Genomic DNA, 41260 nt, shown 5'->3' with positions numbered 1-41260 from the left:
CGTTTGAACCAGTCGGGATGCCGGTCCTTGGCGGGAGTGTCCTCGAAGGTGTCCTGCACGGGCTCATTGACGATCATGGTGTGGGTGACCCTCCGCTCTGCCCCGCCTCCGGTCGGACCAGGACGTGCGCGCCACCCGGGCCGAGACGCACGTAGTTGGCCCTGCCCCACTGGTAGGTCTCGCCGCTCAGCTCGTCGTACACCGGAACGGTCGCGTGCCGGTCCAGGCCGAGCCGCGACATGTCGAGGGAGACGGTGCCCTCCTGGGTGTGGTGGGGGTCGAGGTTGGCGACCACCAGGACCAGGTCCTCACCGTCACGCTTGCTGTAGACGATGAGCGCGTCGTTGTCGGCCCGGTGGAAGTGGAGGTTCCTCAGGAGGTGCAGGGCGCGGTGGCGTCGCCGTACGTCGTTGAGCGTGGTGATGAGGGGCGCGATGGTGCGGCCCTCACGCTCGGCCGCCGCCCAGTCGCGCGGGCGCAGTTCGTACTTCTCCGAGTGCAGGTACTCCTCGCTGCCCGGTTCCGCCGCGGTGTTCTCGCACAGCTCGAAGCCGCTGTAGACGCCCCAGCTCGGCGAGAGGGTGGCGGCAAGGACCGCGCGCACCTCGAAGGCCGGGCGCCCGCCCTCCTGGAGGTATCCGTGCAGGATGTCGGGGGTGTTCACAAACAGGTTGGGGCGCAGATACGACGCCGTCTCCACGGAGAGGTCGGTCAGGCAGTCGATGAGTTCCCGCTTGGTGTTGCGCCAGGTGAAGTACGTGTACGACTGCTGGAACCCGGCCCGGGCCAGCGCCCGCATGACCGCGGGGCGGGTGAAGGCCTCGGCGAGGAAGATCACGTCCGGGTCGGTGCCGTTGACCCGGGCGATCACCTCCTCCCAGAACACGACGGGCTTGGTGTGGGGGTTGTCGACGCGGAAGATCCGCACCCCGTGCCCCATCCAGAACCGCAGCAGCCGCACCGTCTCGGTGATCAGCCCCGGCATGTCCCGCTCGAAGGCGATCGGATAGATGTCCTGGTACTTCTTCGGCGGGTTCTCCGCGTACGCGATGGAGCCGTCCGCCCGCTGCCGGAACCACTCCGGGTGCTTGTCCACCCACGGGTGGTCGGGCGAACACTGCAACGCGAAGTCCAGCGCCACCTCCAGACCCAGCTCGCCCGCGCGCCGCACGAACGCGTCGAAGTCGTCGAAGGTCCCCAGGTCCGCGTGTATGGCGTCGTGGCCGCCTTCGGGCGAGCCGATCGCCCACGGCACGCCGACATCCCGCGGGCTGGAGGACAGGGTGTTGTTCGGGCCCTTGCGGAAAGTGGAGCCGATCGGGTGGATCGGCGGCAGGTAGACCACGTCGAAACCCATGCCGGCGACCGCGGGCAGCCGCTCGGCCGCCGTGCGGAACGACCCCGGCACCGGCGCGGCCCCCTCACGGACGACGGCACCCTCCGAGCGCGGGAAGAACTCGTACCAGGACCCGAAAAGCGCCCGCCGCCGCTCCACGAGCAGGGGCAGGGCGTCCGAGCGGGTGATCCGTTCCCGCAGCGGATGGCGGGCGAGCACGGCGTCCACCTGAGGCGTGAGCGCCGCCGCGAGGCGGGCGGGCGGTGGCCGCAGCTCGTCGCGCATCGCGTCCGCGGCGGCCCGCAGCGTCCGGCGAGCCACGCCGTCCGGCACTCCGTCCGCCGCACGCTCGTACAACAACGCCCCCTCTTCGAGCGTCACTTCGGTGTCGACGCCGGCCGGGATCTTGACCTCGGCCGAGCGGCGCCAGCCGGTCACCGGGTCGGTCCACGCCTCCACGGCGTACGTCCAGCGTCCCTCGGCGTCCGGTGTCACCTCCGCGCCCCAGCGGTCGCTGCCCGGGGACAGCTCACGCATGGGGGTCCAGGGCCCGGTCCGGCCCTCGGGGCCGCGCAGTACGACGTTGGCACCGACCGACTCGTCACCCTCGCCGAAGACCGTGGCCGTGACCTGGAAGGACTCACCGGGAACCGCCTTGACCGGGCGTCGGCCGCGGTCGAGGACCGGGCCGACGTCCGACACGGGCACGGCGGGGAAAGCCGGGCTCTTCTCCGCCGATGAGGTCATCGATCTCTCCTCTGCCACGTTCTGGCGCACGGGGCGCAGTGAACAGCCGCGCGGCGCCGACGGCTTGACGGCGGGCGCCGGCGGTGGGCGCCGCACCGGCCGCAGGCCCAGGTAGCTCTCGGCCGCGTCGGCGGCGATCCGCGCCGTGCACTCACCCATCAGTACGCACAGGGTGTACGCGGTGTTCTCGAAGTGCATCCGCACGGCGCGGTCCACCGGGTCCGCGAGCAACAAGCGCTCCCACGCCCGGTATTGGTCCAGATGCCGCGCGACCTCTGCTTTGGTGGGCAGCAGCATCACGCCGGTCACCTTCTCGTTCTCCGGCAGCGGCGTCCGCCGCTGGTCTTCCCGACCCATGGTGCACGTGTGACCACGCAGCGTCCTGTTGGATCTTCAACCACCGGGGCTGACCTGCTCGTGTTGCGCGAACGGAGCAGTGCTCTCACCCTGAGACTGACTCAGAAGCGATCAGTGTTCACGCTTCGTGCTCGGGGCCCGGCTCACGGAGCCGGGAAGACCGGGGCTTCGCCGAGAGGAGCCAAGCGCGATGAAGACTGCAATCCCCTGTTACTACCACCTAGAGGTGGAGATCAGCCCGGAGAGGATCGACCAGGTCAGGCGCATTCTGGCCGCGCATCTCCGGCACTGGGGCCTGGGGATTCTCGCCGAACCCGTGTGCCACTGCGCCGGTGTGCTGCTCCGGGCGGTCGAGGAACACGGAACGGACAAGAACGCCGTGGTGGAGATGTGGTGGAACGGACAGCACCTCATCACCGCCGTGTCGGACAACGAGCGCGACCTCCCCGGCCCGCACTACGGACCACAGGGATGCCTGGCACAGATCGCCGCGCTCAGCGACGGCTGGGGCAACTACCCGGCGACCAAAGGCAAGATCATCTGGTTCTCGCACCGCGCGCGGTGTCCCGAACGCGCCCCGCTGGCCCCCACGGCGCCCGCGCCCACGCTGCGCGTCGCGCGCCCGCTGCCGCGCGAGGTGCCCGTGGCCGCGCTCGCGGCTCCCGCGGAGGAGGAACCGGTGGTCGTCGGCTCCGCCCCGGGCGCCCACGAACGGCGGCCCGACGGATCATGGCCCAGGATGGGGAAGAGATCCACAGCGTCGTCTCCCGAGCCGCGAACGGCGTCACCCGTGTGAGCGCCGTGTTCACGCGGCAGCGCGCCACAGGCCGCGGCGACCCACTGGGACGCCGCGGCCTTTCGGTGCCTTCGGGCGTGCCGCGGGCGCTGCGGACAGACCGAGACCACGCTCATCCGTATGGAGGCAGCAGCGTGCGCACCTGGACCGGACGCCCTTTCCCCCTGGGGGCCACCTACGACGGCGAAGGAACCAACTTCGCCCTGTTCAGCGAGATCGCCGACCGCGTCGACCTCGTCCTCGTCCATGAGGACGGCACGCACCACAGCGTCACTCTCTCCGAGGTCGACGGCTTCGTCTGGCACTGCTACCTGCCCGGAGTCGGTCCGGGCCGGCGCTACGGCTACCGGGTGCACGGCCCCTGGGACCCCGCCGCGGGCCACCGCTGCAATCCCGCGAAGCTGCTCCTCGACCCCTACGCCAAGGCGTTGGAGGGTCAGGTCGACAACCACGGCGCTCTGTACGAGCGCGCGGCGGACGGGCCCGAACCCGCCGACAGCGCCGGCCACACCCTGCTCTCGGTGGTGACCGACCCGTCCTTCGCCTGGGAGGGCGACCGTCCGCCGCGACGGCCCTACGCCGAGACGGTGATCTACGAAGCGCACGTGCGCGGCCTGACGCTCACGCACCCCGGTGTCCCCAGGAAGCTGCGGGGCACTTACGCGGGTCTCGCGACGGACGCGGTCATCAACCACCTCCTCTCGCTGGGGGTGACGGCCGTCGAGCTGATGCCGGTGCACCAGTACGCGCAGGACGGCTTCCTGCTCGACCGCGGCCTGTCCAACTACTGGGGGTACACCTCCATCGGCTTCTTCGCCCCGCACAACGCCTACGCGGCGCGCGGCTCCCGGGGCGAGCAGGTCGACGAGTTCAAGTCGATGGTCAAGAAGCTGCACGCGGCAGGGCTCGAAGTGATCCTCGACGTGGTCTACAACCACACCGCGGAGGGCAATGAGAACGGCCCCACGCTCGCCTTCCGCGGCATCGACAACGCCTCGTACTACCGCCTGGCGGAGGACGACCCGGCGCACTACTTCGACACCACCGGCACCGGCAACAGCCTGCTGATGCGGCACCCCAACGTCCTTCAGCTGGTCATGGACTCGCTGCGGTACTGGGTCACGGAGATGCACGTCGACGGGTTCCGCTTCGATCTGGCCGCCACGCTCGCCCGCCAGTTCTACGACGTGGACCGGCTGTCGGCCTTCTTCGACCTGGTCCAGCAGGATCCGGTGGTCGGCCGCGTGAAGCTGATCGCCGAGCCGTGGGACGTCGGCGAAGGGGGCTACCAGGTGGGCAACTTCCCGCCCCTGTGGTCGGAGTGGAACGGCAAGTACCGGGATTCCGTACGGGACTTCTGGCGCGGCGAGGAGCACTCGCTCGCCGAGTTCGCCTCCCGCCTGGCCGGCTCGTCCGACATCTACCAGCACGACCGCCGCCGACCGCGCGCCAGCGTCAACTTCGTCACCGCGCACGACGGCTTCACGCTGCGCGACCTGGTCTCGTACAACGACAAGCACAACGAGGACAACGGCGAGGACAACCGGGACGGCGAGAGCGTGAACCGCTCGTGGAACTGCGGCGTCGAGGGGCCCACCACCGACGGGGCGGTCCTGGAGCTCCGCGCGCGCCAGCAGCGCAACTTCCTCGCCACCCTCCTGCTCTCGCAGGGCATCCCGATGCTCGCCCACGGCGATGAGCTGGGCCGCACCCAGCAGGGCAACAACAACGCCTACTGCCAGGACAACGAGGTCTCCTGGATCGACTGGGACCTCGACGAGGAACAGCGGGACCTGGTCGAGTTCACCCGGCGGGCCATCGCCCTGCGCGCGGCGCACCCGGTGCTGCGCCGGCGCCGGTTCTTCCGCGGGGAGACCGCGACGCACCGGGGCCAGCCGCTGGCGGACCTGGTGTGGCTGCGGCCCGACGCGCGCGAGATGACGGAGGACGACTGGCAGCGGGGCGACGCCCACGCCGTCGGTGTCTTCCTCAACGGTGACGCGATCGCGGAGCCGGACTCCCGCGGCAGGCCCGTGATGGACGACTCCTTCCTGCTCCTGCTGAACAGCTACCGGGAGCCGGTCGTCTTCCGGCTGCCGGGCCCCGCGTACGGGGAGCGCTGGACGGCGCGGATCGACACCTCGGACCCGCTCGGCCGTTCGGACGAGGCCGAGCACAAGGCGGCCGGCGAGATCACCCTGGAGGGGCACAGCCTCCTCCTGCTCTCCCGGCGGTCCCTGACCGACAGTCGTACGAGCAGGTCGGCGGGGTCGGCGGCGCGAGGAGCCCGCCGAGTGGCGCGGCGCCCGCCCTCTTGCCCACACTGAAGGGCGGCAGGGCGCCGAGCCTCCCGCTGAACCCGAAAGCACAGGTGCCGGAGTGGCTTTCCAGGGCGCCTCGATTTCCAGGACGGGTTGCACATGCACCACGACAACAGGATGCCTCCGGGCCCGGACGGTACGAGCACTACGACGGCCTCGGGCGAAGGCGCCCGACGCGGCAGGACCGGGTCGGTGCTGAGTGAGTCAGCGGTCGGAGCCCCCTGCTGGGTCAGCCTGACGGCACGGGACCTCACCACCGCACAAAGGTTCTATGGCGCCGTGATGGGCTGGGAGTTCCGGCCGGCCAAGCTCGGTGAGCAGTTCTCCGTCGCCACGGCTCACGGCGACCCCGTCGCCGGGGTCGGCGCCATCGCCTCCTCGTTTCAGATCGCGGTGGCCTGGACTCCCTACTTCGCGGTGCTGAGCGCGGACGAGACGGTGAGCCGCGTCCGGGAGCGCGGGGGGACGACAGCGGTGGGGCCGATCCCCTTCCCCAACGGACGCGCGGCCCTGCTCTCCGACCGTGACGGGGCCGTCTTCGGCATCTGGGAGGGCGAGATCCTCACCAGCTGGCGCAGCGAACTCCACTCGGCGCCCGCCTGGGTGCGGCTGCGCACCCGTGACGCGTTCGACGCCGCCATCTTCTACGGCGAGGTCCTCGACTGGGCGTGCGGGCGTCCCGAGTGCTGCGAGGTGCGCTACCAGCAGGACGAGGTGGTGGTCTACAGCTCCGGCCGTCCGGCGGCCCGGCTCAGTTCGGGCGCCGTCGAGGCGGACCCGGATCCGGGCGTCCGGCCGCACTGGCAGGTCCACTTCACGGTCGCGGACGTCGAGGCGTGCGTGCGCGCCACGGCCGAGTCCGGCGGGCAGGTGGTGGACCAGGATCTCGCCGCACAGCCTCCTCGGGCGACGCTGCGCGACCCGGACGGCGCGCAGTTCAGGGTCGCCGCAGTCACCAAGGAGGCGGGCCGGCCGCCGGTCTGAGTCAGAAGTCGCCCTGCTTGCGCCCGGTCCTGCCGCGGCGGCCCAGCGCGCGCTGGGCCGCGAAGACGACACCGGCGCCGAAGCGGGCGCGCAGGGCGGCCCGGGCGGCGTTGGCTCCCGGGGCGCCGTGCACCCCGCCGCCGGGGTGTGCCGACGCGGAGGCGAGATAGAGGCCCGGTACCGGCGTCTCCGGACGGCCCGCGCCGGGGACCGGCCGGAACACGAGCTGCTGATGCATGCTCGTCGTACCGGAGTTGATCGCCCCGTGCCGCAGATTCGCGTCCATCGCCTCCAGTGTGGGCGGTGCCAGGACGCGCCGGGCGATGATCCGGTCGCGGAAGCCGGGCGCGAGCCGCTCGATCTGCGTCTCCACCCGGTCGGCCATCGCCTCGGACTCCCGCTCGTCCCACTTTCCCGTCAGGGCGTCCTGCCCCGCGTCACCCTTGATGCGCTGGGGGGCGTGGGTGTATGCCCAGGCCGACTCGGTCCCCGCCGGTGAGCGTGAGGCGTCCGATGTGGTCATCTGGCCTACCAGGGCGAACGGCCTGTCCGGCACGAGGCCCCGCGCGATCTGCGAGGCGAACCGGGTCAGCTCGTCCACGCCGTCGGCCACATGGACCGTGCCCGCCCCGCGGGCCTGCTCCGCCGACCAGGGGATGGGCCGGGACAGGGCCCAGTCGACCTTGAACGTGGCGAAGTCCCACTGGAAGCGGCGTACGTCCTCGACGAGGCGCGGCGGCAGGTGCGCGTCGTCGACCAGACCTCCGTACAGGTCGGGAGCGGCCACGTCGGCCAGGACCGCCTTGCGCGCCACCACCCCCTCCCCCGACGCGGTGCGCACACCGACCGCGCGGCCGCCACGGACCACCACCTCGGTGACTCGCTCGCCGCAGCGCACGCTCGCCCCGCCGCGCTCCAGGCGCCGGACGAGGGCGTCCGTCAGCGCACCGGCCCCGCCCACCGGCACGGGAAAGCCATAGCTCTGCCCCAGCATGGACATCAGCCAGCCGAAGCCGCCGCTGCCCGCCGCCTCGGGCGCGAGGTCCGCGTGCAGGGCGTTGCCCGCCAGCAGGAGCCGTCCGCCCTCGCCCGCGAACTCCTCCTCGCCGAGCCGCCGCACCGGCAGGATGAGCGAGCGGGCCGCCCGCAGGCCGCCGCCCGCCCTAACCCGCGCGGCCAGGCTCAACCCGGAGCGCACCGGCGGGAACGGCGTGAACAGCGCGTCCACCAGCGGCTCCCGCAAGCGGTCCCACAGCTCGTACAGGCGCTCCCAGCCCTGGCCGTCCCCCGCGGCGAAGGTGTCCAGCGAGTCGCGGGTCAGGGCGCGGTCGCGGCTCAGCACCGCGCAGCGCCCGTCCGTCAGCGGATGAGCCAGGACGTGCTCGGCGTGCGACCACCGCAGGCCGTCGCGTTCCAGGTCCAGGGCCTTGAGCACGGGCGACGCGGCCGCCAGCGGATAGAAGGCGCTGAACATGTCGCTGATGTAGTCCGGGTGCACCCCGCGGTCGCTGCGCACGGCCCCTCCGGGCCGGTCCTGGGCCTCCAGGACCTCGACGCTCCAGCCCGCGTCGGCCAGTACGTTCGCCGCGACGAGCCCGTTGGGCCCCGCGCCGATCACCACTGCGTCCGGCATATGTCCACTCCCCTCAGCCCTCTGCGGCCTGTTGCCGGGCCGCGTGGTCGCTCGGGCTCTGTTCGACCACCTCCGCCAGGCGGTTCAGCATGCGGCGGTGCCGGAGCTGGATGAGGGCGTCGACCCCGGCGTTGTGCAGCGCGCCGCCCGGCCCCTGCAGCGGATGCTCGTCGACGACCACCAGCGTGTGGGCGCCCCACGGCCGTACCGCGATGGCGATACGGGCCGTGCCGAGCAGCCCGCTGTAGGCCTCCAGTTCGATTCGGTCCGGTCTGTCGAGGTGGCGCACCACGGTGTGTCCGGCGGCCCGCCAGGGGCCGAGCCGGACGGTGTACTCGATACGTGAGCCGACCGCCGGCCACTGTGCGTCGAGCGGCCGGGAGTCATGCGTACCGACCACCCAGTCGGCGTACCGGTGTCCGTCTTCCAGCACCTCCCACACCTTGGAGGGCGGCCTCTTGACCAACTGGTGGCGTACGGCCACGTCGTGCCTCCTCGCTCCTTGTTTCGCTGTTCGCTCCTTGCTCACAGCCCACAGCAATCTCGTGCGGCACGCCACACGAGGTCGTACGCGTCCGTCGTGGCCGTCACCTGCCGGTGGCGTCCGCGGCTTCCGGGTTCCCCGCGATGGACGTCAGATCACTCAGAAGTCGTTGCGTGTCGGCGGCCAGGCCGCCGAGGGCGGCGGTGGTCTCCGCGGGACGGCCCCTGAGCAGGAGCATCAGCCGCTCGTGCGCCGCTTTCGCCGTGTCCAGGGCGGCGCGGGCGTCGCTGTCGTCGAGCGCGCACACGTCGCCGGCCGCGCGCAGCAGCTCGGCCAGGATGCCCGGCGCGTCTTTCGGCAGGTCGGCGACCGACGGCCGGTCCTCGCCCGTCTCGGCGAGGGGGCGCACGATCGCCCTGATGTGCTCCGTGATCCGGTCCCAGGTGAAGTCCCAGTCGGGCGCGGGCGGGTTCGGTACGGAACGGCGCAGCTTGCGGCCGGGGTTGAGGCGGTAGCTCTCGTCGGACCAGCGCCGGGCGCTGCGCAGATCCGTCACGAGGTCGGTCAGCCGCTGCGCGCGGTCGTACCAGCCCTGGGCCTTCTTCGGGTCGAAGGGCTCCTCCTCGACGCCGTCCGCCACGGCGTGCAGGAGATCGGCGCTCTCCTGGGCCAGCCTGGCGCGCAGATGCCGTACGTCGCGTCCGTGCACCGGGGGCAGGACCAGGGCGTTCACGGCGATGCCGATGACGGCGCCGAGGAGCGTCTCGAAGACGCGGTGCAGGATGTCGACGGCCGAGTACGTCCCGTACGCGAGGACGAACAGCGCCGCCGTCGGGGCGTACATCCCCTGGGTGCCGAAGCGGGCGTAGGTGCTCAGGAGCACGGTGACGGGCAGGACGAGCGCCATGGCGGCCAGCGAGTTGTCGCCGGTGAGGACCGCCGCGCCCGCGGCTAGCAGGGTGCCCACCACGACCACCGCGAACTGCTGGATCGCCGACCGCACCGAGCGGTAGACGGTGCTCTGTACGAGGAAGAGCGCCGTCCACGGTGCGAGAAGGGCCATCGGCGCGCTCCACCACCATCCGGCCACCGCCCAGGCGAGCACACCGGCGCCCGCCGCCTTGAGCGACTGGACGGTCGTGTCCCGTTCCGGCCCGGAGACCGTCACGGCCCTGCGGGCGGATCGCCACAGGGCCGTGACCTCCCAGGTCAGCGCGTTCCTCCGGATGGTCGCCTCCTTGCGTCGTCACGTCGCTCGCGTCGTTTCAGGGCAGCGGTGTGCCACCCGTGGCGTTCATGATCTCGGCGGTGATGAAGCTCGCGTGATCGGAGGCGAGGAAGACGTAGGCGGGTGCCATCTCGGCGGGCTGCGCGGGCCGGCCCAGTGGCGCCTGCTTGCCGAACTCCTTGGTGTCGGGCAGCGTCGCGGGGATCAGCGGCGTCCACACCGGGCCCGGGGCCACCGCGTTGACGCGGATGCCGTCGTCGGCCAGCATCTGGGCGAGTCCCTGGGTGAAGGTGACGATGGCGCCCTTGGTCATGGCGTAGTCGAGCAGGTGCGGGCTCGGCTTGTATGCCTGCACGGACGTGGTGTTGATGATGGATCCGCCCGGCGGGATGTGCGGTACGGCCATCTTGCAGAGCCAGAACATGCCGTACAGGTTGGTCCGCACCACCTGGTCGAACTGTTCGGTGGAGATGTCACCGATGCCTTCCGGCTGGGACATCTGGTAGGCGGCGTTGTTGACCAGGACGTCGATCCGTCCGAACTCCGTCACGGCTCGCTCGACGAGCCTGCGGCACTGCTCCTCCTCGCGGATGTCGCACGGCACGGCGAACGCCTGCCGTCCGGCCTCCTCGACCAGCCGGGCCGTCTCGCGGGCGTCGCCCGCCTCCGACGGCAGGTGCGTGAAGACGAGGTCCGCGCCCTCGCGTGCGAAGGCGATGGCCACCGCCCGGCCGATGCCGGAGTCACCTCCGGTCAGCAGCACCTTGCGGTCCTTCAGCAGGCCGCTGCCCCGGTACGACTCCTCGCCGTGGTCGGGCGGCGGGTCCATGGCTCCGGTCCAGCCGGGCGGCTCCTGTTCCTGCTGGGGGAAATCAGGCTGGGGGTGGCGCGTGGTCGGGTCCTGTCCGCCCTGTGCGCCGGGGGTGTCGTTCATCAGCTGCGCCTTCCTGCTCGTCCCTTCCCACCCTCCGCTTCAGGGGCGGCCCCCACCACTTGGGGCGTGGCGGGGCCGCGCGTCTGTGCGGGAGGGATCCCTCGGGTGCCCCGGGCGCGCCGCCGTGAAACGGCCGTCGACAGGTGCGGCGGGCAGGTGAAACGGGCAGGTCAGTGGCCGCCGGTGAGTTCGCCGCTGAGCTTCTCGTGGATGTGGGCGCTCGGCTCGTTCAGGCCGATGATCTCGACGGTCTTGCCGCGACGGGCGTACTTGGTCTCGATCGCGTCGAGTGCGGCGACGGAGGAGGCGTCCCAGATGTGGGCGGCGCTGAGGTCGATGACGACCTTGTCGGGGTCGCCCGCGTAGTCGAACTGGCCGACGAGGTCGTTGGAGGAGGCGAAGAACAGCTCGCCGGTGACGGAGTAGACGACGCTGCCGCCCTCCGGGGAGGTGACCGGGGTGACCTGGGCGAGGTGGGCGACGCGCTTGGCGAAGATGACCATGGCGGTGACGGAGCCGACGACGACGCCGATGGCGAGGTTGTGGGTGACGACGACGCAGACGACGGTGACGACCATGACCGTGATCTCACCGGCGGGCATCCGCCTCAGCGTCTTCGGGGCGATGGAGTGCCAGTCGAAGGTCGCGAAGCAGACCATGACCATGACGGCGACCAGGGCGGCCATGGGGATGTCGGAGACGACCGGCCCGAAGACGATGCAGAGGACCATCAGGAACGAACCGGCGACGAAGGTCGAGAGGCGGGTACGGGCACCGGACACCTTTACGTTGATCATCGTCTGGCCGATCATGGCGCAGCCGCCCATGCCGCCGAAGAAGCCGGTGACGATGTTGGCGACGCCCTGGCCGATCGACTCGCGGGTCTTGGACGAGTGGGTGTCGGTGATCTCGTCGACCAGCTTCGCCGTCATCAGGGACTCCATCAGTCCGACCAGCGCCATGGCGAGCGCGTACGGGGCGACGGTCGTCAGGGTGTCCATGGTGAACGGCACGTCGGGCAGCCCCGGCACGGGCAGCGACGAGGGCAGCTCGCCTTTGTCGCCCACGGTCGGCACGGCGATCCCGGCGGCGACCGTGATGGCCGTGAGGATGACGATGGACACGAGCGGCGCCGGGATCACGGTGGTGATCTTCGGGAGGAACACCATGAGCGCGAGGCCGCCGATGATCAGCGGGTAGACGGGCCAGGGCACGTCGTGCATCTCGGGGACCTGCGCCATGAAGATCAGAACGGCGAGGGCGTTGACGAAGCCGACCATCACGCTGCGGGGCACGAACCGCATCAGCTTGGCGACGCCGAGCGCGCCGAGGACGATCTGGAAGACACCGGCCAGGATGACGGCGGCGATCAGATAACCGAGGCCGTGCTCGCGGTTGAGCGGGGCGATGACCAGGGCGACGGCGCCCGTGGCGGCGGAGATCATGGCGCGGCGCCCACCGACGATCGAGATGGTCACGGCCATGGTGAAGGACGCGAACAGGCCGATCGCCGGGTCGACTCCGGCGATGATCGAGAACGAGATCGCCTCGGGGATCAGCGCGAGGGCGACGACGAGGCCGGCCAGGATCTCGGTGCGCCAGACCTTGGGGTCGGACAGCCAGTCGGGGCGCAGACCGCGCAGGCGCGCGGCCGGGGACAGTGCGGGAGAGGACAAGAGAACGGAACCCCGTCGTGCTCGGGCACACCCGGCATCGGAAGGGGCGTGCAACTCGGCGTGCACCTTACTCTACCCTGACGTTAGGGTAGAGATCGGCGTCGGTGTGGTCCGTGCGGGCCTCGGCGACTTGTCGGCGGCGGGGCCGCGGGGCCCGGCCGCGGAAGAAGGAGGGGGCCCGCGTGAGAAGCGAGCACATGCAGATCGGCGAGGTCGCCGCGCGGACCGGGCTGTCGCTGCGCACCATCCGGCACTACGAGGAGACGGGTCTTGTCACGCCCTCCGCCCGCTCCCGGGGCGGCTTCCGTCTCTATACCGAGTCCGACGTCGCCCGCCTGATGGTGATCCGCCGCATGAAGCCGCTCGGCTTCACCCTGGACCAGATGCGGGACCTGCTGGACGTCACCGACCGCCTCGACTCCGGCAGGGCGCTGCCGACGGCCGAGCGGGAGGCTCTGCTGGAACGGGTGCGCGGCTACGAGAGTGACGCGGCCGAACAGGTGGAGAGGCTGCGCGTCCAGCTGGCCCGCGCCGAGGAGTTCGCGGGGACGCTGCGCGAGCGGCTGGACCGGGAGTGACGCACAAAGACGCATAAAACGGCTCGTCACGGGAATCGGGCGGCATACGGCGGCGCGCGAACGGAATCGTCGCGCGTGCTCCACATGATCTCCACGTAAACCCACGCCCAACGGTTTATGTCTGTACCAATTCCCAGGTCAGCGACGCTTATTACTCATTCTTTGGCAAGAATTTGCCCTGTCATCAAAGGTTAATGCGATGGCAAAGTGGGGGTCACCGCAGCCGTCGAGGCTGTGTCCGGGGCGCATCGACGTCCGCTGCGGCAGCGCCGCCGCAGCGGTCCACCGCGCCTCACCGTCACCATCGACCCGACCACACCGCGTCCCGGCACCCTCCGGAGAGACGCAGGAGGCAGGCCACCATGAAGTCACTGATCGACAACGCCCGTTCGTTCGCCGCGACGCACGTCGCGGACCCCCGGAACGCCGCGGCCTTCGAGGCCCTCGGGGCCGGGCAGTCCCCCGAAGCCCTGTTCGTCACATGCTCCGACTCGCGCGTCGTCCCGGCTCTCATCACCGGAGCGCGCCCCGGCGAACTCTTCGAACTCCGTACGGCCGGCAACGTCATACCCCCTTACCCCTTCGACGGTCACCCGGACCGCGACGGCCACCCCATGAGCGAGGCGGCCACCATCGAGTACGCGGTGTGCGTCCTCGGAGTCCGCGACATCGTCGTCTGCGGACACTCGCACTGCGGCGCGGTGGGCGCCCTGGTGCGCGGCGAAGACCTGTCGGCCGTCCCGGCCGTACGCGGCTGGCTGGAGCACTCCGTCGCTCCGGACGACGCCCTGCGCTCCCTCACGCCGACCTCACCGGACGTGGCGGAGGCCGTGCAGACACACGTGCTCGCACAGCTGGAGAGGCTGCGGGCGTACCCCTGTGTGAGCGAGCGGATCACCGACGGCTCGCTCACCCTGCACGGCTGGTACTACGAGGTGCACACCGGCAACGTCTCCGCCCACCGCCCGTCGTCGGACGGCCGCCCGGCGTTCGGCCCCCTGTGAGGGCCCTCGCGACCCTCCGTCCGGCCCGCCTCCACGACAGGACTCCCCACCCTCATGTCCTCCTTCCTCTCCGCTTTCCGCCCGTTGCGTGAGCCCGGCGTCCTGCGCCAGGACATCCTCGCCTCGCTCGTCGTCTTCCTGGTCGCCCTGCCGTTGTGCGTCGGTGTGGCGGTCGCCTCCGGTGTCCCCGCCGAACTGGGCCTGGTCACCGGCATCGTCGGCGGCCTGGTCGTCGGCTTCCTGCCGGGCAGCGCCCTTCAGGTGAGCGGCCCGGCCGCCGGCCTGACCGTGCTCGTCTTCGAGGCGGTACAGGAGTTCGGGCTCGGCATGCTCGGCGCCATCGTGCTGCTCACCGGCGCGCTCCAGATAGCCCTCGGCCTGCTGCGCTGCGGCCGGTGGTTCCGTGCGATCTCCGTCTCCGTCGTCCAGGGCATGCTGGCGGGCATCGGACTCGTACTGATCCTCGGCCAGCTCTACACCATGGCCGAGGCGGAGCAGCCCCGTTCCGGGACCGACAAGATAGCCGGGCTCCCCGGGCTGCTCACCGACACCCTGGGCGACGCCGCGTCGCTGACCGCCGCGGCCGTCGGCCTCGGCACGATCGCCGTGCTCGTGCTGTGGCCCAAGCTGCCCGCTGCCGCGCGTGTGGTGCCCGCGCCGCTGGCCGCCGTCGCGCTGGCCACCGCCGTCGTCGCCGGTTGCGGCCTGGACGTGGCGAACGTGACGGTACGTGGCCTGGTCGACGCCATCCAGCCGCCGGGCCTCGGCGACCTGGCCGACCTGGCCGGTGTGGCCGTGCTCGGCACCGTCCTGGCGTTCACCCTGATCGCCTCCGCCGAGTCGCTGTTCAGCGCCGCGGCCGTGGACCGCATGCACGACGGACCCCGCACGCAGTACGACAAGGAACTCGTCGCCCAGGGCGTCGGCAACACCGTGTGCGGCGTGCTCGGGGCGCTCCCGATGACCGCGGTCATAGTCCGCAGCTCCGCCAACGTCCAGGCCGGCGCCCGCACCTCGCTCTCGCGGATCCTGCACGGCGCGTGGCTGCTGCTCTTCGCCGTGCTGCTGCCCACCGCGCTCGGCATCATCCCGCTGGCGGCACTCGCCGGCGTCCTGGTGCACGCGGGCTGCAAGCTGATCCCCGTCAAGGAGATCGTCCCGCTGGCCCGCGCCCACCGCGGCGAGGCCCTCGTCCTCGTCGCCACGGCGGTCGCCATCGTGGTGACCAACATGTTCGAGGGCGTGGTGCTCGGCCTGATCCTCGCCGTGGCCAAGTCCGCCTGGGACACCTCGCATGTGCACGTCGACGTACGGGAACTGCCCGGCGGCCGGCTGATCGTGACCCTCACCGGCAACGCCACGTTCCTGCGGCTCCCCCGCATCCTGGAGACGCTGGAGGCCATGCCCAAGGACCGGCCCATCGAGCTGGACCTGACCGTGGTGCGCCACCTGGACCACGCCTGCCGTACGACGCTGGAGAACTGGGCGCTGCGGCACAACGACAGCGGCACGGAGGCGGTACGGATGCGGATGCGTCCGGCGACCGCTTCCGAAGGCTCCGAAGACGCCGGGCCCGCGGGACACACCGAGGAGCCCGAGCACGCCGAGGCGCGGGTACGGAGCTGATCCGTCCAACCGCCCCTCCGCATCACATATCAACCAACTATGGAGGTTTCACCATGGAGCAGCTCATCAAGCGCATGACCGAAGAGTCCGTGTGGCAGAAGTGGGTCGCCGCCAACTCGGCCACCGGCGGCGCCACGGGGGCCGCGAAGGACGGCTGCATCAGCGCGATGCCGAAGAGCGGTTGCATCAGCGCCACCGGCAAGACCGGCTGCATCTCCTGAGCCGCTGACCCCGCGGGGCCGCCGCCACGGCCGTCGGCGCCGTGGCGGCGGCCCCGCCCTTGCCCTCGCCCACTCCTTCCCCGCCCCCGCCCCGGAGCCCCCTTGAACCCCGTGCCGAGCGCCGAAGTCCTGGACCAGATCCGGGACATCCCCGTCTACCGCGCGTCCATCGAGCGCGGCGACTTCCCGATCCTGGAGAAGCCGGAGATCGCCCGGGACTTCCCCGCCAACTGGATGACCCCCGAGCTGGCCCGCGCCCTGGAGACGGGCGAGGCCGAGTTCGTGCTCTCCACCGGGACCAACCACGCCCGTATGCAGCTCATCCGGCCGCCGTACTTCCTGCTCCGCTCCTACTACCGGCTGTGGAGCGAGCACCCCGACCTCGGCCCGCTCTGGCACGACGGCGCCCGGCGGATCTCGCTGACCACCGTCCTCGCCACGGAGCACGTCGCCCGCGTCAACTCCCGCAAGCCGGGCGCCACCCCCGGTGAACGCTGGCTCGACGACCGCACGCTGTACCTCAACCGCCGCCTCGACCCCGCCGACTGGGACCGCGCCGACGTCGAGCGGATGCTCGCGGAGATCCGCGAGGTCAGCGCCGCGCACCCGCAGGGCTCGTACCTCCTGGACTGCTCCGGCTACCACCTGGCACATCTGGTCCGCAGAGTCACCGAATGGGACCTGTGGGACAACTTCCCCCGGCCCGCCGGCATCGTCCACGCCTACGAGTACACGCCGTTGAACGTCCGCGCCCAGCTGCGCGCGCACTTCGACTGCCCCGTGATCGACCTCTTCGGCAGCACCGAACTGGGCTACCTCTTCTACAGCGACGCGGACGGCGCCTACCGGCCCTACCTGCACGGGATGAGCGTGGAGCTGATCCCGGTGGAGCCCGGCAGCGGCATCCACAGCCTCATCGTCACCAGCGTCCGCAACCCGTACATGCCGCTGGTCCGCTACCGCTCCGGCGACTGCGTCCGCACCCGCGACGGCAGCGACGACCCTCGGCGGATCGTCTCCTTCTGCGGCCGTGAGAAGGAGCTCCTCGCCACGCCCGACGGGCCCGTCGCCCAGGCCGATCTCGACGCCCGCGTCGCCGCCGTCTGCCCGCGTGTGTTCCTGCACCAACTGCACCTGACCGGTGAGGGCCGGTGCCGGCTGTGGTGTACGACGTTCGACGGCGTGCCGCTCACGGCGCAGGAGGAGGCCGAACTGGCCTCAGCAGTCGGCGCGTTGACGGGTCGCTCATGCCGTGTGGAACACCGTGCCCACGTGCCGATCGGGCGTTCGGGCAAGTACGCCTGGCTGGCCGCCCCGGAACCGGCCGCCTGAACGTCACACCGAAGCCCTGCGCCACCTCACAACCTCACGCCCTCACGCCCCTGACAGGACCCCGCCATGCCCACAACCGCGACACCCGCCCCCACCGCCGAGGAGCTGCTCGGCGCGGCCCTGCACGACGAGGTGGTGCGGCACTTCACCGCGAAGCCCGGCGCGCCGGACGCCGCCCACGTCAGGTATCAGGTCCGCGAATGCCTGCGCTACCTCTACCTGGTCTCCCGTCACCCCGACCGGCTGGGTGGCCTCTTCCTCCCCGTCGAGCAGGACATCGACGAGATCTGGCACTACCTCATCCTCCAGACCCGCGAGTACCGGGAGCTGTGCGAGCAGCGGCTCCCCGGCGGCCACTTCATCCACCATCGGAGCATTTCGTACGACGCCTACCAGGCGGACCCGGGGCGCGAGACGGCCGCCGAGGAGGCGCTGCGGTGGATTCCCCTCTACACCGAGGCGTTCGGGCCGTTCGACGAGGACGCCCTGCCGCACTGGACGGTCGTACGGTTCCTGCACGAGGAACTCGGCCTGTCCCTGGCGGAGATCGCGACGGCGGCCGCGCGGGGCGGGCGTGGCCCGTCGGCCGGGTAGCTCATTTGTGCGTCCGGGCGTCCGTACGCTATGTTTGATCTTGAGCCCGCCGCCGGAAACACGGCGAGAGGGCCCGGCGTTGGTGGTCCAAGGAAAGGCGCCCCACTTCCTGTGGGGAGATGCAGGTGCAAGGCCTGCCCAGCGCTCGCGACAGACCCCGGTCTCCGTCATGGAGACCGGGGTCTTGTGTTTTTCCTCTCCGAGGTCAGAGAGTCAGGATTTCCTGGACGCCTTGCCCGTCCGCGCCGGCGAGGTCGTCGGCGGAGGGTGGCGCGAGCAGGCTCCGCGCCGTGAGCTGGGCGCAGATCTCCTCCGCTATCCGGGTCAGGGAGGAAGGGCCGAGCAGGACTTCGAGCGGGAGGTCCGTGCCGAAGTCGCGCAGCAGGCGGGCGCGGAGGCGGACGGCGCCGAGGGAGTCCACGCCCAGTTGGTTCAGCCTCAGATCGCGCGGGTCGGTTGTCTCCGAGGTGCCCGGGACGTGGGTGAGGAGGTGGCCGACGAGCAGGTCTCGGGCTTCGACCGGGGCGTGCGGGAGGAGGGACGTCACCTCCCGCCGTACCGTCCACGCCGAGGAGGCCGCCGCGGGCAGGTCCGTCGGGGCCTGCGGAGCGTGCGTCAGCCCTTCGACGGTGACCAGGCGTTCGCCGTCCTCGGTCAGGATGTGCAGGTCGATCGGGGCGTCGTCCGGCGACGACTGACCGCCGTGGCGGCGGGCGTGGCACCAGACGCGGGACGGAAGCCGGTCGTAGACGTGCAGATGCGCGACGGCTGTGGGCAGGCGGAGCTGACCGTCGGTCTCGCCGGTGAGCGTGGCCGCGGCCAGCAGGCAGGCGTCCAGGACCAAGGGGTGGAGGAGATGGTGGTCCGCCTCCGTCGCCCCCTTCCCCGGTCCGGTTTCGATCAGCGCGAGGGCTTCCGTGGCCTGCCGCCAGAGCCGTTTGACGCCGCGGGCGTCGGGGCCGTACTCGGCGCCCGCGCGCGCGAGTCGCGTGTAGAGGTCTTCGACGTCCTGCTCCTCCATGGCGGCGCGGAGGTCACGGAAGCCGCGTGGGTCGAGCGGCGCGGGGCGCGGTGGTGTCCCGTGTGTCGTGAGGGAGAGGCGGATGTGCTCGGTCCACGGGTGCGTGTTCCGGCGGTCTTGGGAGGCGTTGGTCGTGGGTTCTTCCGAAGTGCGGGCAAACCCCGTCGCGCCCGGCCTTTCCGTCGTGGTGTCGACTCGTGCCTGCACCGGGAGGCGGCGCCCCTCCGGCAGCGGCAGTACGCGCGGCAGGCTCACCCCTGATGCCGTGTACGGGACACCTGTCGGGCCGTCGTGCCGCGCTGCCGCCAGGCCCCACTCGATGAGGGCGGCGGGAGACACCACGGGGGTGCCGAACAGCAGGGTCTGACCCAGGTACCACGGCTGTTCGGTGGCGAGGGTGTGCGTGTACCAGCGGGTCGTGGGGTCGGGCAGGTCCAAGGGCGTGCCGAGGAGAGGGTGCGGGGAGCGCGCGCCGAGCGGCGGGGTGTCGGTGCGTTCGGCGGAGGTGGCGGACATGGCCCGGCCGTCCAGCCAGTAGTGGCTGCCCTCGAAGGGGTAGGTCGGCAGGTCGACATGTCGGGGTGTCGCCAGCTGCGCGTACGCACCACGCCAGTTGACGTCGACACCCGTCACATACAGCTCGGCGAGCGCGCGGAGGACGGCTTCGGTGGCCGGGCGGCGAGGGCCGGGGCGGTCCGTGGACCCGGTCGGTTCGTGGAGCGCGGCGCCCGGGCCCAGGCCGAACACCGTCCTCGCGCCGCGTGCGGTGACGTGGGCCACCGCCTCTTCGTAGCTCGTCCGCCGCTGCGATGTGTCGTGCGCGAACCCGCGTACGGAGCACTCCTCGGCGGTGCGGGTCCTGCCGGTGGCCGCGTCGACGACCGGGATGCGGGGGCGCCGCGGCCCGGAGCCGGGGTCGGCGGGCGGCGTGGTCGTTTCTTCGTAGGCGGCCGGGGAGGCGGAAGGCTCGCGGGGTGCGAGCAGCTCGCACGCCGCCGCCAGGGACAGCGCGCCGCCCACGTGGGCCGCGGCCAGCTCCCCCACCCCGCATCCGGACACCCAGTCGGGTTCCATGCCGAACGACTCCAGCAGGCGGAACAGCGCGACCTCGAAGGCGAATTGGACGAGCGGTGCGGTGTCGGCGGGCGGGAAGTGTCGCCGTACCTCCTCCCATGTGCGGGCGAACACCGGGAACGCGGACTGTAGTTCTTGTGCCGTCTCCCGCAGCCGGTCGTCGTGGGCGTCGGCCGAGAACACGTACGCGGAGCCGCCCGCCGCCCGGCCCGTCGGGGCGTCCGGCGTGTTCCGCACCAGCGTCGCGTCGGCCTCGCCCCTGCTCAGGGCGTCGAGGCCCTCGGTGAACGCCGTCAGGCTCTCCGCGACGAGCACCGCGCGGTGCGGGAGCGAGGCGCGTGTGGTCGCCAGGGCGTGGCCGATCTCGGCCGGGGTCGCGTCGAGCCCCGCGGTCAGGCGCTCGCGCAGCCGCGCGGCCTGTGCGGCGAGTGCCGTCGGTGTCCTGGCCGACAGGACCCACGGCAGGGGGCCCCCGGCGGCGTCGGCCGTGGGGCGCGCCGGATCGTCCTCGGCGTCGGGGGGCGGCGCCTCTTCGAGGATCACGTGGGCGTTGGTGCCGCTGAAGCCGAACGCGGAGATGCCCGCGCGGCGTGGACGTCCGCCCCGGGGCCAGTCGACGGGTTCCGTGAGGAGCCGTACGGCGCCGGAGTCCCAGTCCACCTTCGGGTCCGGCCGGTCGATGTGCAGCGTGCGCGGCAGCGTTCCGTGGCGCAGGGCCATCACCATTTTGATGACACCCGCGGCTCCGGCGGCGATCTGGGTGTGCCCGAGGTTGGACTTGACCGAGCCGAGCCACAACGGCCGGTTGTCCGCGCGTCCTTGGCCGTACGCGGCGAGTACCGACTGGGCCTCGATGGGGTCGCCCAGGGAGCTGCCGACGCCGTGGCCCTCCACCGCGTCGACCTCGTCGGGGCGCAGCCCCGCGTCGGCGAGCGCCTGGGCGATGACGCGTTCCTGGGCGGGGCCGCTGGGCGCGGTGAGGCCGTTGGTCGTGCCGTCCTGGTTGACGGCGGAGCCGCGCACGACGGCCAGGACGCGGTGGCCGTTGCGGCGCGCGTCGGAGAGCTTCTCCAGCAGCAGGACGCCGACGCCCTCGCCGAATCCCATGCCGTCCGCGGCCGCGGCGAACGGCTTGCAGCGCCCGTCGGCCGCCAGGCCGCCCCTGCGCGCGTACTCCGCGAGGACGGCGGGGGTCGCCATGACGGTCACCCCGCCGGCGAGGGCCAGCGTGCAGTCGCCCGCGCGCAGGGCCTGGCCCGCCAGATGCAGGGTCACCAGCGCGGACGAGCAAGCCGTGTCGACCGTGACGGCGGGGCCCGCCAGGCCGAGGGCGTACGCGATGCGGCCCGACGCGGTGCTGGCGGCACTGCCGGACGCGAGGTGCTGCGCCACGTCTTCGGGGAGTCCCGTGTCGGCCGTGGCGGGCGGCGCGTACTGGCAGTGGGCGAGCCCCGTGTAGACGCCGACGCGGGTCTCGCGCACCCGGGCGGGGTCGATGCCGCCGTGCTCGAAGGCCTCCCAGGAGGTTTCGAGGAGCAGGCGCTGCTGGGGGTCCATGGCGAGGGCTTCCCGCTCGTCGACCGCGAAGAAGGCCGCGTCGAAGCGGGCCACGTCCGCCACGAACCCGCCGCGGACGTCCGGCCCGATCCCGGCCCAGCCCCGGTCGTCCGGGGCCGGGGTGACGGCGTCCGTGCCGTCGGCCACCAGGCGCCACAGGTCCTCGGGGCCGCGTACGCCGCCGGGGAACCGGCAGCTCATGCCGACGACGGCGATGGCGTCGCCCTCGTCCCGCCGTCCGGAGCGCGCCTCGCCGAGCTGTCGGCGTGCCTTCTGGAGCTCGGCCGTCGCCTTCTTCAGGTAGTTCCGCAGTACGTCTTCGTCCGCCATGGCCACATCCGCGACTGATAGGGACCATCGCAGGATGGTCGTCCTGGGCAGGAAACGGGCTCGACGCTAGGCGCGGGCCGGTCGGCCGCGTCACCCCTAGGGTGCCCCTAGGCCGGACACTGCCTAGCCGAGCGCCGCCTTGCTCGGCAGTTCCGAGCGGTGGCTCACCGAGAGTTTGCGGTAGACGCGGGTGAGGTGCTGCTCGACCGTGCTCACCGTGATGTACAGGCGGTTGGCGATCTGCTGGTTGGTGAAGCCCTCGGACGCGAGGACGGCGACGCGGTTCTCCGCGTCGCTGAGCAGGGCCAGGGAGCTGCTGAGCACCTGCCCGTCGGCGTTGTTCTCCGACGCGGCGAAGGTCTGGTGGTACGAGGCGAGGGTCGACCTCAGCGGTTCGGCGTGACATCGCTCCGCCAGCGTGAGCGCCTTGCGCATCGCCCCGTGCGCCTTGCGGTACTCGCCGAGGGCCTCATGGGTGCGGCTCAGGTCGGCGAGCGCGTAGGCGAGGCTGAGTTCGTCGCGGCACATGCGGAAGTTGTCCACCGCCTCCCACAAAAGGGTGCCCCGCTTGCTCACCTCCAGGGTGGCCGCCTGGGCGCGCAGGGTGATGCCGCGCGTGCGAGAGGTGCCGGGGGCGAGCCGTGCGAGCTGCTCCGTGACCAGTTCGGCGGCCCGGTCGGCGGCGCCCGTGCAGACCAGCGCCTGGGCGGCGTCGCTGCGCCAGGGGACGACCTGCGGGGTGTCGAAGCCCCACTTCGTCAGGGCGGCGCCGCAGGCCTCGAAGTCCCGCAGGGCGGCGACGAAGCGGCCGGTCGCCAGGTGGAAGTGGCCGCGTGCGCGCAGGTAGAGCGGCCCGGCGAGGGTGTCGAAGGTCGCCGCGGGCAGCTGGAAGTCGAGGTAGGCGGCGGCTTCCTGGTACTTGCCCATCGCCGTCAGGTTCATGACGAGCAGGGCGAGGGGGACGCCGACGGCTACGCCCCACGCGTCCGGCGAGACCACCGTCAGGGCGCGCAGCGCCTGCTCCTCGGCCGCCTTGGGCGCGCCGGCCCGCTCGTGGACGACGGCCTGGACGAGGGCGAACACGGCGCTCCTGATCGGCGCCCGGTGGTCGTCCGTGTCCGCGCACAGGGCCTCGCACAGTTCGGTGGCCCGCGGCGGCCGGTCCGCGTACACGAGGGTGAGCAGGGAGGCGACGATCGGCAGCAGAGTCGTGTCGTCGAGCCGCGTGCCGTGCAGGATCTGCTGGGCGGCCGCGGTGGCCTCGGCGTCGGGGCCCTTGCTGAGCACGGTGTTGAGGGCGGCGGCGGCCCTGCGGTGGGGTGCCCACACCGAGGCGATGGGGATCTTCACGGAGGCGGGTGAGGGGTGGTTCAGCGACGTCAGGCCGGCGAAGCCGGGGTAGAGGGTCGGCAGCCAGAGCAGTGCGCTGTCGAGCGAGGGCGAGCCGTAGCCGTGCTGGACGTGGTCGCTGTCCTCGCTTCTGAGGATGTCCAGGACCTCGCAGGCGTCGTCGGTCTGCCCGTACCACATGAGGTAGCCGAGCGTCAGCGCGCCATGACGACCCGTCAGGTGGCCTTGTCGCACCGCCTGCATCAGCTCGGGGACGTAGCGCTTGGCGGCCGTGAGGTTCACTCCGCCCATGGCGTCGCAGAGCGTCGCGGTCACCAGCGCCCGTTCGCGGGGGTCCGTACAGGCGGCGCGGGCCAGCCGCAGCCGGCCGACCGCCCGGCCGAGGTCTCCGTCGGCGAGCGCGCTCCCCGCTGCTTCCCGGAGGATCGGCACGCCCCAGGCCCGCACGTCTCCGGAGGCGACGAGGTGTCCGGCGACGGCGGGTGCGGGGGCGCCCTCCTCGTGCAGGATCCGGGCCGCTCGGGAGTGCGTCACCCGGCACTGCTCGGCGCTCATCGCGCCGAGTACGACCGTGCGGGCGCCGCCCCGCTGGTATCGGTCGGCGGGCAGGCCGGAGGACTCCAGCTCCTGGATGGCCGTCGCCGCCTCTTCGGGGCCGGTGCCGAGGAGCCTGCCGAGCACGGACGGGGTGGTGTTCTCGCCGAGTACGGCGAGGGCCCGCGCGGCTTCCAGGACGCGGGGTTCGCTCTGGAAGAGCCTGCCGAGAAGGGCCTGCGCGAAGGAGGGGCCGATCAGCAGGCGGCCCCCGGAGCGGCCGTGCTCCGCCTGGTCGGCCACCAGCGCGCGGGCGAGGAGCGGGCTTCCGCCGCTCTCCTTGTGGCACTCCCCGGCGAGGCGGCGCGCGGTGTCCGCGTCGAGGGCGCGGCCGAGCAGCGTGGCGACGGCGTCGACGGTGAGCGGGCGCAGCCGCACTCGGCGGCAGTTGGACAGGCGGAGCATCTCGGACTGGAGGCGGCAGTGCCAGGGGCCGGGGGCGAGGCAGCCGCTGAGTACGGCGAGGATCCGCGAGGACCGCAGGCGTCGTATGAGGTGCAGGAGGTACTGGAGCGAAGCGCGGTCGGTGAACTGCACGTCGCCCACCGCGAGGACCACCGGCTGCCGGGTGCTCATGTCCTGGAGCGTCTCGTACAGTTCGCCGAGGACGGCGGGCGCCAGCTGTCCGGCGGCGGGCGGGGGCGCGCCGGGCCCGTCGTACGTGTGGTGGCCGATCTCGTCGCCGACAAGGAGCCGGTTCACACGCTCGGCGTCGAGGAGCGGCAGCGCGGTCCCTTGGAAGAGCTGTTCGACCAGGCTCAGCGGGATGGTGCTCTCCGTCCGCGAGGCGCCGGCGTGCAGCAGCAGGGCGCCCGCGGCCTCGGCCCGCTCGGTGAACGCCCTGACCAGTGCCGTCTTTCCGCTGCCGGGCGCTCCGTCGATGACGACGACCCTGCTCCGTCCGCGCAGACACTGCTCGAATTCCTCGCCCAATAAAGCGAGTTCGGCATCGCGTTCCAAGAGATCCATCCAGTCCCCCCTCGTATGTATCACCGGTCCACGACGTGCCCGCCACGCGAACGGGCGGACTACCTCTTGCGATGGCAGTCCTGGGTGTCGAGAAGCTCCCATTTCCCGTTCTTCTCGATGTGCTCCTCGATGGTGAAATGGTCCTCGTCGATGCGGGTGATGTCGCTCTTGATGACCACGTGCTGCGCCAACTCGCCGAGCACGAACGAACCGGTGAGGACGAAATGCCCGTCCCGCCATCCCGGGGAGGTCGAGGTGCCCTGCATCCCCGCGTCATCGAAGTAGTACGAGACGAACCTGGTGTCGACCCGGTCCCAGCCGAGCACCCAGCTGCCCCTGACCCTTTCCTTCTTCTGCGGCCGTACGTGCGTCAGATCCAGCTGGTAGTAATGGCCGCCGAGAATGGGGCGGACGCGGGCCGTGAGGATGGAGCCCGTGTTGAACAGGCAGCGCAAGGACCCGAGCAGGAAATCGAGTTCGTGCATGCGCTCGGAAGGCGGCGGTCCGCCGGTCGGCATGGTCCGGGTCGCGGCCCTGGTCGAGGTCGCGCCCAGCAGGACGGCGCCCGCCGCCGTGGCGGCCGCGCCGAACGCCGCACGCCGGCTCCACGCGGGGGAGCCGGCCCGCCACCGCCCCGAGGAGAATCCCCGCGAGGCAAAGAAACGCCTGTTCTCTGCAGCCATCATTCCCGCCCATCCAGAAGTAGACCCGGAAGTTGATATCGGTACAGGTGGCACATCGGAAAAAAGGATCACTGGTCCATGACCGCTTGTGGCGCCATTTCGATCAAGAAAGGGCCATCTGCGGCAGCGGTTCGACCCTAAAGTAGTCAAGGTCCGCAAGCCATGGCGCGCCAAGGTCGCCGACGTCGTTCCAGCCACCGCGTCGGCCGAGGGAATTCCGGCCCTCTTCGGCCGGAGCCCCTTTCGCATAGTGGGAGTCCGCTCCGACAAACCCGCGAGACGTTCGACAGACGGACGCAAACGTCCGAAAATCGGCGTTACGATCCGGGCGCACATGTCCGAAACCCGGCGAAGGTGCGCCAACACCCGCTGGTGGGTGGGGCATTAGAACACTTCGGGCGCCCGGGTCCAGCTCCGCGCCCGTGATGGCCCCTCCCCTGCGCGCCCCCTACCGCCGACGCCGCACGCCACCCCCTAAGCCGCCCCGCCCACTCAGGGGTTGCCCCGTCGGATACCCCTCCTTAGCTTCCGAAGCGTGGCAGAAATCATCAGCGCATTCCATCCGGAAGAGCGCCCGGCCCAGAAATTCTCGGGTCCGCGCCTTATTCCCCGCCCTTGCTGAATATCCGCTGCCACCGCCAACCGCTTCCGCGCCATGAGGGGACCGCACGAATGACGGCAGGAATGACACGGCAGGTGAGTACGGTCGGCGTCGTCGGCCTCGGCGTGGTGGGGGAAGCCCTCCTGGGCATGCTCCTCGACGCGGGCCACGAGGTGATCGGTGTGGACAGCGACGTGAGCGTGCTGGCCCGCGTCCGCAAACGCCTCCCCGCCGCCGAGAGCGCCCTGACGACCGAGACGGCGGCGCTGCGCCGCGCGTCGCTCGTCATCGAGGCGGTGCCCGAGGACGAGCGGGCCAAGCGCACCGCGCTGAGCGCGACAGCCGCGGTCTGCCCTGAGGGCACCGTCCTGGTCACCACCGGTTCCGCGGTGCCGCTCCACCGCCTCGCCACCGCCGTCGGACGTCCCGCCGACACCGTCGGTCTGCGCTTCCTCGCGCCACCCGCGCCCGGGGGCTTCGTGGAACGCACGCGCACCACGCTGACCGCCGCGCCGAGCGTCGAGGCCCTCGACGCCGTGCTGTCGGCGATCGGGCTCTCCCGTACGAGCGTGACCCACCAGGCCGCCGACGACGCCACCGCCGTGGTGTACGGCTACCTCAACCGGGCGGTGCGGCTGCACGAGCGGGACCGGGTGCACCGGGCGGACATCGACACCGCCATGCGGCTGGGCTGCGGACTGCCGCTGGGTCCCTTCCAGTTGCTCGACCGGATCGGCCTCGACAGCGCGGCGGCCGTGCTCGACGACCTCGCCGCCCGCACCGGGGACGCCTCCTTCGCGCCCGCTCCCCTGCTGGGCACGATGATCGCGCGGGACCGCCTGGGCCGGAAGACCGGGCGCGGCTTCTACACCTACGACGAGTCGGGCGCCCCGCTCGACACCGCCCCGGCCCGCCCGGCCGCCGCCCGGCCGCCCGCCGGGGGCACCGCCGCCGTGCGCCGCATCGGTGTGGTGGGTTCGGGCGTGATGGCCCGCGGCATCGCCGAGACCACGGCCGCCGCGGGGTTCCGTACGGCGCTGGTGGCCCGCAGTGACGCCAAGGCCGACGAGGCGCTGGCGGCGGTCGCGGGTTCGCTGACCCGCTCCGTACGGCGCGGCAGGATCCACGCCCGTACGAAGGCGGCGACACTGGAGGCGCTGAGCGTCACCGGGGACTTCAGCGCGCTCGGCGACTGCGACCTCGTGATCGAGGCGGTCGCCGAGGACCTGGCGGTGAAGCGGGAGCTGTTCGCGCGGCTGGGCGCCGTGTGCGCGCCGCACGCGGTCCTCGCCACCACGACGTCCAGCCTGCCGGTGGCCGTGTGCGCCGAGGCATCGGGCGTCGCGGCGCGGGTGATCGGCACGCACTTCTTCAATCCGGCCCCGCTGATGCAGCTGGTGGAGGTGGCCCGGGCCGACACCACCGACGACGCGACCGTGCGGATCGCCGAGGCCGTCTGCGCGCGCCTTGGCAAGACGACCGTGCGGTGCGCGGACCGCACGGGCTTCCTCGTCAACTATCTGCTCTTCCCCTACCTCGGGCACGCCATGAGGCTGCTCGACCGGCCTGGGGCGAGCGCCGACGAGATCGACACGGCCGTGCGCGAGGGCTTCGGCCATCCGCTCGGTCCCTTCGCCCTGCTCGACGCCATCGGTCTGGACGTGTCGCTCGCCATCCAGCGCCGGCTGTACGCGGACTTCGGTGATCCCGCGCAGGAGCCTCCGGCGATCCTGGAGCAGTTGGTGTCGAGCGGGTGGCTCGGCCGCAAGAACGGGCGGGGCTTCGTCACCGCCGTGCGCTGAGAGGACGGAGCCGAGAAGAAGGACAGGCGCGCTGGGAGGAAGGACGTACGCCCGCCCCGACCGGGGGATGGCGGGGGCGGGCGTACGCGTACGGGTCCGCGTCCACGCTGGCCGCGGCGGTGGCTACTCGCGCCGTGCCTCGGGCAGTGGTTCGCGGGGTGCGGCGACGGCGTCGCTCTTCGGCGGCTCGTCGAACCCGCGCAGCCGCTCGCCCTCCACGTCCACGTCGGGCAGCACCTTATCCAGTACGGCGGGCAGCCACCAGCCGGCCCTGCCCAGCAGGGACATGACGGCGGGCACCACCGTCATCCGCATCACGAACGCGTCGAAGAACACGGCCGCGGCCAGGGCGTACCCCACCGCCTGGATCATCGTCGAGTCCGCGAGGACGAAGCCTCCGAAGACGCTCATCATGATGACCGCCGCGGCGGTCACCACCCGGGCGCTCTGCGCGAAGCCGACGACGACGGCGTCCTTGGGCGAGGCCCCGTGGACGTACGCCTCGCGCATCCTGGTCACGAGGAAGACCTGGTAGTCCATGGCGAGGCCGAACACGACGCCGATCAGGAAGATGGGCAGCAGATTGACGATGACGCCCAGGCGGTCCACGCCGAGCACGTCGGTGAGCCAGCCCCACTGGAAGACGGCGACGACCGCGCCGAACGTCGCGCCGACGCTGAGCAGGAAGCCGAGTGCGGCGGTCAGCGGGACGAGGAGCGAGCGGAAGACGATCATCAGCAGGAGGAAGGCCAGGCCCACCACGAGGATGAGGTAGGGCAGCAGGGCGTCCGAGAGCTTCTTCGACATGTCGATGTTGAGGGCGGTCTGCCCGGTGACCGCGACCTGTGCGCCGGTCGCCTCGTGGATCTGCGACTTCTTGTCGCGGATGGCGTCCACCAGGTCGTTGGTGGACTCGCTGGTCGGGCCGCCGGTCGATACGACGGTCAACAGGCCCGTGTCACCCGCCTCGTTCATGACCGCGGGGTTCACCGCGGCCACTCCGTCGAGCCCCTTCACCTGGTCGTAGGTGCGCTGGGACGCCTCCTTGGCGCTCTCGCCCTCGGCGCTCTCGACGGCGACGAGGAGCGGGCCGTTGAAGCCGGGCCCGAAGCCCTCGCTGAGCAGGTCGTATGCCTTGCGCTGGGTGGTGTGCGTGGGGTCGGTGCCCTCGTCCGGCAGACCGAGCCGCATGTCCTGCACGGGCAGGGCGACGACGGCCAGGGCGGCGAGGGTCGCCACGAGGGTCGGGATGGGATGCCGGGTGATCAGGCGGCAGAAGCGCTGCCCGAGCGGCGGGTCGAGCTTCAGCAGGGTGCCCTCGTTCGGCGCCCCTTCGACGCCCGTGCCGGGGGCGTCGCCGCCGGGCCGCGCCACCGCCCGGCGGCCGCGCACGGCGCGCGGGCCCACGAAGCCGAGCACCGCGGGCAGCAGGGTGAGCGCGACGCACACGGTGACGGCCACGGCGAGGGCGGCGGCGACCGCGATCTGGGTGAGCGGCGGCAGCCGCACCACCGAGAGGCCGAGCAGGGCGATGAGCACGGTCAGGCCCGCGAAGACCACGGCCGTTCCCGCGGTGCCGACGGCGCGTCCGGCGGCGTCCTCCAGGCTCCGTCCGGCTCGGGCCTCCTGCCGGTAGCGGAAGATGACGAAGAGGGAGTAGTCGATGGCGAGCGCCAGGCCGATCATCACGGCCAGGACGACGGTGTCCTCGGTCAGGTCGAAGAATCCCGTCGCGGCGTAGACGGCGCACACGCTGATGCCGAGGCCCACGAAGGCGAGCAGCAGCGGCAGGCCGGCGGCGACGACCGAGCCGAGCGCGACCAGCAGGGCCACGGCGGCGACGACGACGCCGATCAGCTCGGCGGCCCCGGTGGCCGACGCCTTGATGGCGTCGCCGCCCGTCTCGACGGTGAGCCCGGCGTCGCGGGCGGGGCCGAGGGCGTCGCGCAGCGCCTCGCGGTCGCCGTCGGTGATGTCACCCGCGGGAACCTTGTAGCTCACCTCGGCGAACGTGATCCGCCCGTCCTTCGAGACCGCCTTGGGCGAGTACTCGACCTTGGCGACCTCGGGCGCGTCGCGCAGCTCGTCGATGGTCTTGTCGATCGCGGACTGCGTGCCGGGCTCCTGGAGCTTCTCCCCGGGGGGCGCGGCGAACACCACGCGGGCGGTGGCGCCGCCGGTGCCGGCCTCCGGGAAGCGTTCCTTGAGCACGTCGTTGGCCTGCTGCGACTCCGTACCGGGGACGCGGAACTCCTCCGACGTCGCGCCCGACAGCGTGACCGCCCCGGCGACGGCGGCGATCAGCAGCCCCAGCCACAGCAGGCCGACGAGCCTGCGCCGCCGGAACGAGAACCGGCCCAGCCGGTAGAGGTAGGTAGACACAGCTCACTCCACACTTCGCTAGTGGGCAGTCAAGTGGGAGGCTACTCTCATAATCGGCTTGCGTTAAGCATCCGGAACGCGGGACCACCACTCTGACGCGATGTCACCCGCCGCCCCAGGACGGTCAGCCGAGCAGCGGCCGGACCTTCTCGGCGAACAGCCGCAGGCTGCGCTCCATGTTGGCGTAGGGCTGGCCGCCGAAGTCGACCTGCCACAGGATCGTGTCCATCCGCAGGGCCTCGCGCATCTCCGTGACACGGCGGGCCGCCGTCTCCGGGGAGCCGATGACGCCGTTGGCGCCCGTACCGCCGCCACCGGCCTCGACCGACTTGGCGAAGACCTGCGCGTAGTTCTGGTAGTCGGGCGAGTCGATGGTGGCCACCGAGGCGGCGGCCTCCTTCCACACCGCGACGTACTCGTCGAGGTGCGGCCGCGCCGCCGCCATGGCCTCCTCGTCGGTGTCGGCGAGGACCAGCGGCACCACCATGCCCACCTGCGGCCTGCGGCCCGAGGCGCCGTGGTGCTTGTCGAACTCCTCGCGGTAGACGTTCAGCAGGGCGTTGACGTGCTGGAAGGTCTCCGGCCGCGGGGACGCCGTCACCAGCAGGTTGTGGCCCTTCTCGCCGGCCCAGCGGAAGCTGCTCTCGGACATCACCGCGCAGACCCAGACCGGCGGGTGCGGGCGCTGGATCACGCCGGGCCACGAAGTGGCGTTGCGGTAGCTGTAGTACGGGGTCTCGTCCGTGACCTCCTTCTCGGTCCACAGGCGTACGACGGAGTCGACCGTGGCGCGGAACCGGGCGACGCTCTCGTCCATGCTGACGCCGAACGCGTCGAACTCGTACGGCAGGAAGGCGCGGGCGAAGCCGACGTCGAGCCGGCCGCCGCTCATCACGTCGACCTGGGCGGTCTCGGCGGCGATCTGCACGGGGTGGTGGAAGGAGGCCTGGATGCCGCCGGTCAGGAGCCGGATGTTCCGGGTCCGCGCGGCCACGGCGGCGAGGAACGCCAGCGGGCTCGGGCAGTAGCCGCCCGCGCTGTGGAGGTAGTGCTCGGTCATCTTGACGTGGGTGTAGCCGAGCTGGTCACCCAGCTCGGCGACGCGCAGCACGTCGGCGAAGTAGTCCTCCGCCGAACGCACCTCCGGGCGGCAGTCGGGCAGCAGCGAGATGCCGAAGTTCATCGGACCCTCCAGGGGGCACGGGGCGTCGGATCGGTGAGCCGCACCTCGGTGGTGCGCGGGCGGACGGCTTCGCCACGTGACGCTAAGCGGGCCCGGCGGCCACGTCAGCCCCCGGGCCACCCCTAGGGAACCGGCCGCACCGCCTAGGGGGGAGCTACGGGTGTGGGCGGCGTCGGCGGCGCCCGGATACTCGGACGGCCGTCACCGGGGACTTACCGGGGACTCACCGGGGACCTAAGGAGCCGCATGAAGCACATCCTCGATGCCGTCCTGGCCGAGTCGACGACGGAGCGGGTGGGTTCGCCCGCCCGCCGGACCGCGTGAGGACCCCCACCATGGCGTATGAACTGCTCAGCGAACTGCACCGCCTTGGCGTACGGCTCCGCCTGTCCGACGGCCGCCTCGACGTGCTCGCCCCCGCGGGCACCCTCACCGACGAGCTGCGCGCGCGGCTGCGCGGGCACCGGGACGAGCTGATCGAGCTGCTGCGCCGGGCCGGTCACGGCGGCGCCCCAGAGGAGATCGTGCCCCGGCCCGGCGAGCGGTACGAGCCGTTCCCGCTGACCGACATCCAGCACGCGTACTGGGTGGGCCGCAACCCGGCGATCGACATGGGCGGCACCGCCACCCACACGTACGCCGAACTGGCCAGTGACGGCCTGGACCTGGACCGGCTCGGCGCGGCGCTGCGCAAGGTCATCGACCGGCACGACATGCTGCGCGCCGTCGTCGAACCGTCCGGCCTGCAGCGCGTCCTGCGCGAGGTGCCGCCGTACGAGATACGGGTGCACGATCTGCGGGAGCTCGACGAGGCCGGCCGCGAGGAACAACTGGCCCTCGTGCGGGGCGAGATGAGCCACCAGGTGCTCCCGGCCGACCAGTGGCCGCTCTTCGACATCCGCGCGAGCCGCCTGGACGGGACGCGGCTGCGGGTGCATCTGAGCCTGGACATGCTGATCATGGACGGGTTCAGTGTGGACCTGTTCTTCCAGGAGTGGCGCCGCTTCTACGAGGACCCCCACTTCTCCCCCGCGCCGCTCGCGCTCTCCTACCGCGACTGCGTCCTGGCGGAGCTGGCGCGGCGCGAGGGCCCGGAGTACGCGCGCGCCAAGGAGTACTGGCTGGACCGACTGGACGAGCTGCCCCCGGCGCCCGAGCTGCCGCTGCGCGCGGCCCGGGCGCCGGGTGCCGGGCCGGTCCCCTTCCGGCGCCGGCACGCCGTGGTGCCCGCCGAGCGCTGGACCGCCGCCAAGGACATCGCGCGGCGCCGGGGTCTGACGCCCTCCGCGGCCCTGGTCACGGCGTTCGGCGAGGTGCTGCGCACCTGGTCCAGGGGGTCGGCCTGCACGCTCAACCTCACGCTGTTCAACCGGCCTCCGCTGCACCCCCAGGTCGACGCCGTCGTCGGTGACTTCACGTCGCTGACCCTGCTCGCGCTCGACGCGGCGCCGGACACGGCCTTCGGCCCCCGCGCCCAGGCCGTGCACCAGCGGCTCACGCGGGACCTGGAGCATCTCGCGTACAGCGGTGTGCAGGTCCTTCGGGAGCGGGCCAGGCGGCGCGGCGGGATGCCGGGCGCGGCGATGCCGGTGGTCTTCACCAGCCTGCTCGGGGCCTCGTCGGAGGACGGGGTGGTGGGCGGTCTGCGCTTCCTCGGCGACGTCGTGCACGGCGTCAGCCAGACGCCGCAGGTCTGGCTCGACCACCAGGTCACCGAGGAGGACGGGGCCCTGCACCTCAACTGGGACGTGGCGGAGGAGCTGTTCCCCGAGGGGATGCTCGACGACATGTTCACCTCGTACGGGGATCTGGTCGGCCGCCTCGCCGACGAGGCGTTCTGGGACGATCCCGACGCGGCGCTCCCCCTGCCCGCGTGGCAGGAGCGCGAGCGCCTGGCCGCCAACTCCACGGCCGCGCAGATCCCGGAACGCACCCTGTGCTCCCTGGTGGAGGACCAGGCCGGGCGCACTCCGGACGCCGTCGCCGTCATCGCCGACGACGGCGGTTACACCTACCGCGAACTGGTCGCCCAGGCCCACCGCCTGGCGCACCGGCTCATCGAACTCGGCTCGCGCACGGATGAGTTGACGGCCGTGGTGATGGGCAAGGGCCGCGAGCAGGTCGCCGCCGTGCTGGGGGTGACGCGCTCCGGCGCCGCGTATCTGCCGATCGACCCGGAGTGGCCGCGGGCCCGCCGCGACCAGCTCCTCGATCGGTGCCGCGTGCGGACCGTGGTCACCACGCCCGCGCTGCGCGACCGCCTCGACTGGCCGGCCGGCGCCCACGTGGTGACGTGCGCCGACGCGCGGGTGCGCGAGGCTCCCGACGGGCCGCCCGCCACCGCTCCGGCGCCCGGCGACCTCGCGTACACCATCTTCACCTCGGGCTCGACCGGGCAGCCCAAGGGCGTGGTGATCGACCACCGGTGCGCGGCGAACACCGTGCAGGACATCAACCAGCGCTTCGGTGTCGGTCCGCGCGACCGGGTCCTCGCGCTCTCCTCGCTCAGCTTCGACCTCTCGGTGTACGACGTCTTCGGCACCCTGGCGGCCGGCGCGGCCGTCGTCGTACCGGCCGCCGCGCACGCCCACGACCCGGGCCACTGGACGGACTTGATGCGACGTCACGGGGTGACGGTGTGGAACTCGGTGCCCGCCCTGATGCAGGCGTGGGTGGACGGCCTCAAGAACGACCCGGACTCGGGCGCCTCGCGGGACGCCTCACGGGACGCCTCGCGGGACGGGGCCGGGCTGCGGCTGGCGCTGCTCAGCGGCGACTGGATCCCGGTGGCGCTGCCCGGTGCCGTCCGCTCGCACTGTCCGGACGCCCGGGTGATCAGCCTGGGCGGGGCCACGGAGGCGTCCATCTGGTCGGTGGCGTACCCGATCGGCGAGGTGCCCGCGGCGTGGACCCGCATCCCGTACGGCAAGCCCCTCGCCAACCAGACGCTCCATGTGTACGACGAGCGGCTGCGCCCCTGCCCGGTGTGGGCCACCGGGGAGATCTGGATCGGCGGCTCCGGGGTGGCCAAGGGGTACTGGGGCGACGAGGAGCGGACCGCCGAGCGGTTCGTACGTCACCCTCGCACCGGTGAACGCCTGTACCGGACCGGTGACTTGGGGCGCTACCTGCCCGGCGGCGACATCGACTTCCTCGGCCGCGAGGACGCGCAGATCAAGCTGAACGGCTACCGGATCGAGCTGGGCGAGGTCGAGGCGGCACTGGCGCGGCAGGAGGGCGTGGCCGAGGCGGTGGCCGCCATCGGCACCAACCCGAGGACGGGCCGCCGCCAGCTCGTCGGCTACGTCGTCCCCACGGCGGACCGCGCCGTGCGGGCCGACGCGCCGGGCGCGGCCGAGCGGCTGCGCCGGACCGCCGAGGAGGCCGGGGCGCGGCTCGGCCGGGAGCTGACGGAGCGCTCCGGGGAGCTGCGGGAGGAGGAGCACACCCTGGCCGTCGCGGACGCGCTGTGCCCCATGGTGATCGCGCGCGCCCTCGCCCGGCTCGGGTTCTTCCGGACGGCGGGTGCGAGCGCCCGCCTGGAGTCCATCGTCGCCTGCGGAATCAAGCCCGTGTACCGGGAGTTGATGGAACGTCAGCTCGCGGAGCTGGTCGCGCGCGGTTGGCTGAGCGCGGCCGACGACGGGACCTACCGCTGCGCCCGCCCCTTCGAGCCGGACGCCCTGGACGAGGAGATCCGCAGGACGCTCGACGGTGTCAGCACCGCGGGGTCCCACGGGGTGCTGCGCGAGTACTTCACCAGCTGCGCCGAGAACCAAGTGGCGCTGCTGCGGGGCGAGGTGAGCCCCCTGGAGTTCCTGATGCCGGACGGCGACTGGCGCGTCACGCGCGCCCTGTACGCGGACAACGCCGTCGCCGGGGTGCAGAACCGCACCACGGCGCAGGCCGTACGGGCCTTCGTCGACGCCTGGCCTGGCGGCCGGCCGGTGCGTGTCCTGGAGGTCGGGGCGGGCACCGGGGCGACGACGGAGTGCGTCCTGCCGGAGCTGCCCCGCGACGGGGTCCGGTACTGCTTCACCGACATCTCCAGCTACTTCACGGCGCGGGCCGCCCGGCGTTTCGGCGCCGCCCACCCCTTCCTCGAACACCGGGTCCTCGACATCGACGGGGACCTCGCCGAGCAGGGCTTCGGGCCGGGCTGCGCGGACGTGGTGATCGCCTCGAACGTGCTGCACGACGCCAAGGACATCGGCGCGACCCTGGAGGGCCTGCGCTCGCTGCTGGCCCCCGGCGGAATGCTGGTGGCGCTGGAGAGCACGGAGAACATGCCGTCGGCGCTCATCACCGTCGCGTACATCGAGGGTCTGGCCCAGGAGCGCGGGGAGGACGAGCGGCTGCCCCTGCTCAGCGTGGCGCAGTGGCGGGCGCACCTCGCGGCGGCGGGCTTCGAGCACGTCACCGCGCTCCCCGGCGAGGAGGCGTCCCCGGGCGTCCTCTATATGCGGGTGCTCCTTGCGGTGGCGCCCGGCGGCGAACCGGCCGCCGTGGACGTGGAGGCGCTGCGCACGGCCGCCGAGGAGACCTTGCCGGAGTACATGGTTCCGCGGCAGCTCATCGTCCTCGACCGGCTGCCGCTGAGCGCCAACGGCAAGGTGGACCGCGGGGCGCTGCCCTCTCCCTGGGAGGAGGCGCCGGGGGCCGAGCGGGTGGCGCCGCGCGGCGCCGTCGAGCGGCGGCTGTTCGAGCTGTGGTGCGAGGCGTTGGGCCGTGACGACTTCGGCGTGGAGGACAACTTCTTCGACCTCGGCGGCGATTCACTCCATGTGGTGACCATGCTGGGGCCGCTGCGCGCGGAGTTCGGGCTGCGCAGCAGCGCGCAGGACATTCTGGAGAAGCTCCTGGAGCGCCCCACGGTCGCCGCGCTGGCCGCGGCGCTGTCCGAGGAGTCGGCGCTGTCCGAGGAGTCGGCGCTGGCCGACGAGGTGGCGGGGTAGCGAGGTCCCGGGGCAGGGAGGCCGTGGCCGGCCGGGAGCTGTCAGGGCGGATGAGGCGCGGGCGGCGCTGGCTATCATGAGCCGGTCGGCAGGGCCCGCGCCTCGTCGAGCCCGTGACCGAGTCGCACCGGAGGTGACGCATGACTTCGCTGCCGAACGGTGGCCGGAAACCGCTCACCGAGACCGCCGCTCCGCCCGCCCCCCGGTCCCCGCGGCCCTCGGGGCTCCGCGAGCGCAAGAAGGCCAGGACGCGCTCGGCGATCCAGCGGGAGGCGCTGCGGCTCTTCCGGACGCGCGGCTACCACGTCACCACGGTCGAGCAGATCGCCGAGGCCGCGGAGGTCGCCCCCAGCACGGTCTTCCGGTACTTCGCGACCAAGGAGGACCTGGTCAGGCTCGACGACGACTACGTCGAGCTCAGGAACGCCTTCCAGGCGCAGCCGCCGGGCCTGAGCCCCACGCAGGCGCTGCGCCGGGCGTTCCGCGCGGTGTTCGCCGGGCAGACGGCTCAGGAGCTGCGGGAGAACCTGGAGCGGGAGATGGTGGTGCTCTCGGTGCCCGAACTGTGGGCGGCGAACTTCACGAACATCACCGGCATCCTGCCCAAACTGGCGGCGCTCCTCGCCGAGCGCACCGACCGGGCGCCGGACGACCCGGAGCTGCGCACCCTCTCGGGAGCGGTGTGCGGTGTGGTCCTCACCGTATGGCTGGACTGGGCGAAGGACCCGTCGCTGGACGGGCCCGCCGCCCTTGACGAGGCCCTGGCGCATCTGGAGGCCGGGCTGCCTGTCGGGCGGGGCGTCATCGAGCCGCCGGACCCGGCGGGTCCGCGGGCCTGAGCGTGGGCCTGAGCGCGCGGCGCACGCACGCGCCGAGGGCGTCGATGGCCTCGGCCGGGCCGCGCGCCAAGGAGCCCCAGCCCAGGTAGCCGTGGTCGAGCCCGGCGCCGTCCAGGAGCGTCGTCGCGACCCCGGCCGCGCTCAGCCGGGCCGCGAACTCCCGTATCTGCGGGCGCAGGAAGTCGAACTCCCCCGTGCCGATCACCGTGGGCGGCAGCCCGCTCAGGTCGGGGGCGAGCAGCGGGGACACCTCCGGGTCGGTGCGGTCGGCGTCGCCCAGGTACAGGTCGAGCATGCCGCGCAGGTCGGCGGAGTGGGCGCCGGTGGGCGGGTCGGGGCGCAGGTCGACGATCGGGTAGGCGAGGAGTTGCAGGGCCAGTGCGGGGGCGGCCGGGTCCCGGTGGCCCACGGCCGGCCGGGTGGTCAGACGCAGGGCCGCCGCGAGGGCGATCTGTCCTCCGCCGCTCTCGGCGGCGATGCCGAGCCGGGCCGCGTCGAGGCCCAGTTCCATGGCGTGCGCGGCCACCCAGCGCACCGCCGCCTCCGCGTCGTCGACGGCGGCGGGGTGGGGGTGCTCGGGCGGGCGCCGGTAGCCCACCGACACGAACGCGACCCGGCAGGCGCGGGTCAGCGCGCGCACGACCGGGTCGTACGACTCGACGCCGCCCAGCGCCCAGCCGCTGCCGTGGAAGAAGACCAGGGCGGGCTGGGGCAGGGCGCCGTCGGGCCGGTAGAGGCGGGCGGGCCGTCCCGCGACGGTGAGGTCGACGGCCTCGTGCACCTCGGGCCGGGGGAGCTTCGCCATCTGCCGGTCGTGCATCGCCCGCAGCTCCGCCACGGTGTGCAGGTCCAGCATCGTGGCGCCCGCGGGCCGGGGGGCGCGCCGCTCCTCCGTCATCGCGCCCCCTCGCGGCTGTTCCGGTCGCGGATGTGCGGGCGCAGGGTGTCGGCGAGAACACCGGCGACGGCGTCGCGGTGCTCCTCGATGAAGAAGTGGCCGCCGGTGAAGGTGCGCAGCGCGAACTCCCCCGAGCCGTGGCCGCGCCAGGCGCGGGCCTCGTCCAGGGTCACCTTCGGGTCGGCGGTGCCGGTGAGCACCGTGACCGGGCAGGTCAGCGGCGGTCCAGGGCGGTAGGTGTACGTCTCGACGGCGCGGTAGTCGCTGCGTACCGCCGGCAGCACGGACGCGAGGAACTCCGCGTCCTCGGTGAGCCGCCGGTCGGTGCCGCCCGCGGCGACCAGCTCCTTGATCAGGCCCGCGTCGTCCTGGAGGTGCGTGGTCTCGTGGCGGTGCCGGGACGGGGCGCGCCGCCCGGAGACGACGAGGTGGGCGGGCCAGAGCCGCGCCCCGCCTTCGCAGCGGCGCGCCACCTCGAAGGCGAGCACGGCTCCCATGCTGTGTCCGTAGAACACGAACGGCCGGTCCAGACAGGGGGCCAGGACCTCGTGGAGGTGGTCGGTGAGGCGGTGGAGGTCGTCGACGCACGGCTCGCGGTGGCGGTCCTGGCGGCCGGGGTACTGGATCACCAGGACGTCGATCTCGGGCGCGAGCGCCGCGGCGAGCGGGTAGTAGTAGGTCGCGCTGCCGCCGGCGTGCGGGAAGCAGACGAGCCGCGGCGCGTCGGTGGCGGCCGGTCGGCAGCGCCTCACCCAGAGGTCGGCATCGGTGTGCAGGCCTGACATCGTCTCCCTTTCGCGGTGTCGTCCCGGCGCCTCGGAGGTCAGGCGTCGTCGATGATGGCGAACAGTTCGTCGTCGGTGGCGGCCATGACGGCCCGGTCGCTGCTGTCGTCCGCGTCGGCGGCGGCAGGTGCGTCGACCGTCGTGACGGGGTCCGTGCGGCCCGGCGACGCGGTGCCGGTGATCCGCTCCCGCAGGGAACGGGCGAGCGCCCCCGGTGTGGGGTGGTCGAAGACCAGCGTGGCGGGCAGCCGCAGCCCGGTCACGGAGTTGAGGCGGTTGCGCAGTTCGACGCCGGTGAGGGAGTCCAGGCCGATCTCCCGGAAGGGCCGGTCGGGCTGGATGTTGTCCGGGTCGTGGCCGAGGACGGCGGTGATGCCTTCGCGTACGACGTCCAGGAGCACCCGTTCGCACTGGCCGGACGTCAACCCGTCGAGCCGGGAGGCCAGTTCGGGCGTACCGCTGTCCGCGGCGGGTCCGCTCACGGCCGTCGCCGCGTCCCTCACCTCCGGCAGGTCGCGGACGAGGGGGCGGGGCCGGGAGACGCTGAACGCGGTGAAGCGTTCCCAGTCGATGTCGGCGATGGCGACGAGAGTGTCGCCGAGGTCCAGGGCCCGGCCCATCGCGGCCGTCGCCTCGCGGGGGTCCATGAGCTGGACGCCGCCCAGCCGCAGCCAGGCGTCGAGGGTGTCGTTGTTCATGCCGCCCCCGGCCCACGCGCCCCAGGCCACCGAGGTCGCGGGCAGCCCCTGGGAGGCGCGGAACTCGGCGAGTCCGTCGAGGTAGGCGTTGGCCGCCGCGTAGTTGGCGAGGCCGACGGTGGGGAGGATGTTGCCGCAGGAGGAGAAGAGGACGAAGGCGGTCAGGTCCTGGTCCGCGGTGAGTTCGTGGAGGTGCAGCGCGGCCTGGGCCTTGGCGCGCAGCACGGAGTCGAGTTGGGGCACGGTCATGGCGGCGAGCGGGCCGTCGTCCACGACGCCCGCGGTGTGGAAGACGGCGGTCAGCGGGCACTCCCGGGGGATGCGTGCCAGCACTCCGGCGAGGGCTTCGCGGTCGGCGACGTCGCATGCCTCGACCACCACGTCCGCCGGTCCCAATGTGCCCGACCCCGCCGTTCCTGATGTTCCTGATGTTCCTGATGTTCCTGACGGTCCCGACCGGGCGAGTTCGTCGAGCAGTTCGCTCGCGCCCGGCGCGTCCTTGCCACGCCTGCTCGCCAGCACGACCCGCTCCACGCCCGCGTCCACCAGCCACCGGGCCACGTGGGAGCCGAGGCCGCCGGTGCCGCCCGTCACCAGCACGGTGCCGCCCTTGTACCAGCCGCCCCCGGCCGTCCCGGCCGTCGGGCCGTCCGGCAGCGGGGCGCGGGAGAGCCGCCGGACCCAGGTCTCCTGGCCGCGCAGGGCGATCTGGTCCTCGTCCCCGAGCGCGCCGGACAGCACGGCACGGAGCCCGGCGCGTACGTCACTTCGTACGTCATCACGCACGTCACCACGCACGTCCACCTGGCCGCCCCACCGCTCGGGCTGCTCCACCGCGATGGACTGGCCGAGGCCCCACAGATGTGCCTGGGTGGGGTGGGTGACGGGGTCGTCGCCGCCCACGGACACCGCGCCGCCGGTCACGCACCAGAGCCGTCCGGCGACACCCGCGTCGTCGAGTGCCTGGGCGAGGACGACCGTACCGGCCACCGAGGCGGGGACGGCTGGCGCTTCTTCGCAGGGTGCCTCGTCGAGGGCGAGCAGAGAGACGATGCCGGCGACGTCGTCCACCTCGCCCAAGTCGGCTCGTACTTCACGCAGTTGCTCGGCCATCTCCTCGCGGTCGGCCCAGCGGGCGTCGACCACGACTTCCCGCACCACGGCTCCGCCCTCGCCCAGGGCCGCCAGGCACTGCGTCACCTCGTCGGCGTCCAGACACTGGGCGGGGATCACGACCAGCCACGCCCCTGCCGGTCCCGTCACAGCGTGCGGTGGGGTCACCCGGCGCCAGCCCACGTGGTAGCGCCAGGCCGAGGCCGGGTCGGCCACGGGGTGCGGAGCCTTGCGTTCCAGCCAGTAGTGGCGGCGCTGGAAGGCGTACGTAGGAAGGTCGACCCGGGTGTTCGTCGACGGGCACAGGGCGTCCAGGTCCACGTCGACACCGGCGGCGTAGGCGCGCATGAGGGAGTGCAGGGCGCGGCGGGGCCCGCCGTCGTCGCGGCGGAGCGTGCCGAGGACGGCAGGGTCCACGCCCATGTCCTCGGCGGTCTCTTCCAGGCCGAGGGTGAGGATCGGGTGGGGGCTGCATTCGATGAAGGCGGTGTGTCCGAGGTCGAGGAGGGTGCGGGTGGCCTGCTCGAACTCCACCGTCTCCCGCAGATTCCGATACCAGTACTCCCCGCCCAACT

The 41260-nt window shown here is 72.4% G+C and carries 25 protein-coding genes and 1 pseudogene; 12 read left to right on the top strand and 14 right to left on the bottom strand.

Annotated features, from left to right (window positions below; all coding sequences use genetic code 11):
• Window positions 1-73: 73 nt before the first annotated feature.
• On the bottom strand, window positions 74-2440 hold the full coding sequence (locus ACWDZ7_RS37675; protein ID WP_451803259.1) for a maltotransferase domain-containing protein: 2367 nt from the start codon (window positions 2438-2440) through the stop codon (window positions 74-76).
• Between the two features lie 190 nt (window positions 2441-2630).
• On the opposite strand from ACWDZ7_RS37675, the pseudogene ACWDZ7_RS37670 reads away from it, so the two are divergent.
• From ACWDZ7_RS37670 to ACWDZ7_RS37660, 3 genes and pseudogenes are all read left to right on the top strand, one after another.
• Window positions 2631-3113 (top strand): annotated as a pseudogene (locus ACWDZ7_RS37670) (pep a2); the annotation flags it as partial.
• 257 nt (window positions 3114-3370) lie between these two features.
• Window positions 3371-5563 (top strand): glycogen debranching protein GlgX, encoded by a 2193-nt coding sequence (gene glgX / locus ACWDZ7_RS37665; RefSeq protein ID WP_451803258.1) that lies wholly within the window; start codon window positions 3371-3373, stop codon window positions 5561-5563.
• 111 nt (window positions 5564-5674) lie between these two features.
• Window positions 5675-6541: a VOC family protein gene (locus ACWDZ7_RS37660; RefSeq protein ID WP_451803261.1), complete on the top strand. Its 867-nt coding sequence runs from the start codon at window positions 5675-5677 to the stop codon at window positions 6539-6541.
• 1 nt (window position 6542) lies between these two features.
• On the opposite strand, the gene ACWDZ7_RS37655 is transcribed toward ACWDZ7_RS37660, so the two are convergent.
• The 5 genes from ACWDZ7_RS37655 to ACWDZ7_RS37635 form a co-directional block, all read right to left on the bottom strand.
• Window positions 6543-8174 (bottom strand): phytoene desaturase family protein, encoded by a 1632-nt coding sequence (locus ACWDZ7_RS37655; protein WP_451803257.1) that lies wholly within the window; start codon window positions 8172-8174, stop codon window positions 6543-6545.
• 13 nt (window positions 8175-8187) lie between these two features.
• On the bottom strand, window positions 8188-8658 hold the full coding sequence (locus tag ACWDZ7_RS37650; RefSeq protein WP_451803256.1) for an SRPBCC family protein: 471 nt from the start codon (window positions 8656-8658) through the stop codon (window positions 8188-8190).
• A 103-nt stretch (window positions 8659-8761) separates the two neighbouring features.
• Complete coding sequence (locus tag ACWDZ7_RS37645) at window positions 8762-9826, bottom strand: FUSC family protein (protein ID WP_451803255.1); 1065 nt, start codon at window positions 9824-9826, stop codon at window positions 8762-8764.
• Window positions 9827-9923: 97 nt separating this feature from the next.
• Window positions 9924-10820 carry an SDR family oxidoreductase gene (locus ACWDZ7_RS37640; RefSeq protein WP_451803254.1) on the bottom strand — a complete coding sequence of 299 codons (897 nt, stop codon included), beginning with the start codon at window positions 10818-10820 and terminating at the stop codon, window positions 9924-9926.
• Between the two features lie 170 nt (window positions 10821-10990).
• Window positions 10991-12481 carry a SulP family inorganic anion transporter gene (locus ACWDZ7_RS37635; protein WP_451803260.1) on the bottom strand — a complete coding sequence of 497 codons (1491 nt, stop codon included), beginning with the start codon at window positions 12479-12481 and terminating at the stop codon, window positions 10991-10993.
• Window positions 12482-12678: 197 nt separating this feature from the next.
• Between ACWDZ7_RS37635 and ACWDZ7_RS37630 the strand changes: the two genes are divergently transcribed.
• The 6 genes from ACWDZ7_RS37630 to ACWDZ7_RS37605 all read left to right on the top strand — a co-directional run bounded on the left by ACWDZ7_RS37630 (window position 12679) and on the right by ACWDZ7_RS37605 (window position 17851).
• A complete protein-coding gene (locus tag ACWDZ7_RS37630) occupies window positions 12679-13074 on the top strand; it encodes a MerR family transcriptional regulator (protein ID WP_451803253.1) in 396 nt (131 codons plus the stop codon).
• Between the two features lie 362 nt (window positions 13075-13436).
• Window positions 13437-14078, top strand: coding sequence for a carbonic anhydrase (locus ACWDZ7_RS37625; RefSeq protein ID WP_451803252.1), 642 nt, complete (start codon window positions 13437-13439; stop codon window positions 14076-14078).
• 54 nt (window positions 14079-14132) lie between these two features.
• Window positions 14133-15704, top strand: coding sequence for a SulP family inorganic anion transporter (locus ACWDZ7_RS37620; RefSeq protein WP_451803251.1), 1572 nt, complete (start codon window positions 14133-14135; stop codon window positions 15702-15704).
• Between the two features lie 53 nt (window positions 15705-15757).
• Window positions 15758-15925, top strand: coding sequence for a hypothetical protein (locus ACWDZ7_RS37615; protein WP_451803250.1), 168 nt, complete (start codon window positions 15758-15760; stop codon window positions 15923-15925).
• A 102-nt stretch (window positions 15926-16027) separates the two neighbouring features.
• Entirely contained in the window at window positions 16028-17257 is a 1230-nt protein-coding gene (locus ACWDZ7_RS37610) for a hypothetical protein (RefSeq protein ID WP_451803249.1), read from the top strand.
• Between the two features lie 66 nt (window positions 17258-17323).
• Complete coding sequence (locus tag ACWDZ7_RS37605; RefSeq protein WP_451803248.1) at window positions 17324-17851, top strand: hypothetical protein; 528 nt, start codon at window positions 17324-17326, stop codon at window positions 17849-17851.
• Between the two features lie 205 nt (window positions 17852-18056).
• Here ACWDZ7_RS37605 and ACWDZ7_RS37600 read toward each other — a convergent pair whose 3' ends face one another.
• From ACWDZ7_RS37600 to ACWDZ7_RS37590, 3 genes are all read right to left on the bottom strand, one after another.
• Window positions 18057-21833 (bottom strand): type I polyketide synthase, encoded by a 3777-nt coding sequence (locus tag ACWDZ7_RS37600; RefSeq protein ID WP_451803247.1) that lies wholly within the window; start codon window positions 21831-21833, stop codon window positions 18057-18059.
• Window positions 21834-21956: 123 nt separating this feature from the next.
• Complete coding sequence (locus tag ACWDZ7_RS37595; RefSeq protein WP_451803246.1) at window positions 21957-24746, bottom strand: helix-turn-helix transcriptional regulator; 2790 nt, start codon at window positions 24744-24746, stop codon at window positions 21957-21959.
• 59 nt (window positions 24747-24805) lie between these two features.
• The gene (locus ACWDZ7_RS37590; protein WP_451803245.1) at window positions 24806-25429 is read right to left on the bottom strand and encodes a DUF1579 family protein; all 624 of its coding nucleotides are present in this window, start codon (window positions 25427-25429) and stop codon (window positions 24806-24808) included.
• A gap of 696 nt (window positions 25430-26125) precedes the next feature.
• Here ACWDZ7_RS37590 and ACWDZ7_RS37585 point away from each other — a divergent pair.
• Complete coding sequence (locus ACWDZ7_RS37585; protein ID WP_451803244.1) at window positions 26126-27832, top strand: 3-hydroxyacyl-CoA dehydrogenase family protein; 1707 nt, start codon at window positions 26126-26128, stop codon at window positions 27830-27832.
• 123 nt (window positions 27833-27955) lie between these two features.
• On the opposite strand, the gene ACWDZ7_RS37580 is transcribed toward ACWDZ7_RS37585, so the two are convergent.
• Entirely contained in the window at window positions 27956-30214 is a 2259-nt protein-coding gene (locus ACWDZ7_RS37580) for an MMPL family transporter (protein ID WP_451803243.1), read from the bottom strand.
• 124 nt (window positions 30215-30338) lie between these two features.
• Window positions 30339-31397 carry an LLM class flavin-dependent oxidoreductase gene (locus ACWDZ7_RS37575; RefSeq protein ID WP_451803242.1) on the bottom strand — a complete coding sequence of 353 codons (1059 nt, stop codon included), beginning with the start codon at window positions 31395-31397 and terminating at the stop codon, window positions 30339-30341.
• Between the two features lie 335 nt (window positions 31398-31732).
• On the opposite strand from ACWDZ7_RS37575, the gene ACWDZ7_RS37570 reads away from it, so the two are divergent.
• Together ACWDZ7_RS37570 and ACWDZ7_RS37565 are read left to right on the top strand one after the other, a co-directional pair.
• Window positions 31733-36352 carry an amino acid adenylation domain-containing protein gene (locus ACWDZ7_RS37570; RefSeq protein ID WP_451803241.1) on the top strand — a complete coding sequence of 1540 codons (4620 nt, stop codon included), beginning with the start codon at window positions 31733-31735 and terminating at the stop codon, window positions 36350-36352.
• Between the two features lie 140 nt (window positions 36353-36492).
• Window positions 36493-37191, top strand: coding sequence for a TetR/AcrR family transcriptional regulator (locus ACWDZ7_RS37565; RefSeq protein WP_451803240.1), 699 nt, complete (start codon window positions 36493-36495; stop codon window positions 37189-37191).
• On the opposite strand, the gene ACWDZ7_RS37560 is transcribed toward ACWDZ7_RS37565, so the two are convergent.
• The 3 genes from ACWDZ7_RS37560 to ACWDZ7_RS37550 all read right to left on the bottom strand — a co-directional run.
• Window positions 37154-38089, bottom strand: a complete 936-nt coding sequence (locus ACWDZ7_RS37560; protein WP_451803239.1) for an alpha/beta hydrolase — start codon at window positions 38087-38089, stop codon at window positions 37154-37156. The two genes, ACWDZ7_RS37565 and ACWDZ7_RS37560, sit on opposite strands and share 38 nt — an antisense overlap.
• Window positions 38086-38874: a thioesterase II family protein gene (locus tag ACWDZ7_RS37555; protein WP_451803238.1), complete on the bottom strand. Its 789-nt coding sequence runs from the start codon at window positions 38872-38874 to the stop codon at window positions 38086-38088. The genes ACWDZ7_RS37560 and ACWDZ7_RS37555 overlap by 4 nt, the downstream gene beginning before the upstream one ends.
• 38 nt (window positions 38875-38912) lie before the next feature.
• Window positions 38913-41260: type I polyketide synthase (locus ACWDZ7_RS37550; RefSeq protein ID WP_451803237.1), on the bottom strand; the 2348-nt coding region annotated here is incomplete at its 5' end.

This window comes from Streptomyces sp. NPDC003032 (assembly GCF_053591415.1).
The sequence above is the reverse complement of the archived record's forward strand: the minus strand, read 5'-3'. Positions and strand labels throughout refer to the sequence as shown.

Bases quoted from the DNA above. Each gene is read 5' to 3' on its own strand.
- ACWDZ7_RS37560 (WP_451803239.1), bottom strand. From the start codon at position 38,089: ATGACGGAGGAGCGGCGCGCCCCCCGGCCCGCGGGCGCCACGATGCTG.
- ACWDZ7_RS37570 (WP_451803241.1), top strand. From the start codon at position 31,733: ATGGCGTATGAACTGCTCAGCGAACTGCACCGCCTTGGCGTACGGCTC.
- ACWDZ7_RS37675 (WP_451803259.1), bottom strand. From the start codon at position 2,440: ATGGGTCGGGAAGACCAGCGGCGGACGCCGCTGCCGGAGAACGAGAAG.
- ACWDZ7_RS37655 (WP_451803257.1), bottom strand. From the start codon at position 8,174: ATGCCGGACGCAGTGGTGATCGGCGCGGGGCCCAACGGGCTCGTCGCG.
- ACWDZ7_RS37620 (WP_451803251.1), top strand. From the start codon at position 14,133: ATGTCCTCCTTCCTCTCCGCTTTCCGCCCGTTGCGTGAGCCCGGCGTC.
- ACWDZ7_RS37605 (WP_451803248.1), top strand. From the start codon at position 17,324: ATGCCCACAACCGCGACACCCGCCCCCACCGCCGAGGAGCTGCTCGGC.
- ACWDZ7_RS37625 (WP_451803252.1), top strand. From the start codon at position 13,437: ATGAAGTCACTGATCGACAACGCCCGTTCGTTCGCCGCGACGCACGTC.
- ACWDZ7_RS37595 (WP_451803246.1), bottom strand. From the start codon at position 24,746: ATGGATCTCTTGGAACGCGATGCCGAACTCGCTTTATTGGGCGAGGAA.
- ACWDZ7_RS37555 (WP_451803238.1), bottom strand. From the start codon at position 38,874: ATGTCAGGCCTGCACACCGATGCCGACCTCTGGGTGAGGCGCTGCCGA.
- ACWDZ7_RS37660 (WP_451803261.1), top strand. From the start codon at position 5,675: ATGCCTCCGGGCCCGGACGGTACGAGCACTACGACGGCCTCGGGCGAA.
- ACWDZ7_RS37615 (WP_451803250.1), top strand. From the start codon at position 15,758: ATGGAGCAGCTCATCAAGCGCATGACCGAAGAGTCCGTGTGGCAGAAG.
- ACWDZ7_RS37575 (WP_451803242.1), bottom strand. From the start codon at position 31,397: ATGAACTTCGGCATCTCGCTGCTGCCCGACTGCCGCCCGGAGGTGCGT.
- ACWDZ7_RS37640 (WP_451803254.1), bottom strand. From the start codon at position 10,820: ATGAACGACACCCCCGGCGCACAGGGCGGACAGGACCCGACCACGCGC.
- ACWDZ7_RS37590 (WP_451803245.1), bottom strand. From the start codon at position 25,429: ATGGCTGCAGAGAACAGGCGTTTCTTTGCCTCGCGGGGATTCTCCTCG.
- ACWDZ7_RS37565 (WP_451803240.1), top strand. From the start codon at position 36,493: ATGACTTCGCTGCCGAACGGTGGCCGGAAACCGCTCACCGAGACCGCC.
- ACWDZ7_RS37600 (WP_451803247.1), bottom strand. From the start codon at position 21,833: ATGGCGGACGAAGACGTACTGCGGAACTACCTGAAGAAGGCGACGGCC.